A 57,671-nucleotide genomic window follows, 5' to 3' on the forward strand; every position below is an offset into this window, starting at 1 on the left:
TGCTCGATATAAGCGTCCACCGGCTGCAGCGCGCCTTGGGTAATCAGCTTGCCGATATAGGCGCGATCGTACTCCCAGATCAGATCCGGCGCCTGATTAGAAGCGATAAGCACGTTCAGCTTGTCTTGTGCCTGGTTTCGAGGCACGGGCACCATCGTTACGTCAATGCCGGACTGCTCCCGGATCCACTTCACCCAACGATTGTTTTCATAGGTTCCCTCGTCGCTGGATACGGCTCCCCGGTCGAACGCGGAGATGCTGACCGCTTTCGGCAGATCGGCATACGGATCCGCAATCGACGTTGCCGTTGCAGACGGTTCAGCCCCGGACGATGCGGAGGGCGATGCGGAGGGACTGCTCGCGCCTTTCTCCGAACATCCCGCCAATACCGTTCCCGCTAGCATACATAAGGCAGCCGTTGAAACAACCCACTTTTTTTGTTGACTGATTTTCATGTCTAGACCTCCTAAATTAATGTTTCTTATATCAAGGCTGTTTGACAGCCAGCGATATCAACCTTTGACGGAGCCGAGCAGAACGCCCTTTACAAAGTACTTCTGCAAGAACGGATACACGGACAGGATAGGTATAATCGAAAACACGATGGCGGCCGCGCGGATGCCTTCCGGCGTCAGGGTCTGTTCGGTGACCCCCTCCCCGCTCCGAAGCATCTCGGGACTGACCAGGTCAATCATCTGATAGAGCTTCACCATCAAAGACATCTTGTCGGTGCTTCGAATGTAAATCAGTACATTCATATAGGAGTTCCACCAGCCCACGGCATAAAATAGGGTCAGCGCCGCGATCACCGGCATAGACAACGGAATAATAATCTTTAGCAGCAGCACCCATTCGTTAGCGCCGTCGATGGAAGCCGATTCCTCCAATTCTGCCGGAATTCCCTCGAAGAAGGATTTCATGACGAACATGTTATAGACGCTAATCAAAGCGGGCAACCAGATCGCCCAATAGGTATTTACCAATCCCAAACTGTTGATGAGCAGGAAATGAGGGATCATCCCGCCGCCGAATAACATGGTAAACAGCACGGCCTGCAGCATGATGCTTCTGCCCCGAAGTCTGGATTTGGACAACGGGTACGCAGCCAGAATGGTAAATACCATATTCAGCAGAGTGCCTACGACCGTCATCAGAACCGTGTTTTTCATAGCTACGATCAGTTGTCCGTCGTCAATCAGATTGCGGTAAGCATCCCAATTAAATTCGATGGGCCACAAAAACACCTCCCCTGCCGAGATCGCTCTGCTGTCGCTAAAGGAGACCGCAATAATATTAAGAAAAGGAAACACGGTTGCAGCGGCGCATAACGCCAAAAAGATGTAGTTAAGCCATCGGAATAGGCTCGCCGAGTTAAAATAATTAGTCCTCACGAGACAGTCATCCCCTTTCTGTTCGGTCTACCATAACCCTCGTTCTCCCATGATCTTAATCAGCTTGTTCACGCTGACGATCAAGATCAATGCAACAATCGACTGGAACAAACCAAGAGCCGTGGTGTAGCTGTATTGGAGATTCTCAATGCCGCGAGTATATACAAAAGTACTGATGACTTCGGCAACCTGGGTAACAGCAGGATTTTTCATCGTAAATACTTGTTCGAAACCTACGTCCATAATTCGCCCTACTTGGAGAATCAAAATAATCGCTGCAGTGCTGCGAATCCCGGGCAAAGTCACATGCCAGATCTGCCGAAGCTTATTGGCTCCGTCAATCTTTGCCGCTTCATACAGAGTGGGATCAATACCCGCCATGGCGGCCATATAGAGGATGGTGCCGAAGCCTGCCTCCTTCCAGATCCCCGAGCCTACGAAGGATATCGGCCACCAGAACGGACTCGCCATAAAATAGATAGGCTCTATGCCAAACAACTCAAGAATCGTGTTGACAATACCCGTCGAGGGGGACAACATGGCAATGACGATAGTGCCCAGCACCACCCAGGATATAAAGTGGGGGATGTAGAGCAGGTTTTGCAGAACCCGCTTGTATCCATTCCAGCGAACCTCGTTTAGAAGGATCGCCAGCACAATTGGCACCGGGAAAGCAAATACCAAATTGTACAGATTAAGCAGGAGCGTATTGCGCATAACAACATAAAACTCTTTGCTGGAAAATAGCTGGCGGAAGTGATCCAGCCCTGCCCAGCTGCTTCCCCAGATGCCATCCGTCAGGCGGTAGTTCTTGAAGGCAATGATTTCCCCGTAGAGGGGAGCATACTTGAATAGCAGAAAATAGACGGCCACCGGCACAAGCATCAAGTACAAATATTTGTCCCGAATGATATGCCTCTTTAGGCCCCTTTTAGGGACGGCCGCGGCCAAAGCAGCTTCGGCTGGCTGTGGGTGCAAGCTTTCGGAATGCCGCATGGGAATTGCTCCTTTCATGTGCTGACCATGTGTTGAATCTGCCCTAACGGTAGCACGTGGCAACGGAGCCGCGAAATCGCTACAATTTTATCCGTAAACGATTTTTGCGCTTTTTCATCTTTATTTTTTGTGGAAGTCCTTATTATTTGAGAAAAACAGCTCTTCGAAGGGGGGGATTACGTGGATTCGGACACGGCAGTGAGGTGAAGGCGAGTTTCGGCTCAAAAAAAAGAAGGGCGGGCGCCCTTCATCAAAATCGATCCTATAGCCCATTCGTCCGGCAAATGGAATCGAGCCGCATATTTCCGGTTAAATGTCGTTTCCTTAGCTATCGCTGTCGTCCGGCTGGGAGATTGCAGGCAATGTAAATCTCAGCGTCGTCCCGCCGCCCAGTACGCTGTCTATGGCGATCTTGCCGTCATGGTTGTCGATAATCTTATAGGTCACGAGCAGACCGAGCCCCGTTCCCTTGTCCTTCGTCGAATAAAAGGGCTGCCCCAGCTTGGCAAGCTGTTCTTCGGGCATACCGCTCCCATTGTCCGCTACGGTAACGAGATGCGTGTCCGGATCGCCGCGTTTCAGCTCGATCAGCAGCAGTCCCCCGTCCGGCATAGCTTCCACCGCATTTTTCATCACATTAATAAATGCTTGCTTGAGCTGTACGGCTACGCCGAGAACCCAGGCTGGAGCCGGATCGAAGCGATGTTGGATACGTACCCGCTGTGCCTTCGCCTGCGCGCCGACAGCGGCAGTGCATTCGCTCAGCAGCTCCCTGAGATTGTTGCGTCTGAGCTCTAACGCTTGCGGCTTGGATAACATTAGCAGCTCCGTGACCGTGCTTTCGATACGCGACAGCTCCGATCTCATCAAGGGCAAGTATTGCTGGTCCTGTATTCGCCCGGTAGCGAGCAATTGCATGAAGCCCTTGAGCGAAGTAAGCGGATTTCGGATCTCGTGAGCGACCCCTGCGGCCAGCTGCCCCGCTATCGACAGCTTCTCCGCGTTGACGTACAACTGCTCGTTTCGCTTCCGTTCGGAGATATCCCGGATCATGACCTGTTCCACCTGCTTGCCGTCGTAAGTGGCTCGTATCCTCACCATTTCTGTCAAAATGGGGTTGCCTCGCAGCGTCTGCCACTGCAGCTCGATTGGGCGCAAGGCATATTCCCTTCCATCCGGAGTTTGCTGCAGCCATGTCTGCATCTCGAGATGCTTGCCGCCATGCAGAAGCTTGAAGATGCAGTGTCCGACCAGCTCATCCTCGCGCTCCGCTTCGAACAACCGCAAGCCGGAAGGATTGAGATATTCCCACTTGCCTTCGACGATAATGGCGATCGTGTCCGTTGAATTCTCGACCAGCAGCTTGTAGCGCTCGTCGATCTGGGTATACTTTTTCATCCCGAGCCAGGTGGTGTAAGAGAATGTAATGATGAGCAGCACCAGAATACACAGAATGAACGCCAGCAGCATCAGGAATTGATTCAGTCTGTCCAACGTCATCACATGTCGATACTCAACCGTGAGTGCAAACATCCCTACCGCATGCATGGTTAAGCTGCCAAGGCCGGCAACGAAACTCGCGGCTGCATAACGCCATTGCGCGGGGCGGCGCATAAGCACGAACGCTGCATAACAACCCGCAAAACCTAGAAGGAACGATACGGCTACCAATGGAATATTGAATTCGAGACGATTAATAGAATGGCTGAGAATGGAGAAATAGTGCAGGCAAGCAACTCCTCCAACCATAAGAAGCGCTGAAATAACCTCCGCGAGCCGAACGGGAAGTCTGCCGGAATGATAATAGCGAAGCGACAAAAACACCAAAAACGTAGTGATGGCAAAGTTAATGGCAAGGGTCCACCGGATATCCATCATGAAATCAGAGGCGAGCAGCAGGACGACATGCATCGTCCACAGTCCGAGAGTGAAGACAAGCGCCGCGGCGATGCAGTTGGAAGCAGAAACTTGCGTTCCGCTCGGCTTGCGCCGCCATTGCATGATGAACATCATATAAGTTGCAAAGCTTATAATAAACAGGGAGAGCAGCAGAAAGGAAGGGCTCCCAAGCTGAGACAATGGATTCATTGCGCTCCTCCAGGTTACATATTGTGATACATCTCTAGAAAGTTCGACATTTTCCCGAAATATCCTTTTCTTCCGCTCGAAGTATGACGGTTTATGCCGCAATTCTTGCCTTCGGCTCTTGAAATCGCCGATTAGCAGTGCTAGATTTGGTGTACACTACTAGTTATAATGGAATGATAGTTTGAACAGGACTTAAACGGAGGAGATTGTATTGAAAATTGTAAAAGAGTTTAGAGAATTTGCGATGCGCGGCAACGTCATCGATCTCGCTGTCGGCGTGATCATCGGCGGCGCATTCGGCAAAATCGTCACGTCGCTTGTGAATGATATTATTATGCCGCCAATCGGAAGACTTCTAGGAGGCATTAACTTCAGAGACTTGAAGATTGCTTTGGTTGATGTGAGCACTTTTGATACGACTAAGGGAGAAATCCCTTATATCAAATACGGCCAATTCATCAACACGCTGCTCGACTTCCTCATCGTCGCATTCTGTATTTTCCTGCTTGTTAAAGGGATCAATACGTTGCGCCGCCTGAAAGAAAAAGAAGAACCAAAAGCCGAGGCGGCGCCTACGGAGAAGGATTGCCCGTACTGCCTGTCCAAAGTGCCGATCAAAGCTTCGCGCTGCAAGCATTGCACTTCCCAACTGGAGGAGACACCGGCGAATGCCTGAGGAACGGTTCGATATCTATGACGAGTCCATGAACCACTTAGGCACGGCTGCCCGCTCGGAGGCGCATAAGCACGGCTACTGGCACCGCACGTTCCACTGCTGGCTGCTCCGCCATGAGGACGATCGCCTTCTTGTCCGCTTCCAGCGTCGCCAGTTGACGAAGGATACGAATCCAGGTTGCTACGATACGACGGCCGCGGGACATCTGGCCGCCGGCGAGACGATGCGCGATGCCGCCCGCGAGCTCGAGGAGGAGCTGGGTGTAAAAGTGCGGTTCGAGGAGCTCATCCCGCTTATGCAGGTCCGCGAGGACGTCAGCGGTATTGCGGATGGAGAACTGTTCATCGACCGTGAAGTGAGCGATGTATTCGGATTGGTATCCAACCTTCCCCTGAGCGAGTTCAGACTGCAGCGTGAGGAAGTATACGGCATCTACGAGGCCGAGCTTGCCGATATGCTTGCGCTCTTCCGGGGCGAGCTGGAGTACGTCGAGGCAGACGGCGCCGAGCTGTCGGAAGCCGGGGACGGACTGACGCCTTGCGTGCGGAAGGTTCTGGCCAAAGAATTCGTTACCCGCGACAACAGCTATTATATCGACGCGATGCTGGGACTTCGCGATATGCAGAATCGAGCCGAGAAATAGAGAGAAAGTCTGCGAAATGATATCGTTTCCTATATCTGAACAAAGAGAGGCTGCCGTCGGCAGCCTCTCTTTGTTTCCATTATAGAGATGATAGAATCATGATTAGAAGACTCCGAAGCCACCGCCGTACCCTCCGCAGCCACAGCCTCTGTGGCAACGGTCATGCAAGCTTCTTACGCAGATATCGAAGCTCACGATAACGGAGTTGCGACGGCCGAATCCGCAAGCGATCTTAACGCAATCAAAGCCCGGTTTCTTGAAGAAGCACACAGCTCTGCAATCGCGACTTAGCAAACGGTTCACCTCATGGTGATTGCAATGGCGGATGGCCTCTACCAGCCTTCTTGCATTACGGCGATTGCGAAGCCTTCTAAACGTACGACTAAGCTGTCTGCCGGCGTCCTGAACGCCCGCCACGTCGAACTCGATTCTGTCGTGATGTCTGAAAGAACTCACCCTCATTTTTTCGGACATAGGAACCCTCCTCTCTACTACGCTTACTCTATGATATGCAGCAGAAGTAGAGACGATTGGGTAGATTCATAGAGTCATTCGCGCAATTCGAGAGGATGCAAATATAGGATGCAATATAGGCTTGACAGCGCCTCCGAAAATTCGTATTCTATTATTTGTCGATTCCATATTCGCTGATGTAGCTCAGGGGTAGAGCAACGCACTCGTAATGCGTAGGCCGGGGGTTCAATTCCCTTCATCAGCATCCTAAAAAACCAGCTATGACGCGGATTCCGGGAAACATGGAATCCGCATCATTGCTTTTCGTCATCAACAGAATTATGGCGTGAGCATGACGTAAATCATGGAAGCGAATTGGAGGCAGCTCACTTTTTTAATTAGTTTGTAGTAATTTCTTATCATATTTCTTGAATTACCAACGCTCCGATTCAATCATGCTCTTCAAGCAATCGTTCCATTGCCGGATTTAACTTGAGCAGCTTCCATAACATGGTTAATGTTTCTGCGCGAGTAGCTTCATCCTGTGGCCGTAGATTGCCCTTATATCCTTGAATAATTCCCGCTCTAGCCGCCGCCAGCATGCTGTGACGAGCGTATTCGGATACGTCGGTCCAGTCATCAAACCGTTTGGCCTCCTCCTGCGGTAACGCCGATTCGTCGACGAGTCTCATCATGATTGTAATGATTTGCTCGCGCGTAATCGTGGAATCAGGCTGGAAGCTGCCGTCTTGATACCCCTTGACGATACCGCTTTTCTCCAGCAGCGCCACTTCTCGTTCCGCCCAATGCCCATTCATGTCCGAGAATCCCGGTTCACTCTCCGCCTCAGAGCCCAATCCGAGCAATCTGACAAGCATGACCGAAAATTGCGCTCTTGATATGGCATGATCGGGCTTGAAGCTGCCATCCTCGTACCCCTTAGCGGTGCCTAACCTTGTGAACCAATCAATCAATTGTTTTCCCCAATGATTATCCGTGTCCGAAAATACAGCTTGATCTGCAATCGTTGATTGAAGTCGAGATTCTATAGATGGCAGTAGTTCCTCCCAATGAACGAGATCGCCCTTCCATATGGAAGGCGCTAACGAAGTAGTCGTTGGCGTTGGGGCAGGCGTCGGGTACGCGATTGGCACAGTCGTAGTCGTTCCTGATGACGCAGCCACCCATCCGGTGCCATTCCAAAGCAAAAGCGCCCCTATGTTCGTGTCAAAATATAGCGAACGGTACGGGATCAGCCGCTCCGCAGGTCGCTGCGCCGTTCCGCCGGAAGTACGCACAACGCCCAGCTTCTCGAAAGTTATGCGCCCCTCTGGATCCGCAGGAAAACTCCGATAGACGGCTTGATCGTCCTGGAACGTATACCATACGTAATTGTCAAGCTGAACCGCATAGTCGCCAATCGCCGATGAAGGACGATCGAAGAAGACGAAGCCGGAGGCATCGGAACGGTTCAGTCCCCCCACCTTGGCTCCGTGCAGGGCGGCGTTGGGATCGTTCAAGCCTTTGACGTGCAGTGTGCCGATTCGGAGGAATCCTGCCGTCTCTGGCTTATAGCTCTGGCCGATGTCATAAGTACCGTCCAACACCTTGACCAGACTAATGCCATTCTCCTGAATAGGCGTGTAATAAACGGTCAGACTTTCAATCGAACCGGCGCTGTGGTTCAGTGTCACATAACCGGTACCCGGGCTCCTCAGCGTCACACCTTCGATATGAACCGTGGATGCCGCCAGGCCGTAGACGCCCTCCAGCAGAATTGCCGTATTGACCAACGTATGCTCCACGTTGAGCTGCTCGATGTGGACCTCGCTTTCCTCGCCGGTCATGGCGAAGGGAATATCCACATGAGGACGGGACGACTTCAGGTAAATATTGCGAAACACGTTCCCCGTCCGAATATCCGAGCGAAAATCGATGCCGCGATAAGAGAATTGCTCAATCTCCAGTGTATCGTAAGTCACAGAGAACGACTCCGCGCCGTTCGGCGAATAGATGCCGGTGCCGACATCGGCGATCCGCACGTTGCGAATGGTCGAGCCGCGCTGCAACGACCACTGCGCCCCGGTATAGATGGCGACGCGATCGCCTTTCCCTTCATTGTCGGTAATCAACTCCGGTGCGAAATACAAGCCGATATCGGCGATGGTCGACGTCCTGCCCGCCTTCAGTATCGGTGCCTTTGCATCGGGCATTGTGCCGACGAGACCCGTAACGAACATGCCTGAGCCGATCAGGTTCTGATTCTGGAATTCAAGCGTCTCGCTCACATGATACGTCCCTGCGGGAATATAAATGCTCTTGCCGGTTGCGATCGCTTGCTTGAACGCTGCCGTATCATCGCCGCCATCGTCCGGCACGGCACCGTAGTGAACGACGTTGGCATAGCCGATTTCGTCGCCGTCCGCCGTCGGAATAACGGCTTTGCCCTTCACGACCGTAATGTCGTCGATGACAATTCCTCCTCCCTGGCGTATGCCCCACTTCAGCACCGTGTCTGGCGAAGCCGCCGTCGTAAAAGTCATGCGGGCCACACCGTAATCGCCGCGGTCCGCCAGCTCCGCTTCGGCCGCATTGCTCCAAATGACCTCTCCCGCCGAACCGAAATTCATCGCCGTCGATGAAGCCCCCGCCTCTGCCAGCACATAGAAATATTGGCCGGACGGCTCCGGTTCAACGATCTCGTATTTAAACATAACGGTATACTCCGTTAATGGAGCCAGCTTCAACTTGTCTGTATCCGATCGGAGATACTCGTGCCACTCCTGCTGCGCGTCCGCCCGAGCGGCCACTGAATAGCTGCCACGGATGGCTTCCGCGCCGTCAAGCAACGTACCGCTGCCCTGAGCCGCAAACGCCGTTTCCGACAGCGCCCCAGCTTCGAAGCCTTCCAGCGCTATCGATTCCTTAATGATTGGAGCTTGCGCCAGCGTGCCGGGACTGATGGCAATATCGTCGACGACGATGCCTCCTCCGCCTTGAATGCCCCAGATCATCTCATAAAGACCGTCGTTCGCGGCCGTAAACTCCATCTCGGCCATCCAGAAGCCATTCGCTTCGCGCAATATCGCCTTGTCAGCGCCGATGCCAGTTCGGTAAGGGATGCTGCCGTTGCTTTTGAAATTAAACCCGGTGGTCGTCTCACCTGTGCTGCCCTGCTGCTTCATATATAAGTAGAAGAAATTCCCTTCGGGCGCAAGCACCTTATAGTTGAACGACAGCACATAGGTTTCGCCTTGCGTCAACGCTACCTTACGGTCCAGCTTCAAATATTCCGCCCACGCTTCCGCTGCGGTGCTTGTCCCTTTGACTGCATTCAGTCCGCTAATCAATTCATCGGCGCTTGTCGTCAAGCTACCGTACGGGGATAACAACTCATATTCGTGAGCGTCCTCGAAATCCTCCTGATGCAGGGGATTTCCCTGCTGCGCTGATGCCGCAAGCCCGTCCGGCTTCAGCAGGATCATGCATGCCAGCAGCAGAGTTGCCGCCATAAAGATGGACCAGCTTTTTTTTATTGTTGCCATAATCGGCCTCCACACCTCAGTGATTCAGCATGTCCGCCCCACTCTGTCTCTTTGTTGTCATTAACCTTTGACGCTGCCGATGACCATTCCTTTGACGAAATAACGCTGCAGAAACGGATATACGATTACAATGGGCAACGTAGCAATCAATATCTGCGCCGACTTGATCGTCCGATCCGACACTATCGCCAGCTGCGAGCGGTCTAGATGCTGCAGGAATGAAATGTCGCGTTGAACGATAACGGTTTGCAAATAGCTTTGCAACGGGTAATGCTCCGGCCTATTCATCAAAATCAGGCCGTCGAACCAGCTGTTCCAGTGCCAAACCACGGCGAATAGCGTCACTGTCGCCATAGCCGGCAACGATACCGGAACGAATATACGCCACAGCACCGTCCAGTGGCCGGCTCCGTCCACGAACGCAGCTTCTTCCATCTCTTTGGGCAGTTGGCGGAAAAAATTGAGCAGCAATACGATGTTAAAAATCGGGACAGCTCCAGGCAATACTAACGCCCAGATGCTGTCCAGCAGGTTCAACTCCTTGATGATCATATACCATGGAATCAAACCTCCCGAAAAAAGCATCGTGAAAAAAAACAGCCAGGCATACATGGTGCGGGAACGAAATCCCGAAGACTCCTTGGACAGCGGATAGGCGACCAGAATCGTAATGAGCAGATTCAGTGCCCCGCCCAACAACACGCGCTGAAACGTCACCAGCATGGAGCTCCAATAATCGAACCTCGACAGCACGTATTGATAAGAGCTGAGAGTTGGTTCCACCGGCCAGAATTTAACCCAGCCTGCCGTGACTGCCGCGCTGGAGCTCAGCGAGACGGCAAGAATATGCACGAGAGGCGCGATACAAGCCAGCGCTAACGCCAGCAGAAACACCGTATTGAGGACGGTGAACAACCGCGCTCCCTTTGATGTCATTGCCATGAAGTTGCCTCCTTCCCCCTTGCGACTCTAAAATATCCGGTAATTGGCCAGCTTGTAAGCCGCATAATAGGCAACGGATATGAACAGGAACGATACAACGGATTTGAACAGACCGACGGCGGTCGCCACGCCGTATTGGGCCTGCTGCAAGCCAATTCGATAGACCAGCGTGTCGATAATATCGCCGCTTGCATACACCTGCGTACTGTACAAATTGACGATCTGATCAAAGCCGGCGTTCAGAATATTGCCCATGCTAAGCACCGACATCAGGACGATGATCATGCGCATGCCCGGCAGCGTTACGTGCCAGGTCTGCCTCCAGCGATTGGCTCCGTCGATAATCGCAGCTTCATAGAGCTGGGGATCAATGCCGCTCAAAGCCGCAATATAGACGATGGTGGCAAAGCCAAACTCCTTCCATACATCCGATAACACGATCGTAAAGGGAAACCAGTCGTTGTTCCCGAGGAAAAACACCGGCTTTAGACCAAGAGATCCAAGAAACTGGTTGACGATTCCCGATGAAGGAGACAAGATATCAATCAGGACGCCTGAGAGAATGATCCATGACAAAAAATGCGGTAAATAAATTAGCGTCTGCACGGATCGTTTGACAAACACGCTTCGAAGCTCGTTCAGCAGAAGGGCGACCGTAATCGGTACGATCAGCCCCGCCAACATCTTCATTCCGGCAATAAACACGGTGTTCCAGAGTACGCCATATATGCCCGGCATATCGAGCATATAGCGAAAGTTGTCCCAGCCGATCCATTGCTGATCGCCGAAGAAGCCTTTAGCCGGAATAAATCTCTGGAAAGCAATGTACAATCCAGCCATCGGCACATAAGAGAAGATAACGATCAGCAAGAGTCCAGGCAAAATCATCAGATGCAGCGGCAGATTTCGCCGCAATATTTTCAGACTGTACATCGTCAGTTAGCCGCCTTGCCGGCTTCGTTCACTTCTTTCGTTATTTGCTCGCCTCCAAGCTTGTGCCAATCCTCTACGAATTGGTCGAAGGCATCAATGGGCAGATCGCCAAGAATGATACGCATGAACGTTTCATTCGTCAGCTTGGACAGGGTAGCGCTTTTGTCCGTCATAGCGGATGTCGGCGCTCCGACAAACCTGTTCATCTGGAACAGCTTGTTCTCCTGGTAATGGTTCATGACACTGTATACACCGTCCGTATCATAACCCGCCGCCCAAGACCACAAGCCATCGTTGCCGCCTTTGTATTCCTGAATTTTATCCGAAATGACCTTGGCTTCACCCGTCAGCTTGGACAACGTGCCTGCTGCCGTGGCCGCCGCAATCTCCAGGTAAGCATTCAGGTTTTTGTTAGGCGGCTCCGGCGTTACAGGCGACAGCTTCCAAGTCCCTTCGGCATCCCCCGGCAAATAATAACGGTCGAACTCAGCCGTTTCGCCCCAGTTTTTTTCTATGAAGGTATTAAACATTTTGACGATAGCCTCAGGATTTTTGGAGTCCTTGCGGACGGCCCAATACTGATAAGTGCCGAGGCTGATCTCCGACAGCGCTTGCTTCTCATCGATTGACATCAGCGGATAACCTTTCCATACCGCATTGGGATCGTTGTCGCGATTCGACTGGAATGGCCAGGCGCTTAGCCATTGCTGACCGAACGAGACGCCCGCCTTGCCCGATGACGCGGACTCCGCTACCTTGCCGGCATCCTTAACGCCGAACTCCAGGTCCAGCAACCCATCTTGGTACATGCGGGACAGCTCCGTCAACGCCGTCTTGGTCTCCGGCTGCACGCTGCCGTGCGCCAGATTGCCCGCTTCGTCTTCAATCCAAATGGTAGGGTAAGCATGGTAGGCGTTAAAAAAGCCTTCCAGTCCCGCAAACCCGCCGAACAGATCCTTCTGCAGGAGCAGGCCGACCGTATCCTCTTCTCCATTGCCGTCCGGGTCATTCTTTGCGAAGGCTTCAATAACGGTCAGCAAATCTTGCATCGTCTTCGGCTCCGGAAGCTTCAGCTTCTCCAGCCAATCGGTTCGAATCCAGACAAACTGCGCGATATCAATGGATGAACGTATATTGGGAATGCCCATCAGTTGGCCATCGATCGTCGCCGCGTCAAAGGGAGCGCTTCCATCCTGCGCCAGCACGTCTTTGGTTAACGGTGCCGCATATTGCTCATACACCTCATCCAACGGCATAATAAGATCGGCCTCTTGCAGCTGTTTCAACTCTGTGGCGTCCACTTGGATGAATTCCGGCACATCGCCGCTTGCGAGCGACACATTCATTTTCTGCTTGAACTGGTCTTGACCCTTTGCAATCCATGTGTAATCGAATTCGATGCCCAACTCGTCCCTGTACAATTGCGACCAGCGATTGTTTTCGAAGGTTTCTCCTTGCAGCTTGCCAAGTACCCCTTCCGTCGCGTCATCGGTGTATCCCACCAACGAGATCGTGATTGGCGGGTCGTATTTGTCCGACGCCGTTTGCGGAGAGGCAGCATCAGGCGACGGCGCCGATGACGCTTCCGGTTCGCCGTTGTTGCTGCACGCCGAACCGATGATGGCGACGGCCATCAGCAGCGCGGTCATTTGTTTGACATTTTGTTTCATTCGCGTTCACTCCAACCTGTGATGATGTTCTAGGGCCCTGAACGTATTGTAGCATCGCAGAATGGCGGTTCGTAACGCGAAAGTCTTTACCTTTTTGACTTCTCATGACCTTCTGAGAGCAACCATTGCTCTCTGTACTCCTGTGGCGTGCGCTTTGTCATTTTTTTGAAAAACCGCGAAAAGTACGCAGGTGCCTCGATGCCAACGGCGGCGGCGATTTCGCTAACCTTGTAATTCTCCTTCAATAGTTCAATCGCACGCGCAAGGCGCAGCTCCGCCAAATAATCGGTAATGCTGACGCCGGTGCTTTCCTTAAACAAGCGGGACAGATAGGACGGATTAAAATGGACCTGGTCGGCAAGCTCGACAAGCGAGAAGCCGGCGTGAAGCGTGCTCCGCATATACTCCTTTACGAAACGGATCGTCGCCGACCCCTGAAGCTCGTATCGTTCCCCGAACAACCGGAAGATCATGGAGGCGATCTCCTCCACAAAGCGAAAGTACTCCTCCCAGCTTCCGAAACGCGAGAGCTGAGTAAGCTTATCCAAAACTTCTTCATCGCTTTGCAGCGACTCCAGCCGGTGGCGATTCATGCAGGAGAGGAGTAGCATGGATAAAGACTGGAACAATTCCAGAGTACCGCTCTCCCGTACTTCAAGCGTACGTTTGCCGACCTCATGCTCCAGTTCTTCCAGTACGAGCATGAACGACTTGGCTTCTCCCTTGTCGAGATATCCCCTCAGCAGCTCCAGCTTGCTGCGCTCGAAAACAATGCGAGTCACCAGCAGCTCGTCCGAGCGGGTAGCCTCCCGTTCCTGCAAGAGCACGCCGCTTCTGTACATTGTCGCATGCAGCAATTGCTGCCAAAGTTCCTCTCGCTTCGCTGCAACGCGATCCCATTCTGCCGGCGTTATCGCATAAATAAACGAGAACATCGCACCTAAATTGAGATTGAAATCATTCTGGATACGTTCCAATGATTCCTTTAAATAGGTCTGAACGCTGATGGGAAGCGTTACATCCCGTTCACTCTGGCATAGCCAGATGACGCAGTCGACCGTAGCCACATATTCGCACAACTCCCAGCGCTCCTTCAGCGACTGCAGTACGTAGCTGCCCAAGGCGGGTAACGTTGGCCCTTTCATCGCGGAGAGCTGCTCTCGCCCCCCGTTGTCCGCCCGTGCTGCGATAACGAGCAGCGGCAGCTCCGGATCCAGCGCGATGCCCGTTTCGGCGAAGAGCTGCCGACGGTCCTGCGGCGTCGAGCCTTCGCCTCGCAGAAGCGCCAGAATATAATCGTTGCGCAGCGCGCTCATCGCGGACTGCGCTTGCTGTTGGGCCTGTTGGAGTTCCATCCGCTGCTCCAGCTCGAGCTCCAGCGTATTGATGACCCGCTTAACAGCTCCAACGATGGCATCGTCGTCTTCCGTCTTCAAGACATACCCCGCCGCTTCGTTCTTCACCGCTTCATACGCATAATCAAAGTCGGAGTGCCCCGTCAGAAACATCACCTTGCAGGACGGCCACAGCTCCCTTATTCGGGCATGAAGCTCCAGACCGTTCATGCCCGGCATCGCGATATCGGATACAACGATATCCATCCGATTGCGATTCAGCATGGCCAGCGCCGCCGTTACCGTGCTGGCCTTGTACAGATCAAGCTCGCACCCATCCAGCTCCTGCAGCAACTCGTATACCCAGTCCACTACATGCAATTCATCGTCCACGATCAATACTCTATACATGTCGCTAACCCTCCTTGGCCAATGCTATTTGTACGACAAAGTCGCCCGGATCCGCTTTCAGAATGCGCAACCCGCTGCCCTCGCCGCAATAAATGCGTATCCGCCTGTGAATATTAATAAGCGCAGTAATTTCATAGTCCTCCCCGCCCTCGTCGGACAATTGCCGACGAACGGTCTCCAGTTGTTCTCCGTCCATGCCGCACCCATTGTCCCGCACCTCGATCCGCCAGTATTGCTCGTCCTCGCGGAAGCGCACCTCAACCACGCCGCCTGTTTCCGTCTGGCTCAGGCCGTGCTCGATCGCATTTTCGATTAACGGCTGCAAAATCAGTCTCGGAACATAAATATGGTTGATCGCCTGAGGCGACGACTCCATATGCAGACTCATGCGGTTGCCGAGACGCATGCCCTGCAGCTCCATGTAGACGGACGCGTGTTCCGCTTCCCGAATCAACAAGATGTCGTCCGTCGTATTCCGGGTGATATATTGAAAATATTGACCCAGATTTTTCGAAAACGAAAGGGCGTTGTCCTGATCCTCCAGCTTGATCATCCGATGCAGCATAAAAAAACTGTTGTACAGAAAGTGGGGATTGATCTGCGCCTGTAATTGCTTCAGCTCCGCGCGCTGAACCAATATTTTTTGACGATACACTTGGTCAATCAAGGAATGCAAATGCTGTACCGTATCGTTGAAATGCTCATATAGGTAATTAAAGTCGTCTTTGGGGCGACGATAGATCCGCACCTGCAAATCTCCTTCGCGCAATCGCCGGAACGCTCGCAGCAATGTGATCAACGGCTTATGTATAAGCTTGTACAAAATCCAGGAGAACAAGACAACGAGCAGCGTTGCGGTCAAAGAGAAAAACCAAAACCATTTGCGATAAGTATCGAATTGCCCCATAAAGAGAGAACTGTCCACGTAACGCACCAGACCAAGCTCTAATTCGGACGAACTTGCATACACAACGAATAACTCTTTTTTCTCCGTCTGGATAAAAGCTCTGCCTCCCTCATTTGCAGGCATCCACCGCTCACCATAGCTTTCGCCGCCGCTCGATGCAACGATGGCATTATCGACGGTTCTTCGCAACAATATCTCTTCGCCTGAATCATAGCGGGTCAGGTAATCCAGTGAATCCGCCAGCGCGGAAGCCGACAGCCGCGTTTCAATGACAAATTGCGCAGGGCGATTCGCATTGTTAGGGGACGATACGCGCAACAGCAGATCGCCGCCATCCTCCTGCACCGGCGCACGTGTAAAACGGTGGGGATGGTTCAAGTAAGATTGAACGGCTTCAGCGGCGAGCTCGCCATAACCGTTCTCGGCCGAAACCTGAATACGAGTGCCCGGAATATACACGGTGACGTCGGAAATCCACTCGTTGCTGCTTCGAATCGTAATCATTCTTTGCTGCAACTGAGTAATTGCCCTCTGCTTGTCAAAAGGCCTCATTACCGGCGAGATGGTTGCCAAATAGTTCAGATTGAAGTCGTTTAGGGCATCCAGCATCAGAATTTTAATTTGCTCTACATCTGCCTCCATCGTATCCAGATAATAATTCATTTGGGCATCGACGGATTGGTATACCTGCTCTTCCACCGCATCTGCCCCCCAATAATAGATGTTCAGGCCAATGACGTAAATCGGGGTCAGGATTAAGATAAACAACAGGAGAAACTTCAGATAAATTGAATTTTTCCAAGGCAGGAGATATTTCGTGAACAAGGCCATCCCTCTTCTGAACGATCGATTTTAATTTGATTTATAGAATAGCTTATTTCGGCGAATCGGTAAAACAATTACTTCGCTCGGAAGTGGCTGCTCCGGATGCTTGGCGTTCAGCAGCTGCAGCTGAGCCGATGAGCGAACACTAAGCAAGGAAGTGAGCAGTGTGTTGACAAATACCGACTTGCCGGATCCTGTCGCCCCGCATACCAACATCATATAAAACCACATGCAGTTTGTCCGAATAAACACATGTCTCGTTGCGATATCCCAATGCTAAAGTTAGAGGTGAACGACGAATCTTAGGAGGGACATTCAACATGAGAAGTTTGATTTATCGCCGGAAGCTGCTGGCGGCGCTGGCCTGTTTGGTCGCGCTTATGAGCCTGCCTTTGGCTATCAAGCCGGGGATCGCGGAAGCGTCGACCCTGCTGCTGCAAGACCATTTCGACGATGGGCCGTCTGCGGCATGGACCGTCGAGAGCGGACAATGGAGCGTCGAAGAAGGGGCAGCTCCCGTATTGTTTTCGGATGACTTCGAAAATGGAAACGCTGCCAAATGGAGCCTGAACGGCGGCAGTTGGTCACCCGTAACGGACGGCGCCGCCACCGCTTATCGGCAAAGCGCCGGAGGCGCGTCCGAGTTGGCGGCAGGCGACGCGGCCTGGACCGACTACGCCTACGAGGCGGATATCAAGCTGCTGAACGGAGCAGGCGCGATGATGGATTTCCGCTACCAGGACAGCCAGCACTTCTACTACCTGTACATGAGCGAATCTTACATTCGCATAATGAAGCAGAACGGCGACGTTCAGAGCTGGATATCGGCCTATGAAGGCCCCTCGCTGCAAACGTCCGCTTACGTGCGGATCAAGGTGGAAGCGATCGGGAACACCTTCCGCGTGTATCGCAACGACGAGTTGGTGCTGACCGCAAGCGACGGCGATTCCCCCTATCTATCGGGCCGAATCGCGCTCGCGACCTGGGATACTTCCGTCGAAGTCGATAACGTTCGCGTGACCGGGACGGGCATCAACCACGTGTATGCCCAGACGGAAATGACCGGCGGAACCGTCTATGCCGGAGAAGCTTCCTGGAGCCATTACGAGCTGAAGGCGCGTATTGCGCTCGATGAAGCCGGACAAGACGGCTCGGTCGGCATTCTTCTGCGGCGGCAAATTTCGGGGGACGGCTACTGGATGAGATACAGCTCAGGCGATGGCGCGGCGCAGATCGTCAAGCGTAGCGGAGACTCGGATACCGTGTTGGCAGAGACGCCGTTCTTCATGGAGCCCGGTCGTTCTTATGACTGGCATGGCGTGGCCGCCGGCGATAAGCTGGCGCTGCACATTGACGGCTCCAAGCTTCTGGAGACCTCGGACTCTGCATTCGCGGCCGGCGGGGTTGCCCTGATGACGCTGCAGGCGACGGCAGGCTACGACAACGTCACGGCAAGCCGCGTAACCGTGCCGGTGGATTCGGAAGGCAATACCGTCTATTATGTCAGCTCGAGTCTGGGGGACGACGATAACGACGGTCTGACCGAAGGTACCGCATGGCGGACGCTGAACAAAATCAATAACGGCACCTTCCGCGCTGGCGACCGGATTCTGCTCAAAGCAGGCGACGGCTGGAACGAGCCGCTCGTGCTGCGCGGCTCCGGCGAGCCGGGCAACCCCATTGCCATAGGCGCTTACGGCGACGGGGACAAGCCCGTTGTCAGTTGGAACGCCCCGAACGGCGGCAGCGTCGTTACGGGCTACAACCTGAGCCACTGGGTCATCGAAGGGCTGTCCGTTCATATTATCGCGTCGTCGGGCCAATCCTGGGACCGCATTACGGTCGGCATACAGCTGCATTACGATAACTCCGCCCTCCATCGGGACGTCAGGATCGAAAACAACGACGTATATAGCGACACCTACGACAGCAACACGAACGGCATCATGATCTCCGCGATGGTTCCCGGGACGGACGGCAAGGAAGTGGCGCGCGACCTTACGATCGCGAACAATACCGTCCACGACGTAGCTTGGTACGGCATCACGACGACAGGTTGGGATGTCGAAAGGAACGAGGAGCTTCGCTCGCAGCTTCTGTACGGCAACGTCAACGTCGTCGGCAACCATGTTTACCGAACGGCAAGCCAAGGAATCGTCGTCCAGAATGCCCACGATTCGGCGATCGAGCGGAATGTCGTGCATGACGGAGGACTCGGCACGGACACCTGGGGACCGGGCGGTCTATGGTTCATCGCCTCCCGCGATTCCGTCATCCGCTTCAACGAGGTCTACAACATGAAGGACGCCTCGTCCGGCTACGACGGTGCCGGCATCAACGTGGACTGGTATTGCGACAATATTACGGTTCAATACAACTATTCGCACGGCAACAAAGGCAACGGAATGACCACGATGAGCAACAACGGCGCCAAAATCATCCAAAACCGCGTAGAGGGCAACCAGGCGCTGCAGTCTAACGGTAGAGGGCAAATCGCGCTGGGCAACTTCACCGGCAGGCCGGATCTGTCGACCGGACTTCACAACGTCGTGGTCGCCGGCAATATGATTATCGTCGATGTGGACGGCACCGGCGCGGTCAACACCGCCTCCAATCCCCATGGCACATGGACGGGCAACGAAATACGGGACAACAACATCGTCATTCGGCCGAATCTGGCAAGTGCAGACGTATTCAGCATCGGACCGAATACGATCGTCAGCGCGATCGATGGCAACCGCATTTACAGCCCGCAAGCGTCCTTCCGCTCGATCCTGAACGGGAACGCCTACGATACGCTTGCCGCCTGGCAGGAAGCGACGGGGTACGACCTTAGCTCTAGCGTCCGTCCGCTGGACGAAACCGCGCCTGCGGCAACGGGCAATCTTGTCGCCGCGTTCGACCGCTATGTGCAGCTAAGCTGGACGGCACCGGAAGAGCAAAGCCCAGGCATCTCGCATTACAATATTTATCGCGACACGCAGCCCGACTTCGAACCGGCCTACGCCAACATGGTCGGCGAATCGTATACTTCGTCTTTCGAGGATCGGGAAAACCTGCAGCCGAACACGACCTACTACTATAAGGTGAATGCCGAAGGCAGCAATGGTTATTTCGGCGAAGCTTCCGCGGTTGCGAGCGTCACGACGGGCGACGTCATTCCCCCGGTCGTCAAGCCGTCGCGGGTCGGCTTCCTTGCGCCGCGGGACGGCGATTACATCACGACCGCCTCTATGGCGACAAGACCGTATTTGTCCGGCATCGACGATATCCGCAAGGTGGAGCTCTACGTTGACGGACGCTTGACGCAGGAGTTGCAGGCTTCCCCGTTCGCGGCGACGCTGGACGGCTTGGGCAATGGAGAACATGCGCTTCAATACCGCGTGTACGATGCCTCGGGCCTCGTGCACGAGTCCGAGACGATTATGATCGAGAAGCAGACTCGGGCGCTCAGAAGCCTTTATGCCGAGGCCTCGCCGCTTATCGACGGAGATCTAAGCGAATGGGATGCAGCCACCCCAGGCTTCACGATGGACAAGCAAGATCAAGTCAGAGAGATCGAAGCGGGCTTCGTCAACCGCTGGTCCGCCGATGTCTTGACGGCGAAAGGTTCCACACGTTGGGACGAAAACAAGCTGTACATGGCTGTCGAAGTTCGGGAAAACAAACACCATCTGCCCATCTCAAGCGCGGCCGATTTGTGGAAGGGCTCCAGCATACAGATCGCCGTCGATCCCCAGCGCGGCAGCAAACCCGGCGCCAAAGGCTATACGGAGCTCGCCTTCGGCTTGACCGACGGAGGCAGCGCGCTGGCATACCGTTACCATGCCGTAGCTGGCAAGACAAGCGGTCCTTTCACCGCCGGAGAGCTTGCGGTCGTCCGGGACGAGACTGCCGGCGTAACCCGCTACGAAATCGCGATTCCGTGGCAGGAGCTGCTGCCGGAAGGCGTTATGGCAGAAGCAGGTTCCGAACTGGGAATCTCGATATTGGCCAACTACAGCGACGGAACCGTCGTCAATCCCGGCAGCTCCGACGCTCGCAACGGCTGGATCGAATACAACAGCGGCATCGGCGCGGGCAAGTCGCCGGAGTTGTTCGGCTACCTGCTGCCGATGCGCAACGCCTTCGCCGCTCCGGTCGCAACCGGAAGCTCGGCGGGAGACGGCACCTTGTCCGTCCAATGGTCAGCCGTGGACGGCGCATCCGGATATGCGGTACGTTACGGCACTACAAGCGGAACGTACACGACAACCGTAGATGCAGGCGGAGCGACCAGCTTGAGGCTCGCCGGCCTTTCGCTGCCGCAAACCTATTATGTTAGCGTGCTGGCCTACAATGGCTATGGCGAAAGCATCGCTTCGAACGAGCTGCGTCTGGCAGCCGCCGTTTCCGGAGGCTCCGGTACCGATGGCGGGATCGGTGGAGGCAATGCGGGCGATAACGATGGCGACGGCACCGGACATGGCGCAGACGGCAAAAACGTCGTTTCCGTAGCTTTGGCGGAACTGGATGCCGACAATCCGCTCAAGTTGAAGCTGGAGCGGGCTTCCTTATCCATCCAACCTTCCTTGCTGCGCGAGCTGTTGCGACTGGCGGGGAGCACCGACGGAACGAGGCTGGAGGTCTCTGTCGTTCCGCTGGAGAATCAACCGAATATATTCGTGCCGGCAGCCCAAGACCATGCCAAGCTTAAAGCGGCCGGCCCACTCTTGCGGATCGACATCGTTGTGTTCAAGTCTGACGGCGAACGCGTGGAGGCGAAGCCTGCTCGCGGAGACGCGATCTTGAGCCTGCCATTCGATGAAAGCCTGTCCGTTGACGAGGATTTATTAGGACTATACGCTTATGATCCGGACAGCGGAAAATGGTTGTATGCCGGAGGGAACGTCGATGCTGCCGACGGATCCATAACCGGGGCCATTTCGGACAATGGCGTTTACGCCGTTCTGGAATATCGTAAAACGTTCAACGACGTTCAAGCCGCTCACTGGGCTATAAAGGCGGTAACGACGTTGGCCGCCAAACATATTGTATTCGGCATTAACGATACCGATTTCAAGCCCGGCGGCCAGACGACCCGCGCCGAATTTACAGCCCTGCTCGTGCGGGCCCTCCAGCTGCCCGTAGTCCGGTCCACCGCGTTCGCGGACGTGGCGCAGGACGCGTGGTACGCGGAGGCGGTCGGCGCCGCGGTCGAAGCCGGCATCGTCGCCGGGCGCGGCGAACAGCGTTTCGCGCCGAACGAGCCGATCAGTCGTGCCGAGATGGCCGCAATGATCGTGCGGGCGATCGGCCTGCCGACAGGCGGTACGGCAGACGCCGAAGTTGCCGGCTATGCCGATGCCAACGACATTCCTTCCTGGGCGAGGCCGTACGTAACCGCCGCGAGTGAAGCTTCGCTGATGCAAGGACGTGCCGGCGGGATATTCGCGCCGCTAGCCAACGCCACGCGAGCCGAGGCCGCGCAACTCGTCTACAATCTGCTCCGCGTCTTCAATCCATAAAACGAACGAGAAATGGACATCCCTTCAGGGATGTCCATTTCTCGTGGGTATGAACGGCTACTCCTGGTTACGCCAATCCGCAAGCTTTGAGCCAGTTCAGCGCGATCAGCCAGTTGCCGGTTGAATTCATGTGCACCTGATCAAGAGTCAGAACTTTGCCATGCTGCTTCCGCAAATAGTCGTCGAATTGCCGGTTTTGCGGCACCAGTACGGCATTGAAGCGCTCTGCCGTTTCACGGATGACCGCATTGTAAGGCTTCAGCCGTTCGTTTTTCCCGTCATGTGGATTCTCGGATATAATCGTGGTCTCCATCAGGATCAAGGACGCCCCGGTCTTCCCCTTCGTCTCCGTCAGCAGCTCCTCGTAGGCGCGCCGATATTCCTCGATGGATACTTCCTTCCATTCGTCGTTGATGCCAATCGACACGGTCAGCCAATTCGGCCGCAGCGCGATAACATCCTCTTGCCAACGCGCCTTCAGATCCATAATCGTCTCGCCGCTGACGCCCCGATTATGGCATTGGAGCGTCAAATCCGGATGCCGCACGTACAAATAATCCCGAATCATGCGGACGTAACCGCCGCCCAGCCCTTCGGGGTCGCTTTCCCTTCCGCAATCGGTAATGCTATCTCCAATAAACAACAACTTTTGGTCTTGTCCCAGCTCCATGTCTGTTGCGCTCCCCTACGTTCGCTTATTGTTTTTCTGTCGCTTGAATCGACACCCGCGACTACAGGAAAAAATCCGGACAAACCTTGTGTCCGGATTTTTCCTCGCCCGCTTAGCGTCCTTCCGCTTCCGCTTGCTTATTCGTTTCTTCGATGACTTTGTCGCCGCCTTTGGACAACCAGGCTTCCTTGAAGCCGTCGAATTTGGCGGAGACATCGCCCGTTTCCACGATCAAGTTGACAATCGATTCGTTCACGAAATCATTAAGTTGATTGGAGAGGCTGGGATCCAGCGTCTCTTCGCTGATATTCAGGTAAGCGAGCGGATTCGGGACGGCATAATCGCCTGTCGATCGAGACAATGCAATGATGTCTTCCTTGTTCGGCGTGCTGTCCGGCAAGAAGTCGGTGTTCCAGGATACAAGCGCCTTCAGCGAAAACGCTTTATCCTTGGAGCGCTCTTCATCCGACATCAACGGAGCAATCGAGTCGCCATCCTTCTTGTAATGGACGCCTTCAACGCCGTTCAGCATCAGATCTTGTCCCTCGTCCGACAGCAGATAGTCCAGCAGTTCCAGCGCTTTCTTCTGCTTCTCTTCGGAGATGCCGGAGTTGATCGACGTCACGCACCAGAAATTGTTGAAGCCATCCATGCGCTGCTGGCCCGTTGTCCCTTTCAACGTACCGACCCAGGTGAATACGGATTTGGGATCCCGATCGGGGTAAGCTTGCTCGAATTTACCGTAAATGTCGTTATACAGCGTAGCGTTGGCGTTATGAACAATCATGCCGACCTTGCCGGTGACGAACTTCTCGATTTTTTTGTCGTCTGTATTCAGCATAAATTCGGGATCTAACGTTTTGTCCGCATACATGGCGTTCAAAAATTCGATAGCCTGTTTCGTCTCGTCGGAGATGACCTCCGGCATCCACTTGCCGTCCTTCAACTCCCAACGATCCGTGCTTGTGTCGAAGGCGTTGAAAATCGGATATTGCCACCAAACGCCACCGGAGCTGGATGTGTACCCGTACGTATCCTTTTTGCCGTTTTCGTCGGGATCGCCATTCGCGAACGCGTCCGCGACTTGCTTGAATTCATCAATCGTTTGAGGCACCTGCAGCCCCAGCTTATCGAGCCAATCCTTGCGGATCAGGATGTTATGGCCGCTGACCGCCGTTTTGTCGCTGCCCGCTTCGTTGTAGACCGGCAGAGAGTAGTGAATGCCTCCGGTCGTTTTGGCCAATGCTTCAAAGTTATCGAGCGACTTCTGAATATTGGGATATTGATCTCCGTAGTCGGAGATTGGCAGCAGCATGCCCTCTTTGATCCATTGACGGTATTGCACCGGACGGTCAATTCCGTAAGAGATGAACACATCCGGCATCTCGCCGGACGCGATCATGACATTCAGCTTCTCCTCCCAGTCGTTCCATGAGGCCGTAATCGGCTTGAGCTTGATATTCAGCTTCTCTTGCAGCTTCTGATAGATGATCGAATCCGGAGCGTCGGCTCCTTCAAACATCCAGCTGAATACGGACAGCTCCACCGGAGCTGTCTGCTGCTCCGATCCGTTTCCTTTGCCTCCATCCGTCTGCGATGTATTCGCCGACGGCGTCGCGACGCCGTTGTTATTGCCGGCGCAGCCAGCCAGTAGACTGGTCGATGTCAATACGGCCAACACCGGAATCATCCATTTTCTTCCGCTTTTTTTGTTTGTGCTCAACATGCTTGTCCAACTCCCCGTTAATTAGTAGAATAGCAAGCCCCCGCATAAGGTTCAACCTGCAAAAGAAGGTTCAACTTTTGATCGAACCGATCATCACCCCTTTCACGAAATGCTTCTGAATGAACGGGTACACGATAATGATCGGCACGACGGAGACGATGACGACGGCGTTCTTGATTGTATCGCCCAGCATAAACTCCTGGCTGACGTAGCTGCCGCCGCGGGTCAGCTCCATGTTGTTGTTGATCAGAATATCCCGCAGCACCATCGCGAGCGGCCATAGATCCTTGTCGTTCAGGAACAGCATCGGCGTATACCAGTTGTTCCATTGTCCCACCGCTATGAACAATCCGATTGTCGTCAGGGCGGGTACCGACAGCGGCAGAATAATCCGGAAAAAAATCGTCATATAACCCGCGCCGTCGATTTTCGCCGATTCCTCCAGCTCCAAAGGAATGTTCTGGAAAAACGTTTTGAGCACGATCATGTTGTACGTGCTGATCGCCGCCGGAATGATCATGACCGCGAGACTATTGACCATCCCCAGACTTTTGATGAGGAGATAATAGGGTATCAATCCTCCGCCAAAAAACATCGTAAAAATAATATACATAAAGATAAACGTTCTGCCCGGCAAATCCTGCTTGATTAGCGGATAGGCCGTGATCGCCGTAATGAACAGCTGATACAGCATCCCGGCCGCCGTGACGAACACCGATACAAGCAAGGCGCCGACCAACGTATCTTTGGAGAACACGTAATGGTACGCTTCGAAGGTCGGCCGCTGCGGGAATAGATAGATAACGGAGCGGATGGATTCTTCGTAGGGCATGATGGAGCCGATAAGCACATGCCAGAAGGGATACAGCGTCACGGCCGCCAGGAGCAGCATAAATAGAATGTTTAGGGTATCGAATATCGTGCCGGAAATGCTTTTGGATCTAACCACGGACCGTTGTCCTCCTTTCTAATAAATGCCTTGTCCTCCGATTCGTTTCGCCGTCCAGTTGACGATTACGAGCAAGACGAAATTAATCAGGTTAAGGAATAGTCCGATTGCCGTCGCCACGCTATATTCGCCTTGCGTCAGGCCGATACGGTAGACGTAGGTATCGATGACGTCGCCGCTCTCGTACACCATCGTGTTGTAGAGATTGAATACCTGATCGAACCCCCCGTTCATCATGCTGCCGAAATTCAGGATGAGCAGTATGGATATAATCGGGAGCAGACTCGGAAGCGTGATATGCAAAATTTGCTTGAAACGGTTCGCGCCGTCGACCGTCGCCGCCTCGTACAGATCGGGATTAACGCCTGCCAGCGCGGCCAGATAGATGATCGTACCCCATCCGACCTCCTTCCAGATGCCGGAGAGGACGAGCAGCGGACGAAACATGCCGTTGCTGGTCAGAAAGTTGACGGGATCGCCGCCCAAAGCGATAATCGCTTTGTTGACCAATCCTTCGTTCGATAGCAAGGTGAAAATAATGCCCGCGATCGTCACCCACGAAATGAAATGAGGCAAATAAACAATCGTCTGAATCGATCGCTTGAACAGCCTGTTCCGCACCTCGTTCAGAAGAATCGCCAGTATGATCGGAGCCGGAAAACCGAAGACGAGGCGAAGCAGATTGATTTCGATCGTATTGCGAAATACTTGCCAAAACTTGTCGGTGCGGAACAGCTTCTCGAAATGCTCAAAGCCGACCCACGGGCTGCCAAGAATGCCTTTGGTCACCCAGAAGTCCTTAAACGCGATGGAAGCGCCATAGATCGGGATATAGTGGAAAATAAACAGAAACGCGAGTGACGGCAGCACCATGACGTACAACATTTTGTATTTGAGAATTCGGCGCCATACATCGTTTGGCGCCTTTAGCGGCTGGGCAGTCTTCGAATTGGCCATTTTCGCTTGTATCTCCTTCACCCCATTTCCGTAAATCCGTAATTGCCGCGAATCGTCACTCCGTCCGCCCAATCGGCATCGACCCATATGCGGCTATCCGCAGCTGGCGAGACGGAGATACGGCGATTATGCTCGATGACGACCTCGCGGCAGTGGCTCGCCATGATCGTCCCCTGATACAAGCTGCGGTTCGGCACGCAGTTGGCATCGCCATCCCGATCACTTTTGGGCGGACCCGCGTTAGGGTTGAGCAAGGCATTGCCGCGAATAGCCACCCGCTCGCACGAGGAGACGAAAACCGCTTGCTGAGGGCAATCCACAATGGTATTATGCTCGATCGCGATGTCGCGGAAGATAGGGTAACGGGTTCTGCCTTGCTCCAGATAGACGCCCATGTAGATGACGGCCATGCTCCAATGGTTGACGTCGCAGCTCTCGATCCGGTTGTTCCGTATCCTGAGATTATCGACGCCGAAACCTTCCGCCCAGCGCGCCTCCGCCCCGCATTCGATCTGGATGGCGGGCCCCTGGTTGCGATAGAAGTAATTATGCTCTACCAACCCGTTGGAAGCATGCAGCAATGCTCCCCTAGCCCGGTTATGGTGGAAAAAATTGTGCCGCACGACATAATGCCCCGAATTGTAGCGGCGATTGAATAAAATCGACTTCGCCGACAAGTCGCTCGGCAGGACTTCTCCGAACGTCAGCACGCAGCGCTGTCCGCGCTCATCCCAATCCGCATCGGCAACCGTAGCGGTGACGCCCGTTGGCGATAGATCGGGATGCCGGAACTCCACCGGATCGCCCGGCGCGAAGGGATTGCGCCATGGAAATACGTTACCGATCGCGATGCTCCTGGAGTCCAATCGCTCGAAGTTCTGAACGGAATTATCGTGAATATTAAGGCAATCGTCCCCGTTCCCGCTGAAATCGCAATATTCCATAAGGAACGAGCCGAGCGAGTTGCTGATATGGCAGCCGTCCGCCGTCGCCGAGATGCAGCGTGTCGTGCCGGGCCGCTTCAGGAGGCGGCAACGCGCAAGACCCCAATGATGCTGACCGCCGGTCGCTACGAAGGCGTGACCCGGCGCGCCGTATACCGTCACTTCCTCCAGCTTCAGATGCTCGTTCTCGTGCAGCTCGAATGCGGGGGCGTCATACACGTAATGCCGCACGATGTAGGCCTGACCACGATTCAGGAAGCGGAAGTCCACCGGATCCGGCAGCGCGATGCGCATGATGTTGCCGCGTACCTCCAGCACTTCGCCCAGCACATTCCCGCCGAACTCGCGCCCCCATTCGCAGCCCGGGGTCAGCGTTCGAGGATTCATCGGATTCAGCGTGCGGATGTCCAGCCCCGCTGGAACCGACTCGTATTCGGGGAACGCCAACTCGAACCACGACTTGTCTTCGGACACTCGCTCCACGACGCCGATGCTGGCCAGCGGGCTGAGATCCCAGTCCCAGTCCACCGTCAAGTTGCGAAACTCCATTCGCCGGCAATGCCGGATCGCGATAAACGCTTCAGCCGACCGAAATACGAATTCCGCGCCGCCCCCGTCGAACCGGAAGTCGCTTAATTCCTCGAATACCGGGTGCTGTCCGGCGCCGAACCGGTAGACGCCCGGTTGCACGAGCAACTCGCCGATACCTTCATTCTTGCAATGCTGTATAGCCCTCCGCATCGCGGCGCCGTTGCAATCGCTGTCCGCGCGTACTCCGAATTCCTCCGCACGGGCTTTTCGGCCCGATTCTCCCAAGGGCTTCATGATCGTAATCTCCATAGTTTCCTCCTGTGCGTTTGCGTTGCTTTAGTGGATTAGGGTGTGTATTAAGCTGTTCTATTTGTTTTTATTGTGCCATAGCCCTCGTCGGCATCCCATGTGCTCATAGTGGAAGATCGCTTGTTGTTTGTTACGACAATGCATGACAGGAGCCGTATGCAAAAAAACAACCCCGCTTCTCCGCACAGAGAAGCGAGGTTGTTCCATACTTTATGACAAGGGGGTTAATTTTTTTCCATGTAGCCTTCTTTGATTTCTTTTCGTCGTTTCTTGTGTTGCTTGCAATCGTACGGCGATTGGCCAAGATGCTTCTTGAACAGCTTGCTGAAATGAGCGTAATCGTCGTAGCCCACCATGCGCGCCACTTCGTACAACGAAATATCCTGCTCCAGCAGCGCTTGTGCCGCTTCAAGACGGCGGCGGATCAAATAATGGATAAAGCTTTGCCCCTTCTCTTGCTTGAACAGATGGCTCAAATAATTCGGGCTGATGTAATGCTTGCGGGCAAGCTCTTTCAGCGAAATCCGATGCGCGTACATCAGGTCGACCTCGCGCGCGACATCCTCCACGATGAGCTGGGCATTCGGCTCGCCGTTCTGACGCTGTCGGCGATCTTCCAGCTGCTCCGCCATTTCCTCCAGCAGCTCCTGCGGATTGCCGCAGTGCAGCAGCATGTCCTGCGTGTAAGCCGAATCCGTCAGCTCCGGCTGCAGACGGGAAGTCAGGTGGTCTATCGCCGCCATGAACGAATTGTACAGCTCCGCAAGACCGCTCAGATGAATGCGTCCGGCTTTGATGCCTTCATGCACGTCGATCAGAATCGCCTTCAACTGCTCCGGCTTGGCCGCTTTGGCGATCCGTTCCCTGATTCCCGTCACAGCCCCGTTTACGTCGGACTTATAGCGATGCACGCCCTTTCGGCCTGCCAGTATCGAAGTGTCTGCCATCATCGCGGCTTGATGATAGACGTTGCCGGAACGGCTGGACGTATCGCAGACGGCGCTGAGCCCTACATCCCAACGTTTCGCCTTGACCAGTCGCCTTATCGCCCTGTACAGCCTAACGGCCGAATCCGCTTCCAACTGCACGGCGAGCTCCATCATGTAGCACCACTTGGATGAACTGACTCGGCTTCGGTAGAAGGAGATGCCCTCTCCCTCTAGCAGCTCGTCCAGCGGAGCAAGTCCCTCCAACCCGAGCGGTCCGTACGCCTTCACGCAAGCGAACATGACGCGCGACTGCGGCGCGAAGGCCGGTCTGAAGTCAACCAGCCCTTCCAGCAGGCGAACGATCGGCAGATCCTTCCCGATCCCTTCCAGGAACAACATCGCCTGCTCGGCTACCTGTCGTCCGCTGCGTTCCCGCTCCCGCTCCGCCAGACGTCGCTTGCATCTATCCAGCGTGTCCAGCAGTTCCGCTTCGTTGACTGGCTTCAGCAGGTAGCTGAAGCAGCCCTGCTCCAGCGCCTGCTTGGCGTAAGCGAATTCGCCGTAAGCGCTCATGAACACCACCAGCGTATCCGGCGAAGCGCGATTCGCGAAGCGAAGCAGATCCAGGCCGCTTTTGCCCGGCATGCGAATGTCGCTGACCAACACGTCGATGCGTTGGCGCCTTAATATGCTCTCGGCGGCCACCGCGTCGTTCGCTTTGCCTGCCAGCCGGAAGCCTGCCTCTTCCCAGTCGATAATTTGCTCCATATCCTTCAGAATCCAATGCTCGTCGTCTACCAACAGCAAGTTATGCATGATTGTGGTCCTCCCCGTTGCGATGCGGTATGGTGATGGTTACGACCGTGCCCCGCCCTTCCCAGCTCTTGATGGATAGTCCGTATGGTTCGCCGTAATAAATGCGTACCCGACTGTGAATATTCTCCAATCCAATGCCTTGTCCGAGATGCTCCCTCTCCGGCGGCTCATCGATAAGGCCAGCCAGATGCTCGCGCACCCGCCTCAGCTTCTCTTCGCTCATGCCCATGCCGTTGTCCATGACCATGATGCGCAGATCGCCGCCCTCCGTCTTGCCGGCCTGCACGCGGATCAGCCAGCGCCCGCTTTTCCCTTCCAGGCCGTGGAACAACGCATTTTCTACAAGCGGCTGAAGGATCAACTTGACGATGGCATGTCCCTTGAGCCCCGGCTCCATCTCCGTCCGGAATTGGAGCCGCTTCCCGAAGCGAATGCGTTGAATCGCGATGTACGTATCCAGATGCTCCAGCTCCTTGAACAGCAGGACGTAATCCTCGGTGCGCGTGATGTAGCGAAAATAGGACACCAGATGATCGATCGCCGAAGCAACCTCCTTCTTGGCTCCGGACATCGACATCCCCCGAATGGAATGCAGCACATTGTACAGGAAATGCGAATTGATCTGGCTCTGCAGCCCGCTCAGACGGAAAAGCTGCTTCTCCATTTCCGTATCGTGCAGTTGCTTCTGGGACAGCAGCAGATGGTCCGTCAGCCGCTTGATCTGGTCAAGCATATTGTTGTAATGATCTTGAATGACGGTAATTTCGTTGCGATACCCGAACCTCAGCACGGCGTCGAAGTTGCCGCTGGCCGCCCGGTCGAACGCATCGGCCATCTTCGTGATGGGATGGGTAAGCCGAATATTGAAGGAAACCACGACCAAGACGACGACCGCGATCAGAATGACAACGACGCCAACAAGCGTATATTGGATGAATGTCGCCTTCTCCAGCAGCTTGTCCTTGTTGATTAGCGCGACGAAGGTCCAGTCCAGTCCGTCAAACGGAATGATCTGGTACAGGTAGTCTACATCGTCCAAACGGACAGGCCTTACTTCTTTGGTCGGCTGCTCCCTCAGCAGCGGGGCGAGCTCGGCAATGCCTGTTTTGCCGGAAGTGGCTCCTACAATCTCGCCATGTCCATTCACGATAAAAAGGCTGGCCTTGTTGTCCATATTCGCCGTCTGCAAGGCATGCCTGATCCATTCGATATCCAGCAGCATCACTCCGATATACAGCTGATCCAGATACCGCGTCTGCTGAATAGACTTAATCTGTCGGAATGCAAGCATGCCCGGTCTCCCGTCCTGCATCTCGAAGAGCGGCGAATATTGAATCCTCGTCGTTACCGCCCCTTCCAGCTGCTTATTGCGAATATGCGTCATCATGGCAGCCGTGATAATGCCCCCTTCCGATACCGTGCGGAATGTATCCGCGTTCACCATTGCCAACGACTTGATTGTCGACTCCAGCGACATGTAGCTGTTCAGATTGCGCAGCAGCGTGTCCGATTCCTGCCAGCTCCGATTGGCGATCATGATTTGCTGCACGTTCCGGTTGTAGAAGATCGATCTGGACAGCTGGTCCATTCGTCCGAAATATTCGTCAAGACGGTCGTTTGTCTGATTGACGATCTGTCCGATGCTGTCGAGCGCGTTTTGCTTCATCATATGTACATATGACAAATAGCCCATTGTCCCTAACAGGAGAATGGGCAAGACCGCAAGGCAAATATTCGTGATGATCATCCGATAGCTCAATGGGTACTTTTTCGTGTAGGATAAAATCTGCCTGAACATGAGCACCTCCGTCGATGCCTGACGATGCGGGGTTTATATGTCCCTACATAATCTCACACTCCGGCAGAAACATCCATGTCATTTCATTGGAAAAAAGCTTGTCGTTTGTTACGATAATACGCCTGCTTCTGCCGACTCCTAACGAAGAGCCTCCAGCATTGCTGCTGGAGGCTCTCTTCGTTATGAATACGTAATATCCGGACTCCAAATCGTCGTATCGTATCCGTTGTTTCCGTTTTTGTTCAAAAGGAAGTAGATGTTGTCGCCCGCGGCAACTGTTATGCTCACATCATGGTATACGCCGCTAAGATCGTCATGCGCTATATACTGATAACCGCTTGCCGGCCATACTTGCGTGCCGTTTTTCATTATCTTGACGAGTACGCCGTCTCCGCCAGCCCCAGCTTTCTTCACGTTCCCGGAAATACGAATCGTTCCGGACATCGGCGCCATCCAAACTCTCGCTGTGTCGTTTGTATCCGGGTGCATAGCACTTCCGTTCCATATCGTATTGTATGTGTACGAGCCGCGCCATTGCTTGTCAACTGAATGCCACGCCATATCGCTGTAGCCTGCGCCGTTCCATTGCTGGTATTTCCAATTCCAAGCGCCTTGATAAGTCTGGAAATCAGTCGTCGCATTGTATGTCGGACGATATGAAACAGCTGCATCCCAGACAGTTGTATCGTAACCGCTGTTGCCGTTCTGATTCACAATGAAATAAACATGATCGCCAGCGGCCACATTGACGATAGGTCCATGGATTAAACCACTGTTATCGTTGTAAGCGACTGTATGCCATCCGCTGCTAGGCCATAGCTGGGTATTGTTTTTCATAATCTTAACCCGTACGCCGTCCCCGCCGGTTATATCCCATTTGAAGACGCGCCCTTTAATTTGAACGGTTCCCGCCTTCGGCGCTTTCCATGCTTTCACGGCATCGTTGGTATCAGGATGGATGAAGAACGGACTCCACATGCCTCCGTATGCATACGCCCCCCTCCACTTCTTCGAACCCACGTCCCACGTCATATCGGAATATGCGCTTCCGTTCCATTCCTTGTAAGACCATTGATTCTCCCCTTGAATGGGGGTATATCCGAGAACAGCGGAATATTCGTCGGTCGCCGCATGAAAAAACACATTTTTGACGTACGGGTTGAGATCGAAATGGCGGTCGCCCAGGCTTGTCACTGGCTGCCCGCCGATGGTAACGTTTTCAAAGCGAATGTTACTAATCTGCTTTTGGTAGCCATAGCCATGGAGCCGTATTTCTTTGTTGCCAGTACCTTTGACTGTAACATTGCGGAACGTGACGCCGGATATATACCCCGGCCAAGTCTGATTGCCTTGAATGGAGCCGAACCAGAAGCTATCCTCGAACGATTGGTTTATGAGGCGTTCGCATTGTTCTACACGAATATTCTCGTACAGAATGTTTCTGAACTGCGTCCCGTGCAGCGATGTAATGCCAAACACTGCACGCTCGTTCAGCTGCCCAGGATACGTCTTATCGTCAAAGCTGTACAAAACGTCGATGTTCTTGTATTGGATGTTATCGTAATAAGCCGCTTGCGTCTCAGCGCCAAGCGTAAATACATTATTGGCGTCGCTCCAGAATTGGCTGTTCTGTATCGTGATATTGTAATTCGGCGCACCGAAGGCTGGATTGGCCTCAGGACCGCCTACGCCGCCTTTAATAGCGATACAATCGTCGGCCGTTCGGAAGAATACATTATTATAAGTAATATCATGTGAATTAATAATATTCAGCCCATCTGTACTAGCATAGGTCGGACTGACTACTTTATAACCGCTCACCGTTACGTTATTGCTTAATGCGATTTTGCCCGACCAACTGCTCGCTCGGCGGTTTACTATAATATCTCGAAGTACGATGTTACTGCTATTCTCGATAAACATCGGACTGTCCCAATAACCGTCGGCCGTGCGCCAGTTCATGGTCAGGATGCCTCTGCCGCGAATGACGGCGCCGCTGGCGGAGTGGACGACGACGCGTCCGTTGACGACCGCACCGCCTGCAATATACAACGTCTTCCCGCTGCCTACATTGATTTGCTCATTCGGCGTATTGCGCAAATCGTGGTATCCCGGACCGAAATAGATAACGTTCGGATCCGTCGGACTCGGGATGTCCATCTCCGGAGCATTGCCGAACAAATGCAATACTCTTCCTTGGTAGTTCCCGTCCAGAACAAGCGTTACGTTCGTCGGCCCAGAGAGCGCAAACGTAATCGTGTTGCCCGTCCTCGTCGAGGCCAGTCCCAACGATTCGGGGGCTAGCTTGTAGGACGCGAAAGGAATATTAACGGTTACCGACACCGATACGGTACCAGTGAAATCGAAATAACCAAATGATACCGTATTGTTCCAGCCGTTCTTGTCGCCATACAAATCGACATTGCTCGCATCTACCGAAACAGCAAAGTCGTAGGACCGGGATGCGCCGCTCGGCGCGGCGTATGTCGTAACCGTGCCCGCTGCCTGTACAGTGGTGCCGAAATCCAAACCTGTCCATAAGATTACAACGCAAATTATTGCTTTTAATGAAGCGACTACCGCTTGTTTTACCATGATACCACCGCCTCCTATAGTGTGCAGACTAATTGTTCTAAGCACTATATTACAAAATCAGGCGGTATTGAATAGGAGGTTTTTCTTTGGATTCATTCACTTCTATTTAGGAATTTAAAACGGAAGTCTTATCGTTATCGTCGTTCCTAAGAACTCTTCGCTTTCGACCGTCAATTCAAGCCGCTCTCCGTAATAAATGCGCAGCCGTTGATAGACGTTGACAAGCCCTACACCGCTCGAACGTGCCGATATGCCTTTGACTGGCTCAAGGGTCATTGGCTCCGAGTCCATCCTTAGCAAATCTCTTACCTTCTTCAGTTCTTCATCGCTCATGCCAATTCCGTTATCCGATACGACGATTACTAACCGTTCGTCTGCCACTTCGGCGCTTATGCTGATTATCCCGTTCTCATATAGGTCATCAATTCCATGCTGAAGCGCATTCTCAATAATCGGCTGCAAAATGAACTTCAGAACCGATGCTGCCAGAGCCGCTTCGTCCAGCTTCCAAACAACGGCGAACTTGTTTTGAAACCGCAGCTCTTGTATCGTCAAGTAGTTGCGGACGTGCTCGATCTCTTCACTGAGCGGTACTACTTCATTGCCGGTATTAATCGTAAAACGAAATATTTTGGCTAAAGAGTGCACCATCGTGCTTACCTCTGTAGCGCCATACTGCCGCGCCCGCATATTGATAGCTTCCAATGTGTTATACAGAAAATGAGGATTGATCTGCTGCTGCAGCATGCCGAGCTCGGCTTTCATCCTTGAAGTGACCAAATCCTTCTCACGGATCTGCTTGTTGATGTTCTCTTCCATCAATTCATGGATCTGCCCCAGCATCTGGTTAAAGCTCACGACAAGTCGGCCGATCTCATCCCGCGGACCCGTTCTATGCTCAGGCCCGAGAGGCAGCACCTCTTCCTTCTCAACCGCATGCTTCAACCGTTCAATCGGTTTGATCAGCAGGGACGAGACATTCCACATCGCAGCTAAAATAATAAGGAAGATCAGGACGATGAGCACTATAAACCGTTGGAACATGCTGTTAATCTTCAAATAAATATCATCGATTGTCATAAAGACGTAGGTTGACCAGTCCATGCTGCCGATCTCGCGATGCACGATAACCTGATTGCTGCCTTCGACCTGATCAATCCCTACCTTCTCCATATCCCGCACATTCCCGCTCCACCTCTCGCTAGCCGCTTCCTTGAAGCCCTCGGATGATGTATTCGAATAAATGAATTGGCCGGAATGATCCAGCATAACAAAGCTCTGCTTCCGGTCCGACGTCACATAGGAGAACGCGTCTTCCTTCAAGACGACCTGAAGGTAAGCGTCCGTTGTCTTGCCCGTTTGCAGTGACGGAACGGACAGCTTCTTAATCAGCATCATGGAAGGATGGCCATATACGTCTTCAAGCCCGGTAACCCATACGATCTGCTCCGGATTCAAGCTGCTGAGCAGATCGGGGTCGATCGCAGACAGCTTGAATAAGGTCAAATTATTGTAGAAGGCCGACGAATAGCGTGCAACTCCTCCGACATCGTATAAGACGAAATAGGAGAGATCGCTTAGTCCTGGGTAGCTGGCCACCGTAAAATCTTCAATGTTTTCCTTATACGAATACGGTGAAGTTAAATTCGTCAACCGGCTATCCGTAGACAAACGATTCGTCAGATTCTCGTACCGTTCCATCCGGTCGCGCAGCTCCACGACAAGATGGTTCGACGATTCAACCGATAAATCTACCGCTTTATTGAAAACATAGCTATACATCATAAACAAATGCATGCCGACTGCAATTACGACTGGAATAAGGACGGAGGACAGAAGGAGCAGCAATATTTTGCCCCTTATCGTAAATTTCGAAAGCCACCCTTCCGTAAACCGATCCTCGGGAATGACGCTCTGGAAATTGAGATCATTCCCTTTCTTCCATACCATTCTGGCCAGCATCTGGAACGGATACATAATCCAATTAGCCAGCTTGAACGCAATCCCAAATCCAATCAGCAGTGTACATGCAAAAAAAGCAAGGTAAGCGTAAATATAGTTCTGTCCCCACATCGAATCATTTTTTTCACGTTCAAAAAAGACGATATGAAGTCCATAAGGGGATATCGGCATCGTCCTTACTTTATATTCTCCATCAAGCTGCTGCTCCCACTCGGCTAGTCCGCTTTCCATTCGCTGCGCGACCATCTTCATAGCGTCGCCGTTCGGCACATTCGACCATAACGTCTGCCAATTCTCGTCCATTACGGCGACATAACCCTCCCATAGACTCGTCGTAGGGAGCTCAGCTGTAAAGATGCGTTCATCAAGGACAATGACGGACAATACGTTCAAATAATTAACGCCGTTATTGATAATCAGATGGCCTTCAATTCGCTTGAAGAACGAATCAAGGCGCTGCCGCTCATCCTCCGTGACACGACCCTTGTTCGCCTCGATCATGTCCGTGAACATACCCGGCGGAATGTACGTTGGCATGCCGTAATATCGGGTGAACGAATCAAGCAGGCCCGATCTTCTCAGTTCGTCGATCCATGGAATTTCACTACCCGGAATGAACGTACTGTCGATGAATGACTTGCCAAAGTTTTGCTGGTTAATATTTTCACCTATAAAATAAATCTGATCGACAGAGCCCGGCGGCAAATGAAGCTGTTCAAGACGCGAATTTAGCTCGTTCCTAGCCAATACTTCCTCCTCATGCGGGCGAAGGCTTAAGAACGAGCGAGCGTAATTCATGAAATCGAGCGATTCAATCTGCAGCGACAAGGAGTTCATCTCGCCCAGCTTAGATGCGATCTGACTCTCTACATGCTTAGATAGATTTTGCTCGGAGGCGCGCCGAATTTCGGAGCCGACATCCCTCGTATTCCAATAACTGATGCCGACGAACGCGATTTCGGACACCAAGGTCAGCAGAACGGCGATTAAGACGAGACGGTTGCGGTGATAACGAAATCTCATAATCCAACGTCCGTATCGCCTAAGGCATACGCGGCGTTGCGGTATTCGTTCGGTGATTGTTTGGCGTATTTTTTGAATACCAGCGTAAAGTATCTCGGATTCTCGTAACCTACCATTTCCCCGATCTCGTGCACTTTATAGTTGGTCGACTTTAATAGGCTGATCGCCTTCTCGATTCTGAATTCCGTCAAATAATCAATATACTTCTGTCCGGTGAGTTCTTTGAACAGATAGCTTAAATAGCTAGCGTTCAAATGGACATGTTTGGCTACGTCGTCCAACGTGATAGTCCGATCATAATGATGTTCGATGAAATGTTTTGCCTCTTGAATGAGACGTTTGGAGTTCATCTGCCCCATATCCTTGCGAGCCGCCGCTTCTTGGCAAGCTGGCTCTTCTCGTTCATGGCTGCTGTTGCGTTCATTCATCGAAGAAAACGAACGTTCTGCCTCCCGGTATGATACCCGAATATGCCCTGTACCGCTTACAATCGGGCCTACGGAATACGCCGCGTGGGACTTAAACAGTCCGCGAAACCGCTTTAGACCGTCCAGCAGGCGGTCGAGCTCGCCTGCCAACCCGTCCTGGCTTCCCTTAAGCGCAGCTAAGGCCGACGGATCGGTAACAATGAGCGAACATTGCCCATCTTGATCAACATAATGATACCCAAGCCCTCTCTCGTCCCACAGATCCCGCAGCAAATTATCCAAGGTAAATAAAATTAAGTTCCAATCCTTATCCCCCACGCCCGCCGGCCTTTCCGGATAGGCGGTAAAGCGCAGCAAGCATACCGCATATTCCCCGTTCTCTTCCAGCATCACTTCTGCCGAAACGCTCTCGAGCTCGATGTCATCTGCCGTCATCTCTCTCTGAAGAATATCCCGGAGAAACTTTTTGCGCAGATGCCGGGCGGACAGCTTCGCTTGTCGCTCAAGCGCGGCCGTCCTTGCCTGCTGCTCTTTCTCCTCGCCGATGAGATGAACAACCTTTTTCAATACTTTCTCATACTCCGTGAAATCGAGCGGCTTCAGCAAATAATCCAGCGCCCCAAGCTTCATACTTGCCTTAGCGTATTCAAAATCGTCATAACCCGATAAAATGATTATTTTGGTATGCGGATATCGGGAAGCTACTTTTTCCGCTAATTCCAAGCCATCCATAAGAGGCATCCGTATGTCCGTCACTACGATGTCCACCGGATCGCTTGCCAAAGCTTTCAACGCAAAGAGACCGTTCTCGCATTCTTCCGACACCTCGATTCGGAGTGCCGAATAGTCCACGCTTCGAAGTCCTTGCCTAATCTCATATTCATCGTCAACGATCATGAGCTTGTACCGTTCGCCGGCCATTCGCTAGTCCCCCCCTCTGACGACAACCATTTTACTCCATTATATATTAGAGGAACCGGAACTAATCAACTGCAAGTTGCTGGTGAATGCATTGATTCGGAGGTTTGCATCCTTTATCCGCTCAATAGATGTTCGATCCGCGAACAGCCCTTCGATGCGAATATTCTCGACCAGATGGTCCGCATCGAAGCCGTGGAACAGTGAAGGCACGCCTTGCGGAACATGGATGTTGCGGAATAGAATATTCCGGATTCGGCCCGGATCTCTGTCAACAGACCAACGGTCCTTGAAGATAAGGCAAACCATCGCATACTGCCGTTCATCCTCAATCCTAATCTGTTCGAACCGCACGTTCTCTATCGTGCCGGAATCTCCGACGATAATGCACAGAGATCCCAGCTCTTCCGTCCAAGTCGCCACGCTGTGCACGATATCGCAATCCTCGAAGACGACGTCGCGAATATCGGTTCGCGTCTCGCCTGTAATGCCGAAGCAGCGAACCTTGTCGTTCCACACCGTGCATCTGCGAACCGTAATATCTCTTCCGCCGATTGCGGGAGGCGCGGCCATCGCTTTCACCACCACGGCGTCATCCCCGGTACGGATCAGGCAGTCCTCGACGGTTACGCCTTGGCAGTTTACGATATCAATCCCATCGCTATTCTCTCTATAGCCGATTAACGTCATATCGGTTACGAAGCAATCGCTCGACTTTGACAGATGAATGGTCCAATGCGACGTTCCGACGATCGTCAATCCCTCGATATAAACGCCGCTGCTCTCATGAATGAACATCGCCTTGCGGGCATGCCAATCGAGCCTGGACATGTCGATAATGCCCCGCCCTCGTATCCGAATGTCCTTGCCTCCGTCTGTGACGATGAAATCACGGTACACCTTCTTCTTCGCCCAGTCGCTCTCGACGAGCGGAATCTCATTCTCGGGAACGAACACCTGCAGCACGGCCCCTCCCGACACATAAAGCGTCTGTCCTTGGGTCAACTCCATACAGCTCACTTGGTGCAAGCCCGGTCCATAATAGATGACGCCGGAATCGCCTTCAACCGGAATATCCCGCTCTTCGGCATGCACCGTTATGAATAATGGTCGTTCTTCATCGTCGTTCGTCTCCACGATCAACTTGCAAGGACCGTTAATCGGGATATGAACTTCACGATCCAACACTTCCGGCTGAATGCCTCGAGAGGCCGGCCGAACACACGCGCTTTGCACCTTCCTTGCGCTTCGAGCAACAAGCGTAATGCCGGCAGGTTCGCCTGCAAAGGACAATGAAGCGAACGAAGCCGGGCCTCCGTTTGTAACAGGAACAGCATATACGGGAACCTCATGCCCGCACACCGACAACTGCCAATCCCGTGACAATACCAGTCCGTCTGGATCGGCACCGAACGCATCCTCGCCTTGCAGCCGAAGCCGATCTTCGCTCACCGCGTAAGAAATTCCCGCCGGAGCTGCATCTATACAAATTGCCGTACCATTCTCACGTATAATTGTACTGCTCATCCCCATCACTCCTCTTCTTCCGATCGCAATTCCAGTCCATCCACCATAAGCCTATGGCTGCCTCCTATTTCACTTTCCAATTTTCCGTATACGCGTTCACCGTAAAATGCGGATCGTTTGGGTCTTTTATTTTCTTTCCGTTGATTCTGATATTGTCGAACGTGATATCCGACAGGAGACGATCTTTACTCCAGCCATTCAATTTAATTTCGTTCGTTCCATCCGAATAAGACGTAATATTTTTGTATCGAATGCCGCTAATCGACCCCGGCCAAGCCCAATTCCCTTGAATCGCGCCGAAATAGAACGACGTGTCCATCTGAACGTTAATAAGCCTCTTCGCCTTTTCAACCCGAATGTCTTCGAACGTTATATCCTTAAATTCCGTGCCGTGCAGCGCGAATATATTGATCGCAGAACGATCTGGAAGCACATCCGGATGATCGCGATCGTCGTAGTTATAGAGCACGTCTATATTTTGAAAGGTAATGTCTTTGAAATAAGCGGCGACCGTCTCGGCTCCGATCCCGATCGCGTTATTGGCGTCTGACCATAGCTGCGAGTTTTTATAGGTAATGTTGTACACTGGCAACGCTTTGGCCGGATCTTCTTCATGCGACAACCCCTTAATGGCTATCGAGTCGTCGGCGGAATGGATAAAGGAACCGTCGAAGACGATATCGTGGCTGCTTATAATATTGAACCCGTCCGAGCTTGCGAACCTTGGGCTAACCGCTTTATAGTTCAACACTTGCACATCGCTGCTTCCGTACAGCGACGATGTCCAGCTGTTCGTGTCGCGGTTCACAATGATATCCCTTATCGTCGAATGAGTAATGTGATTCAACGATAAAGCAATGTCATCGTATTCATCCTTGCTTCTATAGTCGTTTAGCAGAATGCCTCTGCCTCTTATGGTCACATTCGTCGCATTATCCGCCCGAAAACGCCCCCTCACCACCGCTCCTCCGCTAATGTACAGCGTCTGGCCCGAGCCGATCATCGTCGGCGCCGTGCCGTATCCGCTTAAATCATGGAAGCCTGGAGCAAAGTAGATGACGTTCGGGTCGGAAGGATCGGGGATATCCGTCTCCGGCGACTCGGCGAACAAATGCAGCACCCTGCCCTGATAGTTTCCGTCGAGCACTAATGTAACGTTGGCAGGACCGTCAAGAGAAAAGGATATGGTGTCTCCATCCCGTTTTCCCTTAAGCCCAAGCGATCTTGGGACCAGTTCATACGTGTCGTACTCAAAGTTCGGAGTAATTTTAATGGTAGTGCTGCCTGGCATATCGAAATAACCGTAAGAGACCGGGTTGTTCCAGCTGTTATTGCCGCCGTTGTACAAATCGATATCGATCTCCCCCGCTTCCACCGTATAGTCGGACGAGCGGTAATTAGCAGGCAGTTCGGCCGGCGCCGCATACGACACAACAGGAAGTTCCTTGACGTCTGGCTGCGTACAGCCTGCAAGCACCAGAATAAAAGCCACCATGAATAATGGAAGCATCAGACTTCCTATCTCCAATCTCTTCTTTGTTCCTCCCATTCCAGTCCCTCCATTCTTCTTTCCGTTACCCCTTGATGGCTGAAGAAACGACACCTTCAACCAAGTAACGCTGCCCCAAAAAGAACACGATGATGATCGGCAAAACGAATAGGATGAGCCCCGCGCTCTGCACTTGCGTCATCGTAATCTCCTTCTGCCCGGGAAATACGTAGCCAATCGAGAACAAGGCGGTCGCGAGCGGATACTTATCATTTTGTAGAAACATAAACGGTGTAATGTAATCATTCCCCCACGACCCGTTGAAGGCGAGAATGGATACAGTTGCAATAACGGGCAGCGAGATGGGCAGAAATATGTTCCAGAAAATACGGAAGGTTGAGCAGCCGTCAATACGGGCCGCCTCTTCGAGATCTTTCGGGAAAGCCGCAAAAAACTGCCGGTACAAAAAGATGCTGAACGCGCTCCCGCCGAGCGCCCAAAACAGCCATGGCCAAAAGGTATTAATGAAGCCGAGCTTGAAAAATATGACGTACGTCGGAATCTGTGTAACGATGCCCGGCAGCATCATCGTAGAGAGCATCAGCAGGAACAGTACGTTTTTCCCTGGAGCCCGAAGCCTTGCAAAGCCGTAGCCTACTAAGGCGCTTGTAATCGTAGGAATCGCGACGGAAATGGCCGTAATGATAATCGAATTTTTGGCATAACCCCAATAATCGATAAAGGTTACGGCGTACTTGTAATTAACGAGGCGCAAGCTGGTCGGCCAGAACGTGGATGCCGAACCTACGATCTGCAAGGAATTGGTCACAAGCCAATACAGAGGGATAACGAATAGGATGGATAGTAGGACAAGCAGCATGTAGATAACGACTCTGAACAGCTTATTTTGCACGCCTGCATTCACCATCTTATTTCCCCCCCTGATCGACTTCGTAGAATACCCACAGCTTGCTTGTAGAGAACACCACGACCGTTAGCGCTAAAATCATAATGAAAAGCACCCACAGTAGTGCAAGTCCGTAACCAAATCGGCCATAGGCAAATATTTGCTGAAAAGCATGCACCGAATACACGTAATTGGGACGGATCGGCGTGGATAGCAAGCTGTTCGAATTAGCGGCGAGCAGAATAGGCTGTACGAAAATTTGCAAGGAACCGATAATGCTCATAATGAATTGAAAAAACAATACCGGAGTAACGAGCGGAATGGTGATTTTTGCAAAGCGCTGCACCGTCGTCGCGCCATCGATGGCCGCCGCCTCGTACAAGTCTTTCGATACGCCCTTCAGCCCTGCCAAATAAATCAGAATGCCGCCTCCCACACCCCACAGAAGCATAATGAAAAGCGGATAGATTGCGTAATCGTACCCCAACCAATCGACGGGCTGCAGTCCGAGCTGCAACAGCAGATTGTTGATGACGCCGTCTTCTACGAATAAGGATCTCCACATCGTCCCGACTGCCACGACGGGGATAATGGAAGGGATAAAAAACAGCGTACGATAAATACCGATACCCTTTATGTTCTGGTTCAGCAATACTGCGAGCAGAAATCCAAGCACAATACTCGCCGGTACCATGATTACCGTAAAGAAGATCGTGCGCCCCAGCGAATACATCGCATCATTATCGGTAAACACTTTTCGATAGTTGTCGAACCCGACATATACAAGCCGGTCCATGTTGAAGCCCGCATAGTTAGTGAAGCTGAGATACAAACCATATAACAGAGGAATAAGGCCAAGCAAAATAAAAACAATGAACCATGGCGAGATGAATACGTAAAACTCCAGCGCTTCCTTGAAGCTTCGACTGCGGAAGCGCTTGGATCCATAAGATGCAGACTTGCCTGTTTGAGCCGGCTGATTCAAGTTAAGCCCCCCTTGCTTTGCGTAACTAATAACGAATTCGAAGTATAAAAAAGGCTGCCGGAGACGTATCTGCTCCGACAACCCTATAGCGTGCTTTACTCTGGGCTGACGAGTTGCTTACCTTCGCTAATGAGCGTGTTCAACTCTTCGGTCATTTTTTGCGTTGCGCCATCGATCGAATCTTTGTCGAAGTATACGGGAGTAAAGTATTTCTCGAAAATCGAATTTACGGCCTGATAGTTCAAATATGGATTGTAAGGCAGACTGCCGTCCGTATATTTCAGTTCGTTTTGGATAAAATCGTAATTCATCTTGTCGAATTCCGTCGATTGCGGAAGCATCTCCGCAAGCGTCTGCGTCCCCGGCAAACCGTATCCCGCTTTCGCGCGATCTTCCGCGGGCTTGCCTCCGAAGAACCACTCGAACACTTCCCATGCCTCTTTCGGATGCTTCGTGTTTTTGTAAATGATCGCTCCTGTTCCCGCTCCGGTTGGCGAGATCCGCTTGCCGCCTTCCATCGTCGGCGCTGGAGCTACGCCAAAATCGCCTAACCGGTCTTTGGTCAGCTCGTTTGTCTTCAAAAACCCGGAGAACCAGTAACCCGCAATAATGATCGCCGCTTTGTCATCGACGAACAGCTGTCCGCCCCAATCCGTTTCTTGATGCAACGGGCTAGGACCAACTCCGGATTTCGCCGTATCTACCCAGAACTGAAGCAAGTCCTTCATCTGCGGAGTCGTTAAGTCCGCTTGGCCAAAATCGTCGCTGTACATGCTGCCACCTTGCTGAAGCAGTTGCAGATTAATTAAATCCTGATTCGCAATGGTACCGCCATTAAAATACACAAGACCGTATTGACTTACTTTGTTACCGTTCTTAACGGTAAGGTTCTGCCCCAATTCAACGAGTTGCTTCCACGTCATCGCCTCCGTACTGCTAGGTACAGGTACGCCCGCCTCTTCGAACATCTTTTTGTTGTAATAGATCGTATAGTCAGGCGACCAGTCCTTCGGAAAACCATACAATGCGCCGCTTCCATGCTCTCCCGTAATGGTGTCGTATTTGAATTGGTTGACCACGGGAAGGAAGTCCTCCGTCTTGAACACGCTGCTTGTATTGAAATTGGACGTCAGGTCAAGCGCCATTCCTTTCAGAACATAACCAGGCAGCTCAGTGACGGAGTTCGTTCGAATGATATCCGGTCCGTTTCCAGCCGCCATCATCGCCATCAGCTTGTTGTAATCCGCTGACACGATCTCTACCTTGATGTGAGGATGCGTCTTCTCGAATTCCGCAACCATCTCGCTCGTGAATTCGCTGTCATACATCGTATGCCTAATGACGACCGGCTTGCCTCCTGCAACTGGCTTCTCGGATACGTCGCCTGCGTTTGCATTTTCGGAAGAAGCTGCGTTCTTCTCGGGAGCGTTATTGCTATTCGTATTACCTGCACATGCGCTAAGCATTCCGGATAGTACTAACAAGGATAAACAAGCCGTCCACAACGTTTTTTTCATTTGAATCCCCCTAGAAGTGATAAATCGTAGCGCGCTCTACTTCTCAAATTATAGAATTGATGCCTGCCGGCAACAACGTTGTATATCTTTTGATTCGTTCTTATTTATTTAGAAGTTGCTCTGTTGCTCAAAGGTGCAAAATCCGAATCATAACAAATAAGCCTGCTCGCGGAATGATGCTCCGTAAGCAGACTTATTTCAATAGGGATTACTATCGTTTGCCGGAGAACGGCATCGCATTCGGCTGGAATCAGATGCATCAAGCAATGAGAGGGCGCGGCCATTCGCCTGAACGGCATTGCAACGAAAAACGGCGACAACCAAGGATGTGTAGCGAAATCCGTGGCCGTCGCCGTTTCATCGATTAGGTCGGGATTCCGGCCCCTTTCAATTGGAATCGAATCAGCTCCGCGAATAAAATAAAGTGGCTGTCCAATATTTGGTCATACGAATATTGTGCTCCCGGAGCGTTCAACATCGTATTTGATTCGAATGTCATGGACATGCCGCCGCTTATATGATGCAACGCGGACGTCAGATTGAAGGACGGCGGAGGATACGCGGCCCCGTCCTCCCAGTTGTCGCTTACGTCGAACGGAATATCCGCCCGATCGTGAGCCTCCTTGACTTGCATGGCGAATTGATGTTGCACCTGCTGGATATACTTGGGGGCGTACCGGATCGGCACGATGAAGTTGGTGCAGTTGGCTCCGCCATGCAGCAATACCGACGCATCCACACGCTCCTCGTCCGCCAACCGCAACAACGATCTCGTTTCCTCGGCCATCGGCAAGAAAAAGTTGTCGTGCATCAAATTGATGCCGTCATCGTTAAAGTAACCGCCCAAGAAACCTGCTTCGTCTTTCATGGGATGCACCTTTTTACAATCGGGCCAGTTGCATAACTCGCCGTTCTTCCACGTTCCTTGCACGTAATAACGCATTTGCTCCATGCTAAGGCCGGCAAAGGAACGAAGGGGGATCCGCGCCCTGCCGTCCGGGTTCATGCACGGAATAAGAATGAGCCGGCACCGCTGGAGAAGGTCGAGCAGCTCCGCATGCGGCGTGCCGCGATGATCCTCACCCGTCTCGAGCACGCGGATCAAATTCAATACGGCCGCGATGCCCTCCAGTTCTCCGCCGTGTATCCCGCCAACAAGGAGCAGCGTCTTGCGGCTGTCCTTATCCGTGGACTTGTAGCAGGCTAAATCTCCCGCTCCGCAAGCCGAATTATAATTCGACCGTCTAGGATAGGGTTCTTGATCGCCGTAGACAACCGCTTGGATCTCTCTGCCTCCTGCCGACTTCCCCAACCCAATGATGCTGCCGATTGTCACCTGGCTTAGCTCTTCTTCGATGTCCCGGAGCCGAGTGCGCCAAAACGGAGGAATAGGCTCGTTTTCCTTATTCGAAAGCTTCTCGTCATAAACCAACGGGGTCCCTTCTTTCTATCCCTTTAGTGAACCGATTAAAGCGCCTTTCACGAAATACTTCTGCACAAACGGATAAACGGCCATAATCGGCAGTGTGGAGACGATAATGGTGGCGAACTTCAAGGATTCGTCCACAATGGCGTCGCTTCCCGCCCCCGCGGTGATTCCGCCGTCCATGACCTGGCCGGCCAGTACCAGATTGCGCAAAATCACTTGCAGCGGGAACAAATTAAGATCGCGCAAATACAGCAACGCGCTGTAGAAGTTATTCCAAATGCTTACGGCGTAAAACAAGCTGATCGTGGCCAGAATCGACTTGGACAATGGAAGAATAATCCGTATGAAAATGCCGATATCGTTCAAACCATCGATCTTGCCTGCTTCCTCCAGCTCATAAGGCAAACCTTTGAAAAAAGTACGCATGATAATTAAATTCCATGTGGAAATCATCCCCGGAATAATCATCGCCCAGATGCTGTCCATCATCCCGACGGAACGCACGACGAGGAACGTGGGAATCATTCCGCCGCTAAAGAGCATGGTGAATACGACAAGCTGCATAAAAAATTTGCCGAATACCAGCCTTCTGCGCGATAGCGCATAGGCCCCCATGGACGTAAAAGCTAATGAAATGACGGTGCCTAAAACGGTATAAAGAATGGTGTTTCTATAGCCGACCCAAATGCGTTCATCCTGGAGCACGTATTTGTAAACATCTAACGTGAACCCTTTCGGCCATAGTCCTACTTCGCCGCGCATGACATATTCGCTAGAGCTGAGAGAGACGACGACCATGTAATAAAAGGGATACAACGCGATGAAGGCTACGATCGACAACAACAGAACATTGACTGCAGAAAATAGCGAAAATTTCTTTTTCATTGGACCTCCTACCATAAGCTCGTCTCCGTCAGCTTGCGGCTGGCATAGTTGGCGCCAACGACGAAGACCAACCCGATGATGCCCATAAATAAATCAATGGCGGTGCCGTAGGAGAAATTGCCTTGCACAATCCCCGAACGGTATGCGTAGGTCGATATAATATCGGCCGTTTCGTACGTAGCGGCATTATACAGCAAGAAAACCTTCTCGAAGCCGATATCGATAATGCTGCCGATATTCATGATCAGAATGATGATGATGGCGGGAGCGATGCCCGGCAAGGTTACATGCCGGATTTTCTTCCAGCGTCCCGCTCCGTCGATATCGGCTGCCTCGTACAAGGTCGGGTTGATCGCCGTCAACGCGGCCAAATAAATAATGGAGCTCCAACCCGCTTCCTGCCAGATGCCCGAGGTTACATAGATCGTCCGAAACCATTTGGCCTCCGACATGAAGTTGATCGGCTCCAATCCCAAAGCCTGCAGCCAGTCGTTGACAACCCCGGCGCTGGGGGAGAGGAAGACCGTAATCATCCCCGCCACCACGACCGTTGATATGAAATGAGGCAAATAACTGACGGTCTGCACAAACCGTTTGAAAAATGATATTCTCACTTCGTTCAACAGAATCGCCAAAATAATCGGAAACGGAAACCCGAAAACCAGCCGATACACGCCCAATAAAAAGGTATTGCGAATGATTTGTAGCGCATCCGGGCTGTTGAAAAATTGGTAATAATATTTTAAGCCTACCCAGTCGCTAGCCCATATTCCTTTCACCAGGCTGTACTGTTTGAACGAAATGACGATGCCGGCCATCGGCAAGTATTTGAACACGATGTAATACGCGAGCAGCGGCAATAGCAAGAGCAAGATGTATCTATCGCGGACGACATCTCGTCCCGTTCTGCGAAACCAACCGATCATTGGCCGCTGCCGCTTCGCTGGTCATCCCACGTTTGTTGGTAGATCTCCAGCATCTCGGGCACGCCAAGCTTGTTCATTTCTTCCGTGTAGCTGCTCCATTCGCTAAGCGGACGATTGCCCATAATGAATCTGGCCATGCTCTCTTCATAGTGCTTCGAAATTTGCGGGTTCAACAAATTGACGCGTTCCAACACATCGCCATTGAATCTCGGGGACACGACCTGGACCGGGAAGGCGTACTTCGGCGCCTCTTCGTAGGCATATTTCTCGTCATCCGCTATCATGCTCAGATACGCGTTCGTATCGAACTTTCCGTAGGTTCCGTGGGTCATAATGCCGGCTTCCCTGCGAAGGTCGGCGAATTGCTTGTATTCCGGAAGGAATGTCCGCTTGCTGTCGGCTACCGTATAGGTTTCGTTCTCTTTGCCCCAGCTCATAATATCGGAACCTTCCTCGGAATACAGGAAATCGATGTATTGCAGCGAAGCATCCAGGTTTTTGGTTTTGGCGTAAACGGCAAACGAGGTCGACTCCATATTCGTGCTCGGAATAAAGGAGCTGTCCGGTACTCCGGCGGGAGGCGCCATAAAGCTCATATGCTCTCCCTCGCGCAATTGGTTATTCACGATCTCCATTTGCGGAATATACTGCACGGTAATAAAGGACTTGCCCGTCGTTATCGCCTGGTTCCACACCTTCACGTCCATGGACAACCAATCCGGCGGGAATAACTTCTCTTCGTAGAATTTATTCAGATAGGTCAGCATTTCCTTATAGTTATCCTCGATAGGTCCATACCGGTACTCGGACGTCTCGGGATCCGGGAAGAATTGGTTGGTTGTATTGAACGTAGTCGCAAAGTTGGATAAGTTGCCCAGACCGTGCCTGAATATGAACGGATAGCTATCTGGGTACAGTTCCTTTAACTTCTTGCTGACTTCATACAGTTCATCCCAAGTCGTCGGAGGTTGAAGTTCGTGTTTGGCGAATATATCGTCCCGGTAGAACCAGATCATCTGGTTCGTCACGCCAGCCCCGTCTATAATCGCGCTATAGATGTTCCCGTTGGAATTTGTCGCTCTTGTTCTAATGTTCGGATTGTCGTCGAGAAATTTTTTGAAGTTGGGCATTTTGTCCAAATGCTGGGCAAGATCCAGAAGCACTCCTTCCTCGCCGTATTTGTCCGTATTAAACATGTACAGAACATCCTGAACTTCGCCCGAAGCGATATTCAGCGCCAACGTATCCTCGTAGCTTCCCGAAGGAATTTGGACATCTACGGCGATGTTCGTTTTTTCCTTAATCCAGTTCCAAGCCGGCCATTCTTTTTTGTACGGCCATGAAGCCGCGACTTCGGTAAACATCGATATCGTTTGCGGCTCCTCGAAATAATAAGAAGCATGGTCGCCGGAGGAACCGTTATTCCCTTCCGTCCCGCTTGTTGCGGGCTGCCCCTCATCGTTTGACTTGCCGCCGTTCTCCGTTCCGCTGCTACAGGCCGCAAGCGTCGCCGTCAACGCAACGGCCGACAGCGCAACCATCATGCTTTTCGATTTGTACCACTCCGTCATCCTTAACCCATCCCCTTAGTCCTGATTTGATATTTGGAACATCCCTGCCTTGTGCTCGTTCATCATAAAAAAATAAGCCAACCCTCACAATCATACGATTGCGGGGTGGCCTCACGATTTATCGAATGATCCGTAAATCAGACCATGATTCATAATTCAGGTTAGGATCGCGGTTGATGCCGATATTCCGTAGGCGTCATGCCCGTATATTTCTTGAACATTCTGTTGAATGAGTTAATGTTCTGATATCCGGCGAGCTCGGCAATTTCCCGGGCCTTCAATTCCGTGTCGCGCAGCATTTCGCAAGCCTTCTCGATTCGGATTTGATTCACGTAGTCCACGAAGTTGGTTCCCGTCTTCTCTTTGAAGTAGGTGGAGAGATAGCCGCTCGTAATTTTCAATTCGCCGGCCACGTCCTCCAAGTTGAAGGCTTTGCTGTAATTGGCCACCACGTATTGAGTGGCGAAATCAATGATTTTATCCGTTCCCACTTGTTGCTTTAGTTGTTCCGTCTGCTCGTGCAACTGCAGGAAGAAGGACATCAGGCAGCTTTCCAATTCCTCGTAGCTTAAACAATTTTCGATCATGCTTTCGGCTTGTGCGTGAGAGAATGGATGGTCGACCGTAAGCAAACCCGTTCCTTGATTGTAGAGATGAATAGTCCGATCCATGAGCAGCTTGGCCAGCTTGATCGCCTCCGTCGCGGGATATTGCCGTTCCCGCAGCTTGCCGAAGAGCTTGTTCATCGCGTGCCGGACGTTCGCGAAGTTCCCGGCAGACAGTTGCGAGGCGATCTCTCGCAATTGGTCGGCCGAGACGGTTGGTTGAACGCGTTTGTCGAGTGAATCGTCTTTCATGATAATGGTTGCGGCTTGCAAAGGCCGCATTTGCAAACGCAGCAACGTTTCCTCGTAGGCCTCGGTCAATTCATCGGAATGAGAATAAATCGAGCTCACCGAGATGGTGGCAAAACCATAGGACTGGTCGATATCCAGCGTCGTTTTTATTTTCTCCAAAACAGGTGCTACTTCTTCCGCGGATTCGCAAAACACGATCGTCATCAGCTGGTTTTTTTCCATATGGAAGCTGATTGGTTGACGATGGTCATGCGAGATCGTCAGATCGATGTATTCTTTGACATAGGAATACCATCTGGATTCGTTTTTTTCACGGTGCTCCGTGATCATGTCGCCGAAGGTGTGGCGGATCGTCAGGTGGAACATAATCAGCAGATAGGGTGCGTCGGAGAAATGCACCTCCAGTTCGTTTCTAGGCCAAATATCTTTCATTTTGTTAACGTAAGCGAAGTTTTGCAACAACGACTTATGAGACTTCAGTTCGTGATCGGCTTGTTCCTTGGCGTCGGACAAATGGCGGAACTGCTCGCTAATCGCGTCGAATTCTTTGATTCTGCTCGACTCCGGCATTTTTTTATTTTGATTCAATAGAGATTCGATAATCTGTTTCAACGGGTTATTGATCTTCCGGACAAACCATACCGCCGACAGGATCGCGATGAAAATCGACAGAATCAGGACGGTCAACAAAGCCGATTTGATCTTCAGCTGAGCCGAGATGGTCTCCACGGGCACGATGCTTACGTAGGTGAAGCCCGTTCCTTTCCCCTGCTCGTAGAAGTAATAATAATCGTCATCGATACGAAACCCTTTGTTAGCGGCGAAGTTCAGATTAGAATCGGGGATACGATGTTCCGCCTTATTCTCGTACAAGATTTGATCGTTGTTCATAATGATCAGATTGTCATGTACGGAAATTTGCAGCTGATTGAACATTTTTTCCGAATCCAGAAGTCCGACCATATAAAAAGGGCTGTCGGCATATCCCTTATAAACGACGGGCAAATACACATACGATGTTGCCGGGGCATTGGCGTAAGCCTGTTCATAGAAGGTGGCGTCGGCAAGCACCTTATAGCTGTAATCCTCCGTATATTGCCGCACCCAAAACTCCTTCGTATAGGTTTCCTGCTTCAAAAACACGGAAAACATCTGATCTGCCACCGTGCTTTTTTTGTAATCCAGCACCTGTTCGTCGGTACCGGAATAGAGAAAGACGTCTTCCATCATTAACAGCGAATTGCCCACTAATCGTTTCAGTTCCTCTTGGATAGCGGGATATTTGATAAAGTTTTCGCGTTTGCCGAATTGCTGGATATTCTCGTTAATGTAGAAGGACATCATCGTTTTGCGAACCAGTTCGAAATGCTGTTCGTAATTGCCGGCCGTTCTCTCCAGATTAGCCGAATTGTAGCTGACAATTTCACCACGAATTTCGGTCGACATTAACGATATGGTCAAATAGTTGAGGCCGATCAAAAAAAAGATAATGACCATAAACGCAACGACAAGCTTCGTAAATAACGAATTCGTTTTGTTTTTCGGCATAAATAACCGCTGAATCGCAATCAATTTCAAGTCACTCCTTGTACCCTTACGCCAAGCGGATGGCCTGGATAAAAAATGCATGGAAATATAATAACATAAATGGCGAACGTTGCAGCCCGGCTATTGTCCTAACGTGTTTTTGTTAAAGTGTCAGCACTTCCCCTTAACCGTTTTTCCAAAATCAAGCGCAGCTCATCGGGAATCCGTTCAAATTCGACCCCTTTCCCCAAAAACAAAAGCCAATCCGCATAATACTCTAGCGCCTCAACATCGGTCACATCCAGTTGAGCATTGAAAATCCCACTCGACTGGAACATCCCTGTAAAGGACAAAATAATCCCCGGCGGGTGCAAGCGCTTAAAGCGCTGAATTCCAGTCGTATCAAGCTTTACAATCAGATTAGACTCACGTGCTCCAAGCCGTTTTTTGCTTAAAATCTCTTGCTCGGACCGCCTCATCTTCTGCTCAGAAATGGCCGAATTCCGCAGCATCTCGACAGGCAAATAACGAAACTCATCGGTATCAAGATCATAAACCTCGACTAGCCAACGAGCGTTTGAGTTAAAAATATGAATCAAAAAAACATCCATCAACTGCGGCCAGCCAGGACTCTGCTCATACGTCAAGCGCAAGTGCTTATCCCGCGCCGCAAGCGAAATCAGCTGGTTCAACTCCGCAGGCGCCGCATCATCGAGTTCCAAAAGATTCGGATTAGCAGGATTTGTATTTTCAAAAAGCAAGATATTATTCAGCTCAATCAGCTCGTCGTGCTGGGTTTGCGACGCGATGCCGATGAGTTTTTCAGTGATGGAGCGGCGATTTTGCAAATAAGGCAGCTGCGAATTTTTCGATGCGATAAAGCTGATAAATATCGCTTTCAGCTCTTCTGGCGTGAAACGGACGGCGGACAGATACTGATTTTGCAAGACATTGTAGCCGCCCCCGCGCCCAAGCTCGGTCGTCAGCGGAAAACCCATCGCCTGAATCTCGTTTATGTCGCGGATCGCCGTCGCGCGAGAAATCTTGAACTCCCGCTGAATCTCTGCAATCGTAAAATGCGCGCGGTTATTGATGAAGCGCATGATCAGGCTCACTCGTTCTGTCTTTTTCATGATTTTATTGTATCAGAAATGTAGCACCCGTACTGATTTTGATTCTGTTTTTGCAATACTTTTTGATATTCGATAAAAGGTATCGTTTTTTGATACATTTAGAGAATAATATCAATCTTGTAAAAACAATTCCGCTAAGGAGAGATTAAAATGTCTAATTACTCCATCCAAACCATCTCAGAAAACTACAAAATGACTGCTTTCGGTGTTTTACTTGAAGACTACAACGACTGGTCAGGCAATGCAGCAAAAACTGCAGCGAAAAAAGCTGAAATCACTGAAAACGGCAAGCTTGCCGAACTTCTCGCGCTCGCTGACGGGCAAGAATATCAAATCAACTACGTCATCGACGGCAAGGCTTGGCGCGGCTTCGGCGTGATGGATGCATACGACGTGGAAGGCACGGTCGTCCTTGACTTCCTCGCTGGGGACTACCTCGTGGTGTCTGGCACAGGCGCTGAAAAAGACCGCCTCGCTGACGAAATAACAGGCAAGGTTTTCGGTGGCCTGCTGCAAGAAATCACAGACTACAAATACGTTGGTCCTGGCAACTCAACATTCGTCAAAGCAACTGAGGACGGTACATTCTACGGCGAAATGTGGCTTCGTGCAAAAAAAATAACAGGCTAATCTCAGTCAAAGGAGCACTCCAATGGCAAATTACACAGTTGAACATAAGAAATCATTTACATTGACCGCTTATGGTTTTTCAATTCAATCCAGTTTCCAAGACGCGCCAGCTTTGCAGAAGGAAAAAGCAGAGTTTTGGGGAAGACTCAAAGCTGACGGGCGTTTTGATAAGCTCAAAGCGGCCGCAAAAGATGATCGCGAATGGTCAGTCAACGAGGTTTATCAAGGCAGACCGTGGAATTATTTCGCGGTAGAAGCTAGCAAATCGGTGGCTGACGCAACACGCATCATCGAGTTTCCGGAGAGCGAGTACATAGTGCTCACAGGAACCGGCGACAAGGAAACTTTGTTTAATCAGTTGACTTATCGTGCTTTTGGCGAAGTCTTGTCTCAGATCACTGACTATGCTTACATCGGCGGCCCCAATGCGACTTATCGCAAAGAAAACGGTGACGGCACTTTCTACGGCGAATTTTGGGTTCCTGTGGTTAAAAAATAGTAGGATTGCTCGCAATGCGTAGGCCGGGGGTTAAATTCCATTCATCAGCATCTTTTTTTATGGGCTTCCGTCATTAAGTTTAAATCAAAAGGCATCCTATCTGTCCACGAAGGATAGATAGGATGCCTTTTTCATTCATTATTAAATTCGTTCAAGCTCCTTCAGCAGCTTATAAATTACCGAAGCTGCCTCGCCTCTTAGCGTTGGACTTCGAGGTGCAAATTTATTACCGTTTCTGCCGATCATTAGCCCTAGCTTTCTTGCCGTATAGACATCTTCAAACGCCCAAGCGCTTATGTTATCCGTATCTGCAAATTCAGCTATAGTCTCAAGATCTTCCTCGGTGAAAGATACATTCTTATATTTCCTAAGTGTTCGAATAATAATAGCTGCCATCTCTTGTCTGGAAACAACTCGCTCAGGCTCAAAGCTAGTATCGCTTACACCCTTAACAATTCCGGCCTGTTGAGCGGTAGTAATGTATGGTTCATACCATTGACCTGTTACATCGGTAAATGGACTTGCCGATTCATGAATTGGAAGATTAAGCATTCTTACAATGAGTGTAGAGAATTCAGCTCTCGTAATACCCATGTTAGGATTAAAGTTTCCTTCGCTGTCGCCTGCAATAATTTGTCTTGCCGCGAGGAATTCGACGATATCCTTTGCCCAATGTCCATCAAGATCATTAAATACCTTTTTGTTTTCCATTAAAGCGATTGTTGCCGGGGGATCTAGCGTAATCGTGACCGTATGATTTTGAGCATCAATAATGCCACCGACAGATACCCAACGTTGTTCAACCTCATCGTACATGTAAACGGCAAGCTGATTCAAGTTCGTAATCTCGCTTGGATCGTACTTCATTTGTACGACGATTTGTCCAATCGCTGCATTGGAAACAGCTTCTATTGTATAGACGTTACCCACAATATTCATTTGTGGTTCCTTCTTGGACACAATAGTATGATCTTTATTTTCCTTAATTGTATAACGATCCTTCTGGCTATCCAAAATGACTACCGGCAATGCTGGCTGTTGTACCTCTGCATCAACGAAGCTAGGATTAATTACAATGACCGTTCTCGAAACTTCGGATTCATTGCCATTCACATCCGTAATCAGATAACGCAGAATGTAGGTTCCGTTTTGTGTGGTATCTACTGAACCTATCAAAATGACTCGACCAGTAATATTTCCATCCTGGTCATCAATAGCCGTTACACCTTGCTCGATATACGCGCTGCCTCTGGTTACATACACAGTACTAGGACCAGTAAGGGTTATTACGGGCTTAACTGTATCCGTAATAATGGCATCGCGCTTATCATTCACGCTAGTAATGACTTGCGTGCCAAGCGAAGGATACGTATAACCACCATTCGGCTTTTTATTAATAATGTCTTGGGCTACAGCATCTTTATGAACATCAGTAAATGCATCATACTTATTCATTGCTTCTTGATCAAAGTCCATATCCGGATCTTCAATAATGCTGCGCACTTCTTGGATCGTAATGTTTTCTTTGTTCAAAATTTTAGTTAGCTCTGCTTGCTTCTGCGCCTTTGTAGCACTCATAACAGAGTAGATACTAAGATGATTGGTTAATAAGGTCATGTTACCAGACTGCCCATCATAGCTGCTTCTAATATACTCCCACTCTTCTGATGTCTCATTAAAGTAGAAGGTCATGAATTTCAGCTGCTCATCCATGTTAGTACCGACGGAAATCGTTAAAACGATATCCTCTGTTGTTTGGAAGTTTTTAATATCCTCTGTACGAATAACATTGCCTTGAGAATCTTCTTCGATCACTCTCATCTTAAAGTCGAAAACCTTATTATCGTAAATAGCAAAATTCGCATTCATGTTTTGAATAGCTGTTACTAATACTTGGTTTTCTGCTTGATCGACATCCACTTGCTCGATGACTAACTCTAATCTGGCGTTTCCTGTGAACGGAGTTAGATCGAGGCCGCGAATCGGTACAATAATGGAAGCATTATCGGTACGAAGCTCCATTTTCGTATTTTGATCGTATGCTGTTTTCAGTTGATCTTTACTAATGCTAACCCGAACAGGAGCGCCGTTCTCAACTGACTCATTAACAACAAGTACAATCTTGCCTGCCTTTTGCTTCTTAGCTTCTGTCAATGCTTCTCTAATCTTATTATCCGTAGACCTTTGATCGCCATCTACTTGAATAATTGTGCTAGCTGGAACTGCTGGTTTCACAACCGTAACGGTACGTTCTACTTGAGTAATGTTACCGGCTTGGTCTGATACTGTATAAATTAGTGTGTACACACCAATCGTTTTAGTATCAATAAATCCGCTCATCGTAACTTTATCCGTAATGTTGCCGTCTATGTTGTCGATGGCTTGTACGCCTTGCTCTACATAGATTTGACCTTGTTCTACAATGACGTTGCTGCTGCCATTTAATGCGATAACAGGCTTAACCGGGTCTGCCATAACCAACACAGTAAAGGTCTTCTCTAACGTATAATCGCCCTTAGTAATCTTTGCTGTTAATGTTACTTCCGTATCTACCAAAGGAGGCGTCACTTTTCCGTCAGCGGATAAAATATCCTCGTGACTGCTTGTCCACTCTATTTCGCTATCAAAAAATCCTTTATCGCTTAGCGAAATATCAGCAGATACCCATCCAGGATGATCGCCAGGAGCAAAACCCAGCTCTAACGCGGCAGTGTCCTTATCCACAGATTCTTTGTCGTAGTCGACTACAAACGTGATAACGGTACTATTACCCGCAGCATCCGTCACGATAATGGTATATTCCCCGTTCGCTTCAATCTTGGTGCCACTCTCAAACGGCTCGCCGTTTAATGTAGCTACAGCTGCCCCTTCTTCAAAGCTTACCGTCGGATATTCCTTGTAAATCCCATCATC

At 51.5% G+C, this 57,671-nt stretch carries 38 protein-coding genes, 1 tRNA gene and 1 pseudogene (1 of these 40 running past the window's edge); 6 read left to right on the forward strand and 34 right to left on the reverse strand.

Going from position 1 to position 57,671, the window contains the following annotated elements:
* From B1748_RS27965 to B1748_RS27980, 4 genes are all read right to left on the reverse strand, one after another.
* Positions 1-455, reverse strand: a 455-nt coding sequence (locus B1748_RS27965) for an extracellular solute-binding protein (RefSeq protein ID WP_256975977.1), incomplete at its 3' end; no start/stop codon positions are given.
* A gap of 57 nt (positions 456-512) precedes the next feature.
* Positions 513-1,391: a carbohydrate ABC transporter permease gene (locus B1748_RS27970; RefSeq protein WP_087571253.1), complete on the reverse strand. Its 879-nt coding sequence runs from the start codon at positions 1,389-1,391 to the stop codon at positions 513-515.
* A 27-nt stretch (positions 1,392-1,418) separates the two neighbouring features.
* Positions 1,419-2,387 carry an ABC transporter permease gene (locus B1748_RS27975; protein WP_087571254.1) on the reverse strand — a complete coding sequence of 323 codons (969 nt, stop codon included), beginning with the start codon at positions 2,385-2,387 and terminating at the stop codon, positions 1,419-1,421.
* 324 nt (positions 2,388-2,711) lie between these two features.
* Positions 2,712-4,475 (reverse strand): ATP-binding protein, encoded by a 1,764-nt coding sequence (locus tag B1748_RS27980; protein ID WP_087571255.1) that lies wholly within the window; start codon positions 4,473-4,475, stop codon positions 2,712-2,714.
* Between the two features lie 211 nt (positions 4,476-4,686).
* On the opposite strand from B1748_RS27980, the gene mscL reads away from it, so the two are divergent.
* Together mscL and B1748_RS27990 are read left to right on the forward strand one after the other, a co-directional pair.
* Positions 4,687-5,151 (forward strand): large-conductance mechanosensitive channel protein MscL, encoded by a 465-nt coding sequence (gene mscL, locus B1748_RS27985; RefSeq protein WP_087571256.1) that lies wholly within the window; start codon positions 4,687-4,689, stop codon positions 5,149-5,151.
* Positions 5,144-5,794, forward strand: coding sequence for an NUDIX hydrolase (locus B1748_RS27990; RefSeq protein ID WP_087571257.1), 651 nt, complete (start codon positions 5,144-5,146; stop codon positions 5,792-5,794). Before mscL ends, B1748_RS27990 begins: the two co-directional genes overlap by 8 nt.
* 102 nt (positions 5,795-5,896) lie before the next feature.
* Here the strand turns inward: B1748_RS27990 and B1748_RS27995 are convergent, their stop codons facing one another.
* Entirely contained in the window at positions 5,897-6,268 is a 372-nt protein-coding gene (locus B1748_RS27995; protein ID WP_087571258.1) for a hypothetical protein, read from the reverse strand.
* A gap of 172 nt (positions 6,269-6,440) precedes the next feature.
* Here B1748_RS27995 and B1748_RS28000 point away from each other — a divergent pair.
* Positions 6,441-6,512 (forward strand) — tRNA-Thr (locus B1748_RS28000).
* Positions 6,513-6,696: 184 nt separating this feature from the next.
* On the opposite strand, the gene B1748_RS28005 is transcribed toward B1748_RS28000, so the two are convergent.
* The 7 genes and pseudogenes from B1748_RS28005 to B1748_RS38140 form a co-directional block, all read right to left on the reverse strand.
* A complete protein-coding gene (locus B1748_RS28005; protein WP_087571259.1) occupies positions 6,697-9,792 on the reverse strand; it encodes an S-layer homology domain-containing protein in 3,096 nt (1,031 codons plus the stop codon).
* Positions 9,793-9,852: 60 nt separating this feature from the next.
* Complete coding sequence (locus tag B1748_RS28010) at positions 9,853-10,734, reverse strand: carbohydrate ABC transporter permease (RefSeq protein ID WP_087571260.1); 882 nt, start codon at positions 10,732-10,734, stop codon at positions 9,853-9,855.
* Positions 10,735-10,761: 27 nt separating this feature from the next.
* Positions 10,762-11,667 carry an ABC transporter permease gene (locus B1748_RS28015; protein WP_087571261.1) on the reverse strand — a complete coding sequence of 302 codons (906 nt, stop codon included), beginning with the start codon at positions 11,665-11,667 and terminating at the stop codon, positions 10,762-10,764.
* Positions 11,668-11,669: 2 nt separating this feature from the next.
* On the reverse strand, positions 11,670-13,337 hold the full coding sequence (locus tag B1748_RS28020) for an extracellular solute-binding protein (protein WP_087571262.1): 1,668 nt from the start codon (positions 13,335-13,337) through the stop codon (positions 11,670-11,672).
* A gap of 86 nt (positions 13,338-13,423) precedes the next feature.
* Positions 13,424-15,082: a response regulator transcription factor gene (locus tag B1748_RS28025; protein WP_087571263.1), complete on the reverse strand. Its 1,659-nt coding sequence runs from the start codon at positions 15,080-15,082 to the stop codon at positions 13,424-13,426.
* A gap of 4 nt (positions 15,083-15,086) precedes the next feature.
* Positions 15,087-16,757, reverse strand: coding sequence for a sensor histidine kinase (locus B1748_RS28030; protein WP_179215869.1), 1,671 nt, complete (start codon positions 16,755-16,757; stop codon positions 15,087-15,089).
* 171 nt (positions 16,758-16,928) lie between these two features.
* A pseudogene (locus B1748_RS38140) lies at positions 16,929-17,027 on the reverse strand (FtsK/SpoIIIE domain-containing protein); the annotation flags it as partial.
* Positions 17,028-17,134: 107 nt separating this feature from the next.
* Here B1748_RS38140 and B1748_RS28040 point away from each other — a divergent pair.
* The gene (locus tag B1748_RS28040) at positions 17,135-22,321 is read left to right on the forward strand and encodes an S-layer homology domain-containing protein (RefSeq protein ID WP_087571266.1); all 5,187 of its coding nucleotides are present in this window, start codon (positions 17,135-17,137) and stop codon (positions 22,319-22,321) included.
* Between the two features lie 67 nt (positions 22,322-22,388).
* Here the strand turns inward: B1748_RS28040 and B1748_RS28045 are convergent, their stop codons facing one another.
* From B1748_RS28045 to B1748_RS28145, 21 genes are all read right to left on the reverse strand, one after another.
* Positions 22,389-22,991: an SGNH/GDSL hydrolase family protein gene (locus tag B1748_RS28045; protein ID WP_087571267.1), complete on the reverse strand. Its 603-nt coding sequence runs from the start codon at positions 22,989-22,991 to the stop codon at positions 22,389-22,391.
* A gap of 112 nt (positions 22,992-23,103) precedes the next feature.
* Positions 23,104-24,717, reverse strand: a complete 1,614-nt coding sequence (locus tag B1748_RS28050; protein WP_087571268.1) for an extracellular solute-binding protein — start codon at positions 24,715-24,717, stop codon at positions 23,104-23,106.
* Between the two features lie 70 nt (positions 24,718-24,787).
* The gene (locus B1748_RS28055; protein ID WP_256975978.1) at positions 24,788-25,666 is read right to left on the reverse strand and encodes a carbohydrate ABC transporter permease; all 879 of its coding nucleotides are present in this window, start codon (positions 25,664-25,666) and stop codon (positions 24,788-24,790) included.
* A gap of 18 nt (positions 25,667-25,684) precedes the next feature.
* Positions 25,685-26,623 (reverse strand): ABC transporter permease, encoded by a 939-nt coding sequence (locus B1748_RS28060; protein WP_087571269.1) that lies wholly within the window; start codon positions 26,621-26,623, stop codon positions 25,685-25,687.
* Positions 26,624-26,640: 17 nt separating this feature from the next.
* Positions 26,641-28,407 carry a right-handed parallel beta-helix repeat-containing protein gene (locus B1748_RS28065; RefSeq protein ID WP_087571270.1) on the reverse strand — a complete coding sequence of 589 codons (1,767 nt, stop codon included), beginning with the start codon at positions 28,405-28,407 and terminating at the stop codon, positions 26,641-26,643.
* Between the two features lie 224 nt (positions 28,408-28,631).
* Positions 28,632-30,152, reverse strand: coding sequence for a response regulator (locus B1748_RS28070; protein WP_087571271.1), 1,521 nt, complete (start codon positions 30,150-30,152; stop codon positions 28,632-28,634).
* Complete coding sequence (locus tag B1748_RS28075; protein ID WP_087571272.1) at positions 30,145-31,950, reverse strand: cache domain-containing sensor histidine kinase; 1,806 nt, start codon at positions 31,948-31,950, stop codon at positions 30,145-30,147. Before B1748_RS28075 ends, B1748_RS28070 begins: the two co-directional genes overlap by 8 nt.
* A gap of 180 nt (positions 31,951-32,130) precedes the next feature.
* On the reverse strand, positions 32,131-34,545 hold the full coding sequence (locus B1748_RS28080) for a glycosyl hydrolase family 28 protein (RefSeq protein WP_087571273.1): 2,415 nt from the start codon (positions 34,543-34,545) through the stop codon (positions 32,131-32,133).
* 114 nt (positions 34,546-34,659) lie between these two features.
* Complete coding sequence (locus B1748_RS28085; protein WP_087571274.1) at positions 34,660-37,530, reverse strand: sensor histidine kinase; 2,871 nt, start codon at positions 37,528-37,530, stop codon at positions 34,660-34,662.
* The gene (locus B1748_RS28090; protein ID WP_087571275.1) at positions 37,527-38,879 is read right to left on the reverse strand and encodes a response regulator; all 1,353 of its coding nucleotides are present in this window, start codon (positions 38,877-38,879) and stop codon (positions 37,527-37,529) included. The genes B1748_RS28085 and B1748_RS28090 overlap by 4 nt, the downstream gene beginning before the upstream one ends.
* A gap of 39 nt (positions 38,880-38,918) precedes the next feature.
* A complete protein-coding gene (locus tag B1748_RS28095) occupies positions 38,919-40,403 on the reverse strand; it encodes a glycosyl hydrolase family 28 protein (RefSeq protein ID WP_179215871.1) in 1,485 nt (494 codons plus the stop codon).
* 64 nt (positions 40,404-40,467) lie between these two features.
* Positions 40,468-41,952 carry a glycoside hydrolase family protein gene (locus B1748_RS28100; RefSeq protein WP_087571277.1) on the reverse strand — a complete coding sequence of 495 codons (1,485 nt, stop codon included), beginning with the start codon at positions 41,950-41,952 and terminating at the stop codon, positions 40,468-40,470.
* Between the two features lie 25 nt (positions 41,953-41,977).
* On the reverse strand, positions 41,978-42,820 hold the full coding sequence (locus B1748_RS28105; RefSeq protein WP_087571278.1) for a carbohydrate ABC transporter permease: 843 nt from the start codon (positions 42,818-42,820) through the stop codon (positions 41,978-41,980).
* Position 42,821: 1 nt separating this feature from the next.
* Entirely contained in the window at positions 42,822-43,784 is a 963-nt protein-coding gene (locus tag B1748_RS28110; protein WP_087571279.1) for a carbohydrate ABC transporter permease, read from the reverse strand.
* Between the two features lie 95 nt (positions 43,785-43,879).
* On the reverse strand, positions 43,880-45,301 hold the full coding sequence (locus B1748_RS28115) for an ABC transporter substrate-binding protein (RefSeq protein ID WP_087571280.1): 1,422 nt from the start codon (positions 45,299-45,301) through the stop codon (positions 43,880-43,882).
* A 364-nt stretch (positions 45,302-45,665) separates the two neighbouring features.
* Positions 45,666-46,733, reverse strand: coding sequence for a M14 family zinc carboxypeptidase (locus B1748_RS28120; RefSeq protein ID WP_087571281.1), 1,068 nt, complete (start codon positions 46,731-46,733; stop codon positions 45,666-45,668).
* Positions 46,734-46,748: 15 nt separating this feature from the next.
* Positions 46,749-47,615 carry a carbohydrate ABC transporter permease gene (locus B1748_RS28125; protein WP_087571282.1) on the reverse strand — a complete coding sequence of 289 codons (867 nt, stop codon included), beginning with the start codon at positions 47,613-47,615 and terminating at the stop codon, positions 46,749-46,751.
* Between the two features lie 8 nt (positions 47,616-47,623).
* Entirely contained in the window at positions 47,624-48,541 is a 918-nt protein-coding gene (locus B1748_RS28130) for an ABC transporter permease (protein WP_087571283.1), read from the reverse strand.
* Complete coding sequence (locus tag B1748_RS28135; RefSeq protein ID WP_087571284.1) at positions 48,538-50,112, reverse strand: extracellular solute-binding protein; 1,575 nt, start codon at positions 50,110-50,112, stop codon at positions 48,538-48,540. Before B1748_RS28135 ends, B1748_RS28130 begins: the two co-directional genes overlap by 4 nt.
* A gap of 161 nt (positions 50,113-50,273) precedes the next feature.
* Positions 50,274-52,541 carry a helix-turn-helix domain-containing protein gene (locus B1748_RS28140; protein WP_179215872.1) on the reverse strand — a complete coding sequence of 756 codons (2,268 nt, stop codon included), beginning with the start codon at positions 52,539-52,541 and terminating at the stop codon, positions 50,274-50,276.
* Between the two features lie 104 nt (positions 52,542-52,645).
* Positions 52,646-53,629: a helix-turn-helix transcriptional regulator gene (locus B1748_RS28145; protein ID WP_256975979.1), complete on the reverse strand. Its 984-nt coding sequence runs from the start codon at positions 53,627-53,629 to the stop codon at positions 52,646-52,648.
* Between the two features lie 150 nt (positions 53,630-53,779).
* Here B1748_RS28145 and B1748_RS28150 point away from each other — a divergent pair, with 150 nt between their 5' ends.
* On the forward strand, positions 53,780-54,259 hold the full coding sequence (locus tag B1748_RS28150; RefSeq protein WP_087571287.1) for a hypothetical protein: 480 nt from the start codon (positions 53,780-53,782) through the stop codon (positions 54,257-54,259).
* 22 nt (positions 54,260-54,281) lie between these two features.
* Positions 54,282-54,758 carry a GyrI-like domain-containing protein gene (locus B1748_RS28155; RefSeq protein ID WP_087571288.1) on the forward strand — a complete coding sequence of 159 codons (477 nt, stop codon included), beginning with the start codon at positions 54,282-54,284 and terminating at the stop codon, positions 54,756-54,758.
* 141 nt (positions 54,759-54,899) lie between these two features.
* Here the strand turns inward: B1748_RS28155 and B1748_RS28160 are convergent, their stop codons facing one another.
* Positions 54,900-57,671, reverse strand: partial view of an S-layer homology domain-containing protein gene (locus B1748_RS28160; protein WP_087571289.1) — the final stretch only. 4,821 nt of this gene lie beyond the right edge of the window; 2,772 of the gene's 7,593 nt are visible here — the last part of the coding sequence; its start codon lies beyond the right edge, outside the window; the stop codon is at positions 54,900-54,902.

Source organism: Paenibacillus sp. MY03 (genome assembly GCF_002165585.1).
In the GTDB taxonomy this organism is placed as follows: domain Bacteria; phylum Bacillota; class Bacilli; order Paenibacillales; family Paenibacillaceae; genus Pristimantibacillus; species Pristimantibacillus agaridevorans.

Excerpts from the sequence above, each read along its gene's own strand:
- B1748_RS27995 (WP_087571258.1), bottom strand. The coding sequence starts at position 6,268 with ATGTCCGAAAAAATGAGGGTGAGTTCTTTCAGACATCACGACAGAATC.
- B1748_RS28005 (WP_087571259.1), bottom strand. The coding sequence starts at position 9,792 with ATGGCAACAATAAAAAAAAGCTGGTCCATCTTTATGGCGGCAACTCTG.
- B1748_RS28070 (WP_087571271.1), bottom strand. The coding sequence starts at position 30,152 with ATGCATAACTTGCTGTTGGTAGACGACGAGCATTGGATTCTGAAGGAT.
- B1748_RS28010 (WP_087571260.1), bottom strand. The coding sequence starts at position 10,734 with ATGGCAATGACATCAAAGGGAGCGCGGTTGTTCACCGTCCTCAATACG.
- B1748_RS28150 (WP_087571287.1), top strand. The coding sequence starts at position 53,780 with ATGTCTAATTACTCCATCCAAACCATCTCAGAAAACTACAAAATGACT.
- B1748_RS28040 (WP_087571266.1), top strand. The coding sequence starts at position 17,135 with ATGAGAAGTTTGATTTATCGCCGGAAGCTGCTGGCGGCGCTGGCCTGT.
- B1748_RS27990 (WP_087571257.1), top strand. The coding sequence starts at position 5,144 with ATGCCTGAGGAACGGTTCGATATCTATGACGAGTCCATGAACCACTTA.
- B1748_RS28135 (WP_087571284.1), bottom strand. The coding sequence starts at position 50,112 with ATGACGGAGTGGTACAAATCGAAAAGCATGATGGTTGCGCTGTCGGCC.
- B1748_RS28060 (WP_087571269.1), bottom strand. The coding sequence starts at position 26,623 with ATGGCCAATTCGAAGACTGCCCAGCCGCTAAAGGCGCCAAACGATGTA.
- B1748_RS27980 (WP_087571255.1), bottom strand. The coding sequence starts at position 4,475 with ATGAATCCATTGTCTCAGCTTGGGAGCCCTTCCTTTCTGCTGCTCTCC.
- B1748_RS28020 (WP_087571262.1), bottom strand. The coding sequence starts at position 13,337 with ATGAAACAAAATGTCAAACAAATGACCGCGCTGCTGATGGCCGTCGCC.
- B1748_RS28125 (WP_087571282.1), bottom strand. The coding sequence starts at position 47,615 with ATGAAAAAGAAATTTTCGCTATTTTCTGCAGTCAATGTTCTGTTGTTG.
- B1748_RS28065 (WP_087571270.1), bottom strand. The coding sequence starts at position 28,407 with ATGGAGATTACGATCATGAAGCCCTTGGGAGAATCGGGCCGAAAAGCC.
- B1748_RS28105 (WP_087571278.1), bottom strand. The coding sequence starts at position 42,820 with ATGGTGAATGCAGGCGTGCAAAATAAGCTGTTCAGAGTCGTTATCTAC.
- B1748_RS28075 (WP_087571272.1), bottom strand. The coding sequence starts at position 31,950 with ATGTTCAGGCAGATTTTATCCTACACGAAAAAGTACCCATTGAGCTAT.
- B1748_RS27975 (WP_087571254.1), bottom strand. The coding sequence starts at position 2,387 with ATGCGGCATTCCGAAAGCTTGCACCCACAGCCAGCCGAAGCTGCTTTG.
- B1748_RS28015 (WP_087571261.1), bottom strand. The coding sequence starts at position 11,667 with ATGTACAGTCTGAAAATATTGCGGCGAAATCTGCCGCTGCATCTGATG.
- B1748_RS28095 (WP_179215871.1), bottom strand. The coding sequence starts at position 40,403 with ATGAGCAGTACAATTATACGTGAGAATGGTACGGCAATTTGTATAGAT.
- B1748_RS28080 (WP_087571273.1), bottom strand. The coding sequence starts at position 34,545 with ATGGTAAAACAAGCGGTAGTCGCTTCATTAAAAGCAATAATTTGCGTT.
- B1748_RS28100 (WP_087571277.1), bottom strand. The coding sequence starts at position 41,952 with ATGGGAGGAACAAAGAAGAGATTGGAGATAGGAAGTCTGATGCTTCCA.
- B1748_RS28045 (WP_087571267.1), bottom strand. The coding sequence starts at position 22,991 with ATGGAGCTGGGACAAGACCAAAAGTTGTTGTTTATTGGAGATAGCATT.
- B1748_RS28155 (WP_087571288.1), top strand. The coding sequence starts at position 54,282 with ATGGCAAATTACACAGTTGAACATAAGAAATCATTTACATTGACCGCT.
- B1748_RS28130 (WP_087571283.1), bottom strand. The coding sequence starts at position 48,541 with ATGATCGGTTGGTTTCGCAGAACGGGACGAGATGTCGTCCGCGATAGA.
- B1748_RS28085 (WP_087571274.1), bottom strand. The coding sequence starts at position 37,530 with ATGAGATTTCGTTATCACCGCAACCGTCTCGTCTTAATCGCCGTTCTG.
- B1748_RS28145 (WP_256975979.1), bottom strand. The coding sequence starts at position 53,629 with ATGAAAAAGACAGAACGAGTGAGCCTGATCATGCGCTTCATCAATAAC.
- B1748_RS28090 (WP_087571275.1), bottom strand. The coding sequence starts at position 38,879 with ATGGCCGGCGAACGGTACAAGCTCATGATCGTTGACGATGAATATGAG.
- B1748_RS28115 (WP_087571280.1), bottom strand. The coding sequence starts at position 45,301 with ATGAAAAAAACGTTGTGGACGGCTTGTTTATCCTTGTTAGTACTATCC.
- B1748_RS28050 (WP_087571268.1), bottom strand. The coding sequence starts at position 24,717 with ATGTTGAGCACAAACAAAAAAAGCGGAAGAAAATGGATGATTCCGGTG.
- B1748_RS28025 (WP_087571263.1), bottom strand. The coding sequence starts at position 15,082 with ATGTATAGAGTATTGATCGTGGACGATGAATTGCATGTAGTGGACTGG.